This window comes from Nocardioides sp. (assembly GCF_051876515.1).
In the GTDB taxonomy this organism is placed as follows: Bacteria; Actinomycetota; Actinomycetes; order Propionibacteriales; family Nocardioidaceae; genus Nocardioides.
Genome location: NZ_JBJEHY010000092.1, coordinates 1 through 42,865, shown reverse-complemented (window position 1 = coordinate 42,865; position 42,865 = coordinate 1). Strand labels below are relative to the sequence as shown.

General features: G+C 73.0%; 42 protein-coding genes. 20 read left to right on the top strand and 22 right to left on the bottom strand.

From position 1 onward, the window contains the following. Both ACI379_RS06780 and ACI379_RS06775 read right to left on the bottom strand, forming a co-directional pair. Positions 1-956, bottom strand: a 956-nt coding sequence (locus ACI379_RS06780; protein ID WP_439791318.1) for a SulP family inorganic anion transporter, incomplete at its 3' end; no start/stop codon positions are given. Further along, positions 946-2,619 (bottom strand): SulP family inorganic anion transporter, encoded by a 1,674-nt coding sequence (locus ACI379_RS06775; protein WP_439791317.1) that lies wholly within the window; start codon positions 2,617-2,619, stop codon positions 946-948. The genes ACI379_RS06780 and ACI379_RS06775, both read right to left, overlap by 11 nt. A gap of 178 nt (positions 2,620-2,797) precedes the next feature. On the opposite strand from ACI379_RS06775, the gene ACI379_RS06770 reads away from it, so the two are divergent. Together ACI379_RS06770 and ACI379_RS06765 are read left to right on the top strand one after the other, a co-directional pair. Next, positions 2,798-3,217 (top strand): hypothetical protein, encoded by a 420-nt coding sequence (locus tag ACI379_RS06770; protein ID WP_439791316.1) that lies wholly within the window; start codon positions 2,798-2,800, stop codon positions 3,215-3,217. Between the two features lie 37 nt (positions 3,218-3,254). Then, entirely contained in the window at positions 3,255-3,926 is a 672-nt protein-coding gene (locus tag ACI379_RS06765; protein WP_439791315.1) for a GAP family protein, read from the top strand. Between the two features lie 52 nt (positions 3,927-3,978). Here the strand turns inward: ACI379_RS06765 and ACI379_RS06760 are convergent, their stop codons facing one another. Beyond that, the gene (locus ACI379_RS06760) at positions 3,979-4,380 is read right to left on the bottom strand and encodes a phage holin family protein (RefSeq protein WP_439791314.1); all 402 of its coding nucleotides are present in this window, start codon (positions 4,378-4,380) and stop codon (positions 3,979-3,981) included. Next, positions 4,380-5,498, bottom strand: a complete 1,119-nt coding sequence (locus tag ACI379_RS06755; protein ID WP_439791313.1) for an ATP-binding protein — start codon at positions 5,496-5,498, stop codon at positions 4,380-4,382. The genes ACI379_RS06760 and ACI379_RS06755 overlap by 1 nt, the downstream gene beginning before the upstream one ends. 298 nt (positions 5,499-5,796) lie before the next feature. Here ACI379_RS06755 and ACI379_RS06750 point away from each other — a divergent pair, with 298 nt between their 5' ends. Next, entirely contained in the window at positions 5,797-8,202 is a 2,406-nt protein-coding gene (locus tag ACI379_RS06750; RefSeq protein ID WP_439791312.1) for a LuxR C-terminal-related transcriptional regulator, read from the top strand. A gap of 7 nt (positions 8,203-8,209) precedes the next feature. Here the strand turns inward: ACI379_RS06750 and ACI379_RS06745 are convergent, their stop codons facing one another. Both ACI379_RS06745 and ACI379_RS06740 read right to left on the bottom strand, forming a co-directional pair. Further along, entirely contained in the window at positions 8,210-8,797 is a 588-nt protein-coding gene (locus ACI379_RS06745) for an HdeD family acid-resistance protein (RefSeq protein ID WP_439791311.1), read from the bottom strand. A 98-nt stretch (positions 8,798-8,895) separates the two neighbouring features. Next, positions 8,896-10,098 (bottom strand): MFS transporter, encoded by a 1,203-nt coding sequence (locus tag ACI379_RS06740; protein ID WP_439791310.1) that lies wholly within the window; start codon positions 10,096-10,098, stop codon positions 8,896-8,898. Positions 10,099-10,142: 44 nt separating this feature from the next. On the opposite strand from ACI379_RS06740, the gene pyrE reads away from it, so the two are divergent. Next, positions 10,143-10,673 carry an orotate phosphoribosyltransferase gene (gene pyrE, locus ACI379_RS06735; protein ID WP_439791309.1) on the top strand — a complete coding sequence of 177 codons (531 nt, stop codon included), beginning with the start codon at positions 10,143-10,145 and terminating at the stop codon, positions 10,671-10,673. 72 nt (positions 10,674-10,745) lie between these two features. On the opposite strand, the gene acs is transcribed toward pyrE, so the two are convergent. The 8 genes from acs to ACI379_RS06695 all read right to left on the bottom strand — a co-directional run bounded on the left by acs (position 10,746) and on the right by ACI379_RS06695 (position 17,718). Then, positions 10,746-12,716: an acetate--CoA ligase gene (acs, locus tag ACI379_RS06730; RefSeq protein WP_439791308.1), complete on the bottom strand. Its 1,971-nt coding sequence runs from the start codon at positions 12,714-12,716 to the stop codon at positions 10,746-10,748. A 389-nt stretch (positions 12,717-13,105) separates the two neighbouring features. Continuing rightward, complete coding sequence (locus tag ACI379_RS06725) at positions 13,106-14,701, bottom strand: solute symporter family protein (RefSeq protein WP_439791307.1); 1,596 nt, start codon at positions 14,699-14,701, stop codon at positions 13,106-13,108. A gap of 1 nt (position 14,702) precedes the next feature. Beyond that, a complete protein-coding gene (locus ACI379_RS06720; protein ID WP_439791306.1) occupies positions 14,703-15,056 on the bottom strand; it encodes a DUF485 domain-containing protein in 354 nt (117 codons plus the stop codon). Positions 15,057-15,246: 190 nt separating this feature from the next. Continuing rightward, the gene (locus ACI379_RS06715) at positions 15,247-15,540 is read right to left on the bottom strand and encodes a hypothetical protein (RefSeq protein WP_439791305.1); all 294 of its coding nucleotides are present in this window, start codon (positions 15,538-15,540) and stop codon (positions 15,247-15,249) included. After that, positions 15,537-15,932, bottom strand: coding sequence for a hypothetical protein (locus tag ACI379_RS06710; RefSeq protein ID WP_439791304.1), 396 nt, complete (start codon positions 15,930-15,932; stop codon positions 15,537-15,539). Before ACI379_RS06710 ends, ACI379_RS06715 begins: the two co-directional genes overlap by 4 nt. A gap of 12 nt (positions 15,933-15,944) precedes the next feature. Then, the gene (locus tag ACI379_RS06705; RefSeq protein WP_439791303.1) at positions 15,945-17,114 is read right to left on the bottom strand and encodes a hypothetical protein; all 1,170 of its coding nucleotides are present in this window, start codon (positions 17,112-17,114) and stop codon (positions 15,945-15,947) included. Then, entirely contained in the window at positions 17,111-17,419 is a 309-nt protein-coding gene (locus ACI379_RS06700) for a WXG100 family type VII secretion target (protein WP_439791302.1), read from the bottom strand. The genes ACI379_RS06705 and ACI379_RS06700 overlap by 4 nt, the downstream gene beginning before the upstream one ends. Then, complete coding sequence (locus ACI379_RS06695) at positions 17,419-17,718, bottom strand: WXG100 family type VII secretion target (RefSeq protein WP_439791301.1); 300 nt, start codon at positions 17,716-17,718, stop codon at positions 17,419-17,421. The genes ACI379_RS06700 and ACI379_RS06695 overlap by 1 nt, the downstream gene beginning before the upstream one ends. 68 nt (positions 17,719-17,786) lie before the next feature. Here ACI379_RS06695 and ACI379_RS06690 point away from each other — a divergent pair, with 68 nt between their 5' ends. The 6 genes from ACI379_RS06690 (at position 17,787) to ACI379_RS06665 (ending at position 27,125) form a co-directional block, all read left to right on the top strand. Next, on the top strand, positions 17,787-19,259 hold the full coding sequence (locus tag ACI379_RS06690) for an MFS transporter (RefSeq protein WP_439791300.1): 1,473 nt from the start codon (positions 17,787-17,789) through the stop codon (positions 19,257-19,259). Between the two features lies 1 nt (position 19,260). Beyond that, entirely contained in the window at positions 19,261-21,312 is a 2,052-nt protein-coding gene (locus ACI379_RS06685; RefSeq protein WP_439791299.1) for a molybdopterin oxidoreductase family protein, read from the top strand. Positions 21,313-21,337: 25 nt separating this feature from the next. Next, positions 21,338-22,711 carry an FAD-dependent oxidoreductase gene (locus ACI379_RS06680; RefSeq protein ID WP_439791298.1) on the top strand — a complete coding sequence of 458 codons (1,374 nt, stop codon included), beginning with the start codon at positions 21,338-21,340 and terminating at the stop codon, positions 22,709-22,711. A gap of 204 nt (positions 22,712-22,915) precedes the next feature. Then, positions 22,916-25,573 (top strand): nitrite reductase large subunit NirB, encoded by a 2,658-nt coding sequence (gene nirB / locus ACI379_RS06675; protein ID WP_439791297.1) that lies wholly within the window; start codon positions 22,916-22,918, stop codon positions 25,571-25,573. Continuing rightward, the gene (gene nirD, locus ACI379_RS06670; protein ID WP_439791296.1) at positions 25,570-25,998 is read left to right on the top strand and encodes a nitrite reductase small subunit NirD; all 429 of its coding nucleotides are present in this window, start codon (positions 25,570-25,572) and stop codon (positions 25,996-25,998) included. The genes nirB and nirD overlap by 4 nt, the downstream gene beginning before the upstream one ends. Next, positions 25,995-27,125 carry a uroporphyrinogen-III synthase gene (locus tag ACI379_RS06665; RefSeq protein ID WP_439791295.1) on the top strand — a complete coding sequence of 377 codons (1,131 nt, stop codon included), beginning with the start codon at positions 25,995-25,997 and terminating at the stop codon, positions 27,123-27,125. Before nirD ends, ACI379_RS06665 begins: the two co-directional genes overlap by 4 nt. 89 nt (positions 27,126-27,214) lie before the next feature. On the opposite strand, the gene ACI379_RS06660 is transcribed toward ACI379_RS06665, so the two are convergent. From ACI379_RS06660 to ACI379_RS06640, 5 genes are read right to left on the bottom strand one after another with little or no spacing between them, the layout of a single operon-like run. Then, on the bottom strand, positions 27,215-28,738 hold the full coding sequence (locus ACI379_RS06660) for a sodium/solute symporter (protein ID WP_439791294.1): 1,524 nt from the start codon (positions 28,736-28,738) through the stop codon (positions 27,215-27,217). After that, positions 28,735-29,148 (bottom strand): hypothetical protein, encoded by a 414-nt coding sequence (locus ACI379_RS06655; RefSeq protein ID WP_439791293.1) that lies wholly within the window; start codon positions 29,146-29,148, stop codon positions 28,735-28,737. Before ACI379_RS06655 ends, ACI379_RS06660 begins: the two co-directional genes overlap by 4 nt. A gap of 7 nt (positions 29,149-29,155) precedes the next feature. Continuing rightward, positions 29,156-29,890, bottom strand: coding sequence for a LytR/AlgR family response regulator transcription factor (locus tag ACI379_RS06650; protein WP_439791292.1), 735 nt, complete (start codon positions 29,888-29,890; stop codon positions 29,156-29,158). Next, positions 29,887-31,029 carry a sensor histidine kinase gene (locus ACI379_RS06645; protein WP_439791291.1) on the bottom strand — a complete coding sequence of 381 codons (1,143 nt, stop codon included), beginning with the start codon at positions 31,027-31,029 and terminating at the stop codon, positions 29,887-29,889. The genes ACI379_RS06650 and ACI379_RS06645 overlap by 4 nt, the downstream gene beginning before the upstream one ends. A 51-nt stretch (positions 31,030-31,080) precedes the next feature. After that, on the bottom strand, positions 31,081-31,995 hold the full coding sequence (locus ACI379_RS06640) for a class I SAM-dependent methyltransferase (RefSeq protein WP_439791290.1): 915 nt from the start codon (positions 31,993-31,995) through the stop codon (positions 31,081-31,083). A gap of 28 nt (positions 31,996-32,023) precedes the next feature. Between ACI379_RS06640 and ACI379_RS06635 the strand changes: the two genes are divergently transcribed. Next, complete coding sequence (locus ACI379_RS06635) at positions 32,024-32,752, top strand: oxidoreductase (protein ID WP_439791289.1); 729 nt, start codon at positions 32,024-32,026, stop codon at positions 32,750-32,752. A 294-nt stretch (positions 32,753-33,046) separates the two neighbouring features. On the opposite strand, the gene ACI379_RS06630 is transcribed toward ACI379_RS06635, so the two are convergent. After that, positions 33,047-33,835, bottom strand: coding sequence for an HAD family hydrolase (locus tag ACI379_RS06630; RefSeq protein ID WP_439791288.1), 789 nt, complete (start codon positions 33,833-33,835; stop codon positions 33,047-33,049). A gap of 131 nt (positions 33,836-33,966) precedes the next feature. On the opposite strand from ACI379_RS06630, the gene ssd reads away from it, so the two are divergent. The 7 genes from ssd (at position 33,967) to ACI379_RS06595 (ending at position 38,800) form a co-directional block, all read left to right on the top strand. Further along, positions 33,967-34,989, top strand: a complete 1,023-nt coding sequence (ssd, locus tag ACI379_RS06625; RefSeq protein ID WP_439791287.1) for a septum site-determining protein Ssd — start codon at positions 33,967-33,969, stop codon at positions 34,987-34,989. Beyond that, a complete protein-coding gene (locus ACI379_RS06620) occupies positions 34,977-36,167 on the top strand; it encodes a TadA family conjugal transfer-associated ATPase (protein WP_439791286.1) in 1,191 nt (396 codons plus the stop codon). Before ssd ends, ACI379_RS06620 begins: the two co-directional genes overlap by 13 nt. A gap of 23 nt (positions 36,168-36,190) precedes the next feature. Next, complete coding sequence (locus ACI379_RS06615) at positions 36,191-36,991, top strand: type II secretion system F family protein (protein WP_439791285.1); 801 nt, start codon at positions 36,191-36,193, stop codon at positions 36,989-36,991. Positions 36,992-36,997: 6 nt separating this feature from the next. Continuing rightward, the gene (locus tag ACI379_RS06610) at positions 36,998-37,726 is read left to right on the top strand and encodes a type II secretion system F family protein (protein ID WP_439791284.1); all 729 of its coding nucleotides are present in this window, start codon (positions 36,998-37,000) and stop codon (positions 37,724-37,726) included. 134 nt (positions 37,727-37,860) lie between these two features. Next, entirely contained in the window at positions 37,861-38,073 is a 213-nt protein-coding gene (locus tag ACI379_RS06605; RefSeq protein WP_439791283.1) for a DUF4244 domain-containing protein, read from the top strand. Further along, the gene (locus ACI379_RS06600; RefSeq protein WP_439791282.1) at positions 38,073-38,432 is read left to right on the top strand and encodes a TadE family type IV pilus minor pilin; all 360 of its coding nucleotides are present in this window, start codon (positions 38,073-38,075) and stop codon (positions 38,430-38,432) included. Before ACI379_RS06605 ends, ACI379_RS06600 begins: the two co-directional genes overlap by 1 nt. Further along, positions 38,429-38,800, top strand: a complete 372-nt coding sequence (locus ACI379_RS06595; protein WP_439791281.1) for an Rv3654c family TadE-like protein — start codon at positions 38,429-38,431, stop codon at positions 38,798-38,800. The genes ACI379_RS06600 and ACI379_RS06595 overlap by 4 nt, the downstream gene beginning before the upstream one ends. A gap of 19 nt (positions 38,801-38,819) precedes the next feature. Here the strand turns inward: ACI379_RS06595 and ACI379_RS06590 are convergent, their stop codons facing one another. Together ACI379_RS06590 and ACI379_RS06585 are read right to left on the bottom strand one after the other, a co-directional pair. Next, positions 38,820-39,113: a hypothetical protein gene (locus ACI379_RS06590; RefSeq protein WP_439791280.1), complete on the bottom strand. Its 294-nt coding sequence runs from the start codon at positions 39,111-39,113 to the stop codon at positions 38,820-38,822. A 10-nt stretch (positions 39,114-39,123) separates the two neighbouring features. Continuing rightward, positions 39,124-41,460: a DEAD/DEAH box helicase gene (locus ACI379_RS06585; protein WP_439791279.1), complete on the bottom strand. Its 2,337-nt coding sequence runs from the start codon at positions 41,458-41,460 to the stop codon at positions 39,124-39,126. Between the two features lie 163 nt (positions 41,461-41,623). Here ACI379_RS06585 and ACI379_RS06580 point away from each other — a divergent pair, with 163 nt between their 5' ends. Then, on the top strand, positions 41,624-41,956 hold the full coding sequence (locus ACI379_RS06580) for an STAS domain-containing protein (RefSeq protein ID WP_439791278.1): 333 nt from the start codon (positions 41,624-41,626) through the stop codon (positions 41,954-41,956). A 217-nt stretch (positions 41,957-42,173) separates the two neighbouring features. Further along, positions 42,174-42,865: sodium/proton-translocating pyrophosphatase (locus ACI379_RS06575; RefSeq protein WP_439791277.1), on the top strand; the 692-nt coding region annotated here is incomplete at its 3' end.

Below are 42,865 nucleotides of genomic sequence, written 5' to 3'. Positions count from 1 at the left end.
GCCATCGAGGTGCCCGACATCGAGCCGCCCACGGGGATGCCCTGGCCCAGCGCCGCGAACAGGTTCGCCACGCCCTGACCGCGGAAGTCGCTGGAGGGGTCGGCGTACCGCCCGTCGGGGTTGGGGACCGAGGCGCCGACGGCTGCCCCCTGCACCAGACCGACGAGGGCCAGTGAGAGGGCCGGGACCAACAGCGGCAGCACGAGGTCGAGGCGCGGGGCGGCCGGCACCAGGGAGCCGGCACTGATCGAGGCGACGTCGCCGATGGTCGCGACCTGCAGGCCGGGGACCTGCGCGGCCAGTGCCGAGCTGAGGACGAGGGCCACGAGCATGCCCAGCGCGCCGAGGCGGGTCCGGGTGAGCGTCAGGACCAGGACGGCCGTCAGGGCCGCGGTCAGCACCGTGGGCGCGTTGAACGCCCCAGGCCGGGCCACGGTGTCCAGGGCCGCCAGCAACCGCTGGTCCTGTGCGGACTCGTACCCCGTCACGTGCGCCACCTGGCCCAGGGCGATGTTGACCGCCACCGCGGTGACGAAGCCCGCCATCACCGCGCTCGGCACGAACCGGACCAGGCTGCCCAGCCGGGCCAGCCCGAGCGCGAGCATGACGAGGCCGGTCAGCAGGGACAGGGTCACCAGCGCCGCGCTGCTGGTTGCCGGGTCCTGGGTCTGGGGGACGTCCGAGACCGTCACCGCCATCGCGCCCGTGGCCTGCACGGCCATCAGCACCGACCCGCTGGCCACCGCACCACCCAGCATGCCCGCCATGTACGCCTGCACCCCGTGCAGAGGGTTGACGCCGGCGAGCAGGCCGGCTGCCAGCCCGTCGGGGACGGCGACCGCCCCGAGCACCACGCCCGAGCGCAGGTCGCGCGGCAGCGTGCTGCGGTCCCCGAAACGGGTCCGGTAGCCACGCCAGCGCCGGGCCGGTCCCGGACGGGCCCGCTCAGCCGGCATCCGGACCCACGTCCAACCGGTCCAGCGCCTCGCGGTTGGTGCGGAAGGTCGCGACGCCGGAGAACAGCTCGAGCTCGGCCAGCCGGTCCGCGAGCCCGTCGGTCACTCGGCTCAGGTGGAGGGTCGTGCCGCGGGAGGCCAGGTCGACCTGCATCGTGGTGAGGCCCTGGGCGGCGGTGGTGTCGACGTCGGTCACGGACTCCACGTCGAGGACCAGGTGCCGCACTGGGCCGTCGGCCCCGGCCAAGGTCCGCTCCACCAGCTCGGTGAGGGCGCGAGCGTTGGCGAAGAAGAGCGGACCGCCCAGGCGCAGTACGACGACACCGGGTGCGGTCCCACCGTGCTGGCTCCCCACCTCTCCCTCGGCCGGAGGCGGTTGGCGCGGGTCGGTGAGCACCACACCGTGCGGCACGGCCGCCCGGCGGGTGAGGTTGACCAGGGCGAGGACGAACGCGACGAGCAGCCCCTGGAGGGGGCCGAGCGCCAGCACGCTGACGAAGCAGACCGCGGCGACCGCGAGCTCGTCGCGCGAGTGGTGCCACAGGTGACGCAGCTCCGCGACGCCGAGCAGGCGGGAGACGGCCACCAGGACGGTCGCACCGATGGCGGGGCTGGGGATCCCGGCGAGCGCCTCGGCGCCGAAGGCCAGGAGCAGCACCGCGGAGACGGCCAGCACGATCGCAGGCAGCTGGGACCGCGCGCCCGCCTCGTCCACCGCGGCGGTCCGCGAGGTGGAGGAACCAACGGTCAGGCCGCCGGTCAGCCCGGCCCCGATGTTGGCCAGGCCGTACGCGGCGAGGTCCCGGTCGGGGGCGTGCGGCTGCCCGTGGCGGTCGGCGTACGCCCGGGCCACCATCAGACCTTCGGCCACCGTGATCGCGGTCAGCGCCGTCGCGGACGGGACCAGCAGCAGCCACGTCCCCAGGTCGAGGTCGGGGAAGGCGAGCGGCGGCAACCCCGAGGGCACCTCGCCGAGCACCGCCACCCCACGTCCGGACAGGTCGAACAGGTGAGCCGCGAGGGTGGCGCCGACCATCACGACCAGCGCCCAGGGGGCGCGCCGCGAGAGACGGCGACCCCCGACCAGGACCGCGAGGCAGACCAGGGCCAGCACCGTGGAGAGCAGGTGGGTCTCGTCCAGCGAGGTCACCAGCCGGCGCAGCTGATCGAAGAAGCCACCGTGCCCAAGCTGCAGGCCCAGCATCTTCGCGACCTGGCTGACGGTGATCTCCAGCGCCAGACCGCCCACGAACCCGACCAGGACGGGGTGGGACAGGAAGTTGGCGAGGAAGCCGAGCCGCAGGCGGGCGCAGAGCAGGAACAGGACGCCACCCACGATCGCCTGGGCGGCAGCCATCGCGGCGTACTCGCCGGTCCCGCCCGCCACGCCCAGCCCGACGAGGCTGGACGCCACCAGGGCCGAGGCGGCCGCGTCGGGGGCGACCACCACCTGCCGCGAGGAAGCAGTCAGCGCGAAGACCAGGGAGGGCAGGACCAGCGCGTACAGGCCCGCCTGGGCGGGCAGCCCGGCGATCTGGGCGTAGCCGATGTTGAGGGGGACGGAGACGGCCACCAGCGTGACACCGGCCAGCAGCTCGGTCACCAGGTTGTCTCGGCGCAGGCCGGGCAGGAGTCGGCGCTCGGTCGGCGTCAGGTCGCTCACTGCAGCGACTGTGCCGAGAACCGGCGTCCGGCGCCACGACAGCGCCGCCCTCTCATCCTCTCCGGGTGATTGTCGCCGCGCCGCCCGGTCGGTGCTGGACGGCCCGGGGCAGGCGTCGGGACTCTCGGAGGATCGAGACCGTGCAGCCCACACCGGGCTGCGAAACGTTGGAGGAACAATGAAGTCACACGTCCGTCGTGGTGCCGCGGTGCCGGTCGTCCTGATGCTGGGTGCCGCGCTGCTGCTCACCGGGTGCTCGGAGTCCACCGAGGAGAAGGAGGCGGCGGCCTGCGAGTCGTACCAGGCATACGCCGAGGCGGTGGCCCGTCTGGACACGCTGGACCAGGCCTCGAGCGTGGACGAGATCGCCGACGTGCGCGACGACGTCAAGGCCGCCCACGAGACCCTCGTCGAGGACCTCGAGGCGGTCGCGGACGACCGTGACGACCAGCTCGTGGCGGCGTGGGAGGCGTTCGGCAAGGCTGTCGACGACATCGACGGGGACGCCACCGTGCCCGAGGCAGCGGCCAGTCTCTCCGAGGAGGTGGCGGCGATCCGCGCCGCCCGCGAGCAGGTCGCCGCGGACCTGACGTGCTGACCGCGACCCGGGCGCGCACGGGCGGACGGGGGACGACGTGAACGTCGTCCTGGGGGAGATCCTCCCGCTCGCGGTGGGCATCGCGATCAGCCCGGTCCCGATCATCGCGGCCCTGCTGATGCTGATGTCGCCGGCGGCCAAGCGCACCGCGCCGCTGTTCCTCATCGGCTGGCTCGTCGGCATCGCTGTGGCGGTGACCGTCTTCGCCCTGCTGGGTGGGCTGGTCCCCGAGGCAGCCCCAGGTGCCAGCAAGCCGGTGCTGGCGGTCGTCCAGCTCGTGCTGGGAGCTCTGCTCCTCCTGCTGGCCGTACGTCAGTGGCGCAGCCGTCCCGCGCCCGGAGAGCAGGCGGACCTGCCGGGCTGGATGGCCGGCATCGACGCCTTCTCGCCGGTACGCGCCTTCGCGCTGGCCGCTGCCCTGGCCGCGCTCAACCCCAAGAACCTCATGCTGGCGGCCAGCGCCGGGGTGAGCGTCGCGAAGGCGGGGCAGGACGTCACGGGCAACGTCGCCGCGCTGGCGGTGTGGGTGCTGATCGCCGGAGCCAGCGTGGCCGTCCCCGTCGTCGGTGCCCTGGTGGCTCCCGGCTGGGCGGGCCGCGTGCTCGGCCCGCTGCGGCAGTGGCTCGAGGCCCACAACGCCGCGGTGATGACCGTGCTGTTCCTGGTGCTCGGCGCCAACCTGTTGGGCAAGGGGATCGGGGCTCTGTAAGCCTCCGGCGGCCGGCCGCTCCGCCGTACCCTCTGGTCAGGCCGGGGTGGGGTCAGCCCGCGCGTCGTGCGCGGGCTGACTTGACGCCCGCCTTGATCAGCAGCCAGGGCAGCATGAGCGTCGCCACGGCGGTGACCAGCCACACGATGACGGTGGACGCGATCCACGTGGCGGCGCCCCCGGTGATGGTCAGCGAGTCGCCCACCAGCGTGGCCACGAGCAGGGCGACGAAGGTCGCGACGAGGCCGGTGCCACCCAGGAACGCGCTCGCCCGCTGGGCGGCGACCTTGGTGAGGAAGGGGCTGATCACGGTCTGGATCACGGCGTAGATCAGCACCGTCAGCACGAAGCCGGCGGCCTCGACACGGACGCCGTCGAGCGCGCTGGCGGCCACCAGCAGGCCGATGGCGGCGGAGCCGAGGAAGACGAGGGTGCTCACGAGCAGGCGGATCATCAGGACTCCTTGGGGAGGGGGGTGGTGTTGCGGACCGGGGGTACGGGGACGTCCGAGCCGCCCTCGGGGGTGAGGCGGTCACCCATCTGGACGCGCCGCGGCTGGGCGACGAAGCCGCCCGCGAACAGGGCTTGACCCAGCGTGGAGGTCGGCGAGGCGTCGAGCAGGTGCCGGGGCACGGCGCCGAAGAAGCGAGCCACGTGGTCGAGGTCGCTGGGCGAGTTGGTACGCATCAGCGCGAGGTTGTCGCACTGGGAGAGCACCTGGGGGTGGATCTTGGACGGCCGCTGCGTGGAGAGCAGTAGCCACAGGCCGTACTTGCGTCCCTCCGCCGCGATCTGCACGAGACGGTCCACGACCGCACGCTGCAACGGGGTGGACGGTTCGGCGGGGCACAGGTTGTGGGCCTCGTCGATGACGACGAGGACGGGTTCGCGGAGCGCCCGGCGCTGCCACAGCCTGTCGAGCAGGGCCAGGGCCGCGGCCCCCGGCTCCTCTGCGTGACGGAAGCCGCCGAGATCCAGAACCATCGCGTCGGGTCGTGCGTCCAGTTCCTTCTCGATGCCGCTGCCGCCCCGTGCCCACACGTCCCACTGGGAGACCGCGAGGTTCGCGATACGCCGGCCGAGGGCTTGGCGTCCGGGCTGGTCCGAGGTGGCCAACGACGCCAGCATCGCCGCGCCGTCTTGAGGGCCGTACTCGCTGTCGAGCTCGCGCAGCGCCTGGTACTCGCCGGCGTCGGCGACGGGGTCCAGCCGCAGGACCGCGGCGCGGGCGGACATGTCCATGTCGACGAGCCGTACGCGCAGCGGCTGCGTGCCGGTACCGCCGTCGGCGGAGTACACCCGCACGTCGCAGGCCGCCAGCCTCTCCGCCTCGGCGGCCGGCGCCTGGGGGTGCGGCCGGCCCAGGTGCACGTAGTCGGAGTTGGGGTCGAGGACCAGCAGCGGCAGCCCGGTCCTCACCAGGAGCTGCTCGAGCACCACACCGAGGGCGTACGTCTTGCCCGAGCCGCTCTGCCCGCACCAGAAGGTGTGCCGGTTGAAGCGGCTGCCGTCGAGCGTGAACGGCTCACCGGACTCAAGGTCGTGGCCGATGGGGAGGGGAAGCGTTGGCAATGACCGGCCTTTCGTCGTGCGGCGCCGCAGGTGCGTGGCGCTCGGGGGCACGGTCTCACCAGCGGTGGGATCGCGCCAGCGCCGAATCCCGAGATGTGTCTGATCTCATCCTTCCGGGATGAGGCTGCGCCCCGGCCCCCCAGCCGCTACCGTGCAATCCATGCCCCTCCGGTCGCCAGGTCCGTGGGTCGGCCTGCCGTGGTTCCTCGCGACTCCTCCCTCCACCGTGCTCGACAGAATCGTACGTACCAGGGTCAGCGAGGCGCTGGACGCAGCGTCGGCCCGGTTCCCTCTCGTCATGGTGGTGGCCCCGTCGGGGTGCGGCAAGACCACCGCGGTGGCCCACTGGGCCAGCGCCCGCCCCGACACACTGTGGCTCACGGCCGTCGCTGGTCTGGACCTGGTCGGGCTCGTCCGGGCCGCGCTGCTGGACGCCCAGCCGGTCGCGAGCATGGACCTCGTCTCCCTCGGACCTGCGGAGGACCCGCGGTCCGTGGTCGAGCTCCTCCAGCAGCTGCGCAGCCCCATCACGATCGTCATCGACGACGCCCACGTGTTCGACGTGAGCGTGCTCAGGTCCAGCCTCCTGGCTGACCCCCTGCTGGCCGCGGGAGTGCTCCGGGTGGTGCTCGTGGGCAAGCCGGGCATGGTGCAGGAGAACACCAGACTCGTGCTCGACGGACTCGCCGGTGTCGTCGGCGCCCGCGAGCTCGCCTTCACCGAGGACGAGACCGCGCAACTGCTCGCCACCGGCGATCGGCGCCTCGACCTCGCCCCGGCCGAGGTGGTGCGCCGCACCGGTGGCTGGGCGGTCGCGGTGTCCCTGCACGCGCGCGCCGGCGGCGGGCCGGACGTACCCTCCGATTCCACGCCATCCGCCGAGCAGGTGCTGGGCGACTACGTGGAGCACGCCGTGCTCACCTCGCTGCCCGACGACGTCGTCGACTTCGTGCTCGATGCCACCACCTGCTCCCGCCTCGACGCCGCGCTGGCCACCGAGCTCACCGGTCGAGACGACAGCGCTCGGCTCCTCGAGTGGGGTGTGTCCAGCGGGCTGTTCCTCGACCGATTCACTGACGTCGGCGAGTCGGTGATGTACCGCTGGCACGACTCCTTCGCGTCGGTGTGCCGACAGATCCTGGAGCGCCGCGACCCCGCCCGCGCCCGGAGTCTGAACCTGACCGCCGCCCGCGCCCTCGACCGGCGCTATCCCACCGCGGCCGTGCGGCACGCGTTGAGGGCCCAGGACCCCGAGCTGGCGCTGTCGGTTCTGCACGGCTGCTGGCTGCGGTTCCTGCTGGAGTCGCAGGCGGGCGTCCTGGACCGGCTGTGCCTCTCCCTGCCGGAGCCGTACGGTCAGCGTCCCGACGTGCTGCTGGTGCGCGCGTGCTGCGCGGACACCCTCGGCGAGAAGGAGCGGGCGCTGGCGCTGGCCGATCGGGCCCGCGCCCTGGACCCTGTGCCCGGCGAGGGCGCCGCGTTCCTGACGGCCTTTGCTGAACTCCTCCTCATCGACGACCCGGGGCTCAAGGCGCTGGCGGCGGACCGCTGTTGGGAACTCTTGAACTCGCCGGAGGCCCGCCAGGAGCAGCCCCACGCCCTGTACCTGCTGGCCTGGGTCGAGCTGCGGCTGCGTCGGGACGCCGGTCGGGCCGTGGAGCAGCTCAACGTGGTGATGCGGATCGCGCAGGCGCGGGGCCTGACCCGCCTGGAGACCTCCGCGCGGCTGAACCTCGGGTTCGCGCTGACCTTCGCCGGCCACTTCCGGCGCGCCGAGCAGCTGCTGAGCAGCACGGTCGAGCAGGACGAGAAGACGTACGGGTGGCAGCACTTCGACGGGGGCCTGATCGCCTTCTCCGGTGCCTTCGCCGCCTACTGGCGTGGTGACCTGGAGGACGCGCTCGCGCGGCTCGGGCAGATGATCGTCGACACCGATGACCGCACCTCGTTCCTGGCCCTGGGGCGTGTCTTCTACGCGCTGACCGTGGTCGGCCTGCGGCGCGAGCAGCTGTACGCCGACGCCGAGTACCACCTCAGCCTGGTGCCCAACGAGCCTCGCCACGGGGTGCCGTGGCTGTCGTACAAGCGGATGGCGGCCGCCTGGCTTCAGGGCGTACGGGGACGGACCGAGCAGGCGCGTGGTCTGGCGGTGCCGCTGGCCGAGGAGGACGGCATCCCGGCCACCCACGTGCTGACCGGCGAGCTCCTGCGGTGCATGGGCGAGCCCGGGCTTGCGCTGCGCATGCTGGATCGCGTGGGCAGCGGCCCCCGCGCCGGGTACGTACAGTGCCAGCTGCTGGTGACCACGGCACTGATGGAGGCTGCCGCGGAGCGCACCGAGTCCGCGCACCGCTACCTGGAGCGGGCGCTGGACGTGGCCGGGGCGGAGGGCCTGCTGCATGCCTTCATGGGCGAGGACCCGCTGCTGGCCGAGTTGCTGGCCGCTCACCCGCGCTACGGAACCCGTCACGACGCGGCGCTCGGGGAGATCGCGCTACGGCGCGACCGGGCGCGCAGCAACTCCTTGGAGTTGCTCACGCCCCGTGAGCAGGAACTCTTCCAGTACCTACGCACCGCGATGACGACCCAGGAGATCGCCGACGACCTCCACCTGTCGCTCAACACGGTGAAAACGCACCTCCGGTCGATCTACCGCAAGCTCGGCGTCACGAACCGCCGCAGCGCCGTCAAACTGCTGAGCTGACCCTCACTCAGCCTTGGGCGGGGCTCGTCGGGAACTCCGGTGCCTGCCCAGCCGCGAGGTCGTGGGACTGGCTGCGCAGCGCGAACGCCGCGACCAGCAGCACTACGCCCCACACGACGGCGAGGACACCGAGGACCACGGCGACACCCAGCGCGGCACGCCCCGGGTTGGCCATGAACAGCACGCCCAGCACGATGTCCAGCACGCCGGTCACCGCGATGAGTGCCTTCGCGCCTGCGCCGGGGGCTCGGACCGCGGCCACGACCTCGAGGAGACCGCGGACCAGGAGCCACACGCCGAGCACCCAGGTGATGGCCACGGCGGTGACACCGGGACGCAGGATGGCGATCGCGGCGGCGGCCAGGGAGAGGGCGGCGAGGACGCCAGCCAGCGCGCGGGTACCGCCCGGCACCCCCTTGGCGAAGACGACGGCCAGGGCTCCAGCCCCGTCCACGAGCGCCCACACGCCCCACAAGACGACGAAGGCGAGCACGGTCGCCTGCGGCCACGCGATCGCCACGACACCGAGCACCACGCCGACCACGGCGCGCAGGGCCAGCGCCTTCCACGACACGTCGAGCCAGTTCTGGGGCATGTCTCCTCCTCCGTACGGTCCCGGCAGCGTAGGAGCTGCCCGACCCGCGCGCGGCGCCGAGCGTGTCGTTTCACCCGTAACGGGTGAGCGCGCACGGGTCAGCGGGTGGCGGCGCGGCGGCGGTCCAACGCACGAGCGCACCCGGTCGCCCACGCGGCTCCGGCCAGAGTGGCGCCGCCGAGGGCGAGGCAGGCCGCGCCCAGCGGCACCGCGGCGACCAGCACCCCCAGCGCCAGGGGTGCGGAGCCGGAGCCGAGCTCGGCGACCAGCCGCCACCCGCCCAGGTACTGCGCGCGGCCGGCCTGTGGCGCGGTGTCGGCGCCCATGGTGAGCACGATGCCCGACCCCATCCCGTTGCCGACGGCGATCACGCAGGCCACCGCGAGCACGGTGCCGAACGTGTCCGCGAGGGGGAGCAGCAGACAGCCCAGGGCGGCGCCCACGACCACGCAGAACGCCACCGGTGCCCGGCCGTGGTGGTCCATCACCCAGCCCGCCGGGTAGAAGAAGCAGACGTCGACGGCGGCCGCGATGCCGACGATCAGCGACGTCGAGGCGGCCGAGAGACCCACGTGCTCGCACCACAGCGGCAGCAGCACGAACCGCAGCGAGCGTGAGCCCTGGATCACCGCGACGGCGCTGCCGTACACGAGCAGGTCGCGGCGGTGGGACAGCAGCACCGAGACGACCGACGGCCCCGGCCCGGCCGTCCGGTCGTGGGCGCCCAGGTCAGGCATGGTCTGCACGGCCAGCACCGACAGCAGCGCGGTGAGGGCGGCGAGGGCGAAGACCGACGCCAGGCCGTACGCGTGGATCAGCCCGGCGCCGACCAGGGGGCCGAGGAGCAGGCCGATCCGGAAGACGCCGCCCATGGTCGACATGGCCCGCGCCCGGTGGGTCTCGCCGAAGGCGTCGATCAGGAAGCCCTGCCGTGCCTGCATCGCGACCGTGGTGGTCATGCCGAGCCCGAACCCGACACCGGCGAAGACGGCGAGCGAGTCCGTACGCCACGCCAGCAGGCACAGCGCCGCCTCGGCGACGCCCATGATCGTCATCGCCCAGCGTTCGCCCACCCTGCTGATCAGCGCACCCGAGGGCAGCGCCATCAGCAGCGTCCCGACGCTGACCAGTGCCACCAGGGCGGCCGCCTCGCCCACGCTGGCACCCAGCGCCCGCGCGTGCAGCGGGAGGACCGGCAGCACCGCACCGAACCCGATCGAGGTGAGCAGCGGTGGCCCGAACGCGGGCAGGGCGACGCGGCGCAGGGGCGGCGGGGTCGTGATGTCGTGGGTGGTCACCATGGGTGCCCCGATCGTAGGCGCGGCCTCCCGGTAGATTGCGGCGCATGGCCGCCGACCCCACCCTCGCCGCTGACATCGACTCGACCTGCCGCCTGACCGGGGAGTTCACGCTCCGCTCGGGCCAGGTGTCGAACGAGTACTTCGACAAGTACCTCTTCGAGGCCGACCCGGCCCTGCTCGAGCGCGTGGCCGCCCAGATGGTCGACCTGCTCCCCGAGGGCACCGAGCTGCTCGGCGGCCTCGAGCTCGGCGGCGTCCCGATCGCCACGATGGTGTCGGCCAAGACCGGCATCCCGGCGCTGTTCGTGCGCAAGAAGGCGAAGGAGTACGGCACCTGCAAGCTGGCCGAGGGCCAGGACGTCGCCGGCCGCCGTGTCACCCTCGTCGAGGACGTCATCACCACCGGCGGTGCCGTGCGTGACGCCGTACGGGCGCTGCGCGAGGCCGGAGCCGTCGTCGAGGTCGTGGTCTGCGCGATCGACCGCTCGCCCGCCGGTGAGAACCCGCTGGCCGACGTCGAGCTCGAGGTCCGCCCCGTGCTGACCAAGGCCCAGCTGGACGCCGCCCGCGGCTGAGGCATCCCACGTACGACCCCCGCACGACTGAGGCCCCCGACCAGCAGGTCGGGGGCCTCGTGCGTGCTCAGGTCACTTGCCGAGTGCGGCGTCGCGTGCCTTGATCAGGTCCATCACGCCCGCGTCGGCCAGCGTGGTGACGTCGCCGATGTCGCGTCCCTCGGCGAGGTCCTTGAGCAGGCGGCGCATGATCTTGCCCGAGCGGGTCTTGGGCAGCTCGGGCACCACCAGCACCTGGCGCGGCTTGGCGATGGCGCCGATCTCCTTGGCCACGTGGGCGCGCAGCTCCTCGGAGATGTTCTCCCCGCCGTCGCCCGCGGACTCGCGCAGGATGACGAACGCGCAGACGGCCTGACCGGTGGTGTCGTCGGCGGCACCGACGACGGCGGCCTCGGCGACCTTGGGGTGCGAGACCAGGGCCGACTCGATCTCCGTGGTCGAGAGGCGGTGGCCGGACACGTTCATGACGTCGTCGACGCGGCCCAGCACCCAGATGTCGCCGTCCTCGTCCTTCTTGGCGCCGTCGCCGGCGAAGTAGAGGCCCTGCCAGCGCGACCAGTAGGTGTCCTTGAACCGCTGGTCGTCGCCCCACAGGGTGCGCAGCATCGCCGGCCACGGCTCGCGCAGCACCAGGTAGCCGCCGGTGCCGTCGGGGACCGAGTTCGCGTCGTCGTCGACCACGTCGGCGGCGATGCCGGGCAGCGCCTTCATCGCCGAGCCCGGCTTGCCCTCGGTGACGCCGGGCAGCGGGCTGATCAGGATCTGGCCGGTCTCGGTCTGCCACCAGGTGTCCACGACGGGGCAGTTGCCGCCGCCGATGACCTCGCGGTACCAGACGTACGCCTCCGGGTTGATGGGCTCGCCGACCGACCCGAGCAGGCGCACCGAGGAGAGGTCGAAGCCGTCGGGGATCTCGCGTCCCTGCTTCATGAACGTCCGGATCGCGGTGGGAGCGGTGTAGAAGATCGTCACGCCGTACTTCTCGATGATCTCCCACCAGCGGCCCTTGTGCGGGGCGTCCGGGGTGCCCTCGTACATGACCTGGGTGGCGCCGTTGGCGAGCGGCCCGTAGACGAGGTACGAGTGGCCGGTCACCCAGCCCACGTCGGCGGTGCACCAGTAGACGTCGGTGTCGGCCTTGAGGTCGAAGACGGCCCAGTGCGTGTACGAGGTGCCGGTGAGGTAGCCGCCCGTGGTGTGCAGGATGCCCTTCGGCTTGCCCGTGGTGCCGGAGGTGTACATGACGTACAGCGGGTGCTCGGAGTCGTGCATCTCGGCGGTGTGCTCCGGGGAGGCGGAGCCGACCACGTCGTGCCACCACACGTCGCGGGAGTCGTCCCAGGCGACGTCCTGACCCGTACGGCGGACCACGACGACGCGCTCGACGAGCCCGGTCTGGACGGCGTCGACCTTGGCGACGGCCTCGTCCACGGCCGGCTTGAGCGCGGAGGGGGCGCCGCGGCGGTAGCCGCCGTCGGAGGTGATGACGACCTTGGCCTGGCAGTCCTCGATGCGCGAGGCGAGCGCGTCGGCGGAGAAGCCGCCGAAGACCACGGTGTGGATCGCGCCGAGGCGGGCGCAGGCGAGCATGGCGACCGCGACCTCGGGGATCATCGGCATGTAGATCGCTACCCGGTCGCCCTTGGTGACGCCCAGCTCGGTCAGCGCGTTGGCCGCGCGGGAGACCTCGGCGAGGAGGTCGGAGTAGGTGATGTCGCGGGTGTCCTCGGCCGGCTCGCCGACCCAGTGGATCGCGACCTTGTCGCCCCGTCCGGCGGCCACGTGACGGTCCACGCAGTTGACCGAGGCGTTGATCTCGCCACCCACGAACCACTTCGCGAACGGCGGGTTGGACCAGTCGAGGACCTGGTCCCACTTCTTGCCCCAGTCGAGACGCTCGGCGGCCTCGGCCCAGAAGGCCTCGCGGTCGGCGGCGGCGCGCTCGTACGCCTCGGCCTTCACGTTGGCGTTGGCGGCGAGGTCGGCCGGCGGTGCGAATCGGCGGTTCTCGTGGAGCAGGTTGGACAGGGTCTCGTCCGACATGGAGTCCTCCTCGGAATCATGTTCATGGATTAGCGGCAATCTAGCGCCTGGTTCCAGGCGGGTGTCCGGCGGTCTCGTGGTGACGGTCGCCCGTGAGGCGGACCCGGCGGTCGACGAGCCTGAGTGTCGTACGTCACGCCCACCGTATTCCGCGTCACAGGGCGGCCACCAGAAGGGTGCGGCCCAACGGTTCCGATGGTGCGACGAACGGTCCCCGGCGTCCGGTCGTCGCGATCTGAGTACCGCTGCTCAGGCGGGTGCGGCGGTACGGCTGGCAGGCTCGACGCCGGGCCGCCGCTCCACAGGGGTGAGCGGGGCGGCCCTTCGACGACGAAGACCCCGGGTCCCTTCGGGGGAAGGGCCCGGGGTCTTCGTGCGTCCTGGGTCGATCAGTGCTGGACGGCACCCTCGGCGCCCGCGCCGGTCAGGGCGCGGACCTCGAGCTCGGTGTACCGCTCCTCGGCAGCCGGCTCGTGCGAGGTCAGCGTGCCGATGATGCCCAGCAGGAAGCCGCCCGGGATGGAGACGATGCCCGGGTTGGCCAGCGGGAACCACGCGAAGTCGACGTTCGGGAAGAGCGACGTCTCCGCCCCCGACATGACGGGCGAGAAGGCCACCAGCCCGACGGCGAGGATCAGGCCGCCGTAGATGCTCCACGTCGCGCCGCGGGTGTTGAACCGCCGCCAGAACATGTTCATCAGGATCGCCGGCAGGTTCGCCGACGCGGCGACCGCGAACGCGAGGGCCACCAGGAAGGCGATGTTGAGGCTCTGCGCCGGGATCGCCAGCAGGATCGAGACCAGGCCGATGACGCCGGCCGCGATCCGGCTGACCTTCAGCTCCTCGGCCTCGGTGGCCTCCCCGTGCCGGAAGACCGAGTTGTACAGGTCGTGCGCCACCGACATCGACGAGGTCAGGGTGAGGCCCGCGACCACCGCGAGGATCGTGGCGAACGCGACCGCCGCGATCAGGGCCAGGAGGATGGCGCCTCCCGTGGAGCCGATGCCGCCGCCGACGACCTCGGCCAGCTTCGGTGCCGCCAGGTTGCCGGCCGCGTCGAAGTCGGTCTTCTTCAGCAGGGCCGCGGCGCCGAAGCCGAGGACCAGCGTGAACAGGTAGAAGGTGCCGATCAGGCCGATCGCCCACAGCACCGACTTGCGCGCGTCGCGGCTGGTCGGGGTCGTGTAGAAGCGGATCAGGATGTGCGGGAGGCCCGCGGTGCCCAGCACCAGTGCGATGCCCAGCGAGATGAAGTCGATCTTGCTGGTCAGCGTGGCGCCGTACTTCAGGCCCGGCTGCAGGAACGCCTCGCCGGAGCCGGAGTTGGTCGCGGCGGTACCGAGCAGGTCGGAGATGTTGAAGTTGAACTTGATCAGCACCAGGGCCACGATCAGCGCGGAACCGAGCATCAGCAGCACGGCCTTGATCATCTGGACGTACGTCGTGCCCTTCATGCCGCCGACGGTGACGTAGAAGATCATCAGCAGGCCGACAATGAAGATGGTGATGTTCTTGACCGTGCCGGAGTCGATGCCCAGCAGCAGGGCCACCAGGGCGCCCGCGCCGACCATCTGGGCCAGCAGGTAGAAGATCGAGACGACCACGGTCGAGACGGCGGCGGCCGTACGGACCGGGCGCTGCCGCATGCGGTAGGCCAGCTGGTCGGCCATCGTGTAGCGGCCGGAGTTGCGCAGGACCTCGGCGACCAGCAGCAGGGCCACCAGCCACGCCACCAGGAAGCCGATCGAGTACAGGAAGCCGTCGTAGCCGTAGAGCGCGATGGCACCGGTGATGCCGAGGAACGAGGCCGCCGACATGTAGTCGCCGCCGATGGCCAGGCCGTTCTGGAAGCCCGAGAACCCGCGGCCGCCGGCGTAGTAGTCGGCCGCCCCGGAGGTCTGCTTGCTGGCCCGCAGCGTCACCACGATGGTCAGGGCGACCACCGCGAGGAAGAGGACCGTGGTGAGGATCTGGTTGCCGTCCATGTCAGTTGCCTCCGGCCCGTCGCGAGTCGTACTCCTCGGTGAGCTGGCGGGCCAGCGGGTCGAGGTGCTTGTTGGAGTACTGGCTGTAGAGAGCGGCGATCACGAACGTGCTCACGAACTGCAGGAGCCCGAAGACGAGCGCCACGTTGATGTGGCCCACGAGCTTGTGGTTCATGAACCCCGGCGCGAACATCGACATCACGACGTAGAGCGCGTACCAGCCCATGAAGACGACGGTCGCGGGGATGATGAATCGGCGGTACAGGTGGCGCAGGCGTGCGAACTCGGGCTTGGCCGAGAGCTCGTCGTACACCGGATCGTGACGGTCGGCCTGGTCGTGGCTTGATGTAGTCACCGGTTGCTCCTTTCCGGACAGGGCCACGCAGGTGTGACCTCTGTCACCGTGGCAGCAGCCGGAACGGTGTGGCGAGAGTCACGGTCGCAGCCGTCGCCGGGTGGCGCCCAGCACGCGCCAAGCGGTTGCTCTGGTACGACGAGCGGTCGCCGGTCTGGTCGTCACTCGAGGCTGGAACGGCCAGACGGGGTCAGCGGGGCAGCTCGATGCTCCGCACGACATCCGCCCCCGCCTCGATGGCCTCGCCACGATCGGCGGGCGACATCTCCGACCACGCAGTGTCGAACGCGGCCAGCCCGCGCTCGATGAGCGTGGCCACGGACGGTGTGCTCGCGACCTCGCTGAGCGAGGCACGTCCCTCGACGTACGCGGAGACCGCGCGCCGCAGGTCCTGGCCCTCCGCGTCGCGGGGGAGGTTCTGCAGGGCCTGGGCCAGGTACGCCTTGAACTTCACGTCGTCCTGCGGGTCGGGAGCGTCGCTCACTCGGACTCCAGGGAGGACCGGCCGAGCGTCAGTTCGTCCCAGGCGTCGATGTACTGGCGGCTGGCCGGTCGGAGCACCCCGGCCAGCAGCGGGGCCTCCAGGCGGCCGCGGGAGACGGCGTTCGCCAAGGACTCGAGCAGACCGGTGGCGATCCCGGTGCTCAGGGCGTCGTCGGCACGCGTGAGGTAACGCTCGATCACGGTGAAGGCCTGCCCGGCGGCCTCGGGGGACAGACGGGGCAGCACGGTGGCCAACGCTCCCCCCAGGTAGCCGAGCCACGACGTCGGGATGTCGTGGTCCGGCTCGGCCTGCTCGCCCTCGTCGCGCATCGCCGCGGGGAGTTCCGGCACGGCCGTGTAGAGGGCGCGGGTGAACTCGTCCAGGTACTGCATCGGTGGTGCTCCTCAGTTGCCGTTCAGTGCATCCTGCATGTCACGGATGACGTTCTCCGCAGCGGCCCGGTCCCCGGGCGTGGCCTTGGGGTTGTTCTTGAGCCACTTCTCCAGCTCGCGGATCTTGTCCTCCGCCTTCTGGCTGTGCCACTTGCCGCCCGTCGGCTTGCCCATCGCCTTGCGCAGCTGCTCGACGTACTTGCTGTGCTTGGCCGCGTTGGCGGCGTCGCTGACCCGTCTGAACCGCTTGGCCAGGAAGGGGATCTTCCGCCCCGCGGTGACGATCTTGGCCACCGCGCCGACCTTCACCGCGGCCTTCATCGCGGAGAACGCCTTGACGACCTTGCGTCCCGCCGAGGCGAGGCGCCATCCTGCGATGGCCGTGCCGCCACCCGCGCTGATGCCGGCGGTGAAGAAGGCGAGGCCGCCCGCCACCACGGCCGTGATGCCGACCTCGATGGCGAGGTCCTTCAGGATGTCCTTGACCGTCTCGCGCACGGCCTCCACCTGATCGGCGTAGCCGCGGCACGCGGAGCCCAGCTCGCCCACGTGGTGGCCCAGCTCGTCCACCTCGAGCTTGAGGTTGCTGATCACGCCGATCGCGGTGTCGATGTCCGCCGAGTCCTGCTGACGCAGCACGGACAGCGCCGAGTCGATGTGGGGGAGCACGGACTCGGTGATGGTGGTCTGGAACTTCTTCCACGCGTCGCCGACCGAGCGGAGCGTGTCCACGTCGGCGCCCGGCCACGTGTACCCCTCCAGGTAGTCGGTGATCTTGTCCCACAGGTCGGGGGTGTTGGGGTCGTCGCCACCCACCGAGCTGGGCGGTGTGTAGGGCGTGACCGAGACGGTGGTGTCGGGAGGCACGCAGGCGTTGAGCTCGGGCGGGTTGGCGCTGTAGACCGACGCCAGGTTGGCGTTGGAGTGGTTGCCGGCGGTCAGGTAGACCAGCCGCGCCATGCCAGCCAGGGCGTCGACCATCTCCGCGGCAGCGTGCATGGCGTCCTTGGCCGCGGTGTCGTACTGCCCGGCGAAGTCCTCGGAGGTCTTGTCGTCACCGGCCATGTTCCCCGAGCTGGCGATCCAGCCCTTGAGGGTGCCGTACGCGACGGCCGCCGCCCCGTTGGCGTCGGCGAAGTGGTCGGCTGCCTTGAGGACCTCGTCGGGATCGATCCTCGTCATGCGAGCCCCTGCCACAGGCCGAGGTTGTCTGTGATGACCTTCGTGTAGTTGCCGTGCGCGCTGCGACCGGCGGAGCGGAGCTCGGCCAGCGAGGCGCGCATGGCCCGCATGCCGAGCTGCCACTCCTCCTGGGCCTCGCGCTGGGCCTGGGCGCTGAGACCCTCCCACACGGAGTGCAGGGACCTCATGTCCCGCTCCAGGTCCTCGAGCATGGCGTCCAGGGCCGCCTCGCACCGCTCGAGGTCGGTGATCACGCCGTCGAGCTCGTCGGGCTGGATCGAGTACGCGTTGCCGCCGGCCGCCATCAGCCGAGCCTGTCCACGATGCGCGCGGAGACCGCGTCGACCCGGGCCTGGGAGGCGTCGTCCTGCCGAACGAGGTCGTCGTGGACGGCCCGGACCAGCTCCGACATGGAGGTGAGCCCGTCCCGGACCTGGTCGGCCGCGACCTTCCAGTCCTCCCACGCGTCGGCGAAGCGGTCGGCAGCCACCCCCGTCCACCCGGACCCCAGGAACGCGCTGACCCGTTGGTCCGCCTTCGCCCGGTCGTCGCTCAGGCGGCCGGCCGGTGTGAGGCCGTGAGGAGAAGTTGACCCGAAGGCCACGGCGTGACGCGGGAGGTGACACACGCCGGTCGGAGGCTGGGGCCACGCCCGACCCGCTGGAGGCCCCCATGAGCACGACCACCACGCCCCGCCGTACCCGCCGCTGGATCACCGACTGGCGACCCGAGGACCCGGAGTTCTGGGAGGCCACGGGCCGCGCGGTCGCCCGCCGCAACCTCATCTGGTCGATCTTCGCCGAGCACGTCGGCTTCTCGGTGTGGCTGATCTGGAGCGTCTCGTCGGCGTTCCTGCTGGCCCAGGGGTTCGAGTTCAGCGCCCAGCAGCTGTTCCTGCTGGTGGCCCTGCCCAACCTCGTCGGCTCGCTGCTGCGGCTGCCGTACACCTTCGCCGTGCCGCGCTTCGGCGGGCGCAACTGGACCATCGCCAGCGCCGCCCTGCTGCTCGTGCCGACGGTGCTGTTCGCCCTCGCCGTGCAGAACCCGGCCACGCCGTACTGGGTCTTCTGCCTGATCGCGGCCACCGCGGGCGTCGGCGGCGGCAACTTCGCCTCGTCGATGGCCAACATCAACTTCTTCTACCCCGCCGACCGCAAGGGTGCGGCGCTCGGCCTCAACGCCGCCGGCGGCAACCTCGGCGTCGCGCTCATCCAGCTGCTGCTGCCCGTCGTGGTCGGCGGCGCCGGCATCTTCGGGCTGGTCAAGGCGTCCGGTGCCGGGGTCCACCTCGAGCGGGCCGCCTGGCTGTACGCCGGGCTCGCGATCCTCGCCACCCTTGCGGCGTGGCTGTGGATGGACAACCTCACCACCGCCACCAACGCGCCCCGCGGCGAGCAGGCCCAGGTGGTGCGCCAGCGCGAGACGTGGGTGATGTCCCTGCTCTACATCGGCACCTTCGGCTCCTTCATCGGCTACTCCGCCGCGATGCCGCTGCTGATCAAGCTCAACTTCTGGGTGCCCGAGCCCGCCCCGCTCGGCACCGGCATCTACTTCGCCTACTACGCCTTCCTCGGCGCTGGCGTCGGCTCCCTCACCCGTCCGTTCGGCGGCTGGCTCGCCGACCGGCTCGGGGGTGCGCGGGTCACGCTCGGCGCGTTCGTGGCGATGGTGGCATGCACCCTCGGGGTGCTGTGGGTCCTCACCCAGCTGACCCCCAACCCGACCGCGGACCCGGTGGTGGCCTCGGCCAACGCGGAGTGGTTCGGGCTGTTCCTCGGGTTCTTCCTGTGCATCTTCGCCGCCACCGGCATCGGCAACGGCTCCACGTACAAGATGATCCCCTCGATCTGGCGGGTGCGCGCCGAGCGCGCCACCACCCCCGGCACCCGCGAGCGGGCCGAGGCCCTGGCCGCCGCGACCCGGCAGTCCTCGGCGGCGCTCGGGATCATCGGCGCGGTGGGCGCGATGGGCGGCTTCCTGGTCCCGCTGGCGTTCTCCGCCCCGTGGGTCGCCGACCCGTTGTCGGCGACGCGGGGGGCGTTCGCGATCTTCACGGCCTACTACCTGCTCTGCGCGGCCGTGACGTGGGGCGTCTTCCTGCGCCGCGTCCAGCACGTCCGGGGCCTCGCCCGTGCCGGGATCTGAGGTGCGCCCGGCACCGGTCTCCTCCTCGGGTGCCACCGAGACGCACTGCCCCTACTGCTCGCTGCAGTGCGGGATGCGGCTGCGCGGCAGCCGTACGCCGGTGGTCGAGGCGTGGGAGGAGTTCGAGGTCAACGAGGGCGGGCTGTGCCGCAAGGGCTGGAACGCCGCCGGGCTGTACGGCAGCCGCGAGCGGCTCACCACCCCGCTGCGCCGGGACCGGGAGACCGGCGAGTGGTCTCCGCTGTCCTGGGACGAGGCCCTCGACCTGGTCGCTGAGGGGTTGCGGGCCGTGCGCGCCGAGCGGGGCGCCGACGCGGTGGCCGTCTTCGGTGGCGGCGGCCTGACCAACGAGAAGGCGTACACGCTGGGGAAGTTCGCCCGCGTCGCCCTGGGCACCTCGCAGATCGACTACAACGGCCGCTGGTGCATGTCGTCGGCCGCCTCGGCGGGGATCCGCGCGTTCGGGCTGGACCGCGGGCTGCCGTTCCCGCTGGCCGACGTCGAGGAGACCGACGTGCTCGTCCTCGTCGGCTCCAACCTCGCCGAGACGATGCCGCCCGCGGCCCGGCACCTCGACCGCCTGCGGGCACGCGGGGGGAAGGTCGTGGTCGTCGACCCGCGGCGCACCCCGACCGCGGAGCGTGCCGACGTCCTCGTCCAGCCGGTGCCCGGCACCGACCTCGCGCTCGCCCTCGGCGTGCTGCACCTGCTGGTCGCGGCAGGGGCCGTCGACGAGGACTATCTGGCGGCCCGGACGACCGGGTGGGAGCAGGTGCGCGAGTCGGCCGCCGCCTGGTGGCCCGAGCGGGTCGAGCGTGTCACCGGGGTCGCCGCCGACGAGGTGCGCGCGCTCGCGGACCTGCTCGCCGGGGCTGGCCGGGTGATGGCGCTGACCGCCCGTGGCGCGGAGCAGCACTCCACGGGCTCCGACACGGTGCTGGCGTGGATCAACGTGACCCTCGCGCTGGGCATGGTGGGCCGGCCCGGTGCCGGGTACGGCTGTCTCACCGGCCAGGGCAACGGGCAGGGCGGCCGGGAGCACGGGCAGAAGGCCGACCAGCTGCCCGGCTACCGACGCATCGACGACCCCGCCGCCCGCGCGCACGTGGCCTCGGTGTGGGGAGTGGACCCCGACTCCCTGCCCGGGCCGGGGCGCTCCGCGTACGAGCTGCTCGACGCGCTGGGCACCACTGAGGGCCCCTCCGCGATGCTCGTCCTGGGCTCCAACATCGTGGTCAGCGCCCCCAACGCCGACCACGTGCGTGCCCGCCTGGAGTCGCTCGACCTGCTCGTGGTCGCCGACGTCGTCATGTCGGAGACGGCCGCGATGGCCGACGTCGTGCTGCCGGTGACCCAGTGGGCCGAGGAGACCGGGACGATGACCAACCTGGAGGGCCGCGTCATCCTGCGCCAGCGGGCCGTACGGCCTCCGGCGGGGGTGCGCAGCGACCTCGACCTGCTCGTCGACCTGGCCGAGCGGCTCGGCGCGCCGGTGCCGTTCGAGCGCGACCCCGAGGCAGTGTTCGCCGAGCTCGGACGGGCCTCGGCGGGCGGTCCGGCCGACTACTCGGCCATCACCTACGACCGGATCCGCGCCGAGCAGGGCGTCTTCTGGGGTGGTGAGCGCCTCTTCGCCGACACCTTCGCCCACCCCGACGGCCGCGCCCGGATGCTGGTCGTGGAGCACCGGGGTGCGGCCGAGCAGCCGTGCGCGGAGTACCCGGTGCACCTGACCACCGGCCGCGTGCTGGCCCAGTACCAGTCGGGCGCGCAGACGCGTCGGGTGCGCTCGCTGCCCGACACCGGCGCCTTCGTGGAGATGCACCCGCTGCTGGCGGGCCGGCTCGGCGTGGCCGACGGCGAGCCCGTACGGCTGCGCACCCGCCGCGGACGGATGGTCGCACCCGCGCGGGTCGTGGGAACGGTGCGGCCCGACACCGTCTTCGTGCCGTTCCACTGGGTCGGGGTCAACCGACTCACCAACGACGCCCTCGACCCGGCGTCGCGAATGCCGGAGTTCAAGGTGTGCGCGGTCGAGGTGACCCCGGCATGAGCAGGCACAGGGTGAGGTGGACCCCGTGAGGATCGTCGTGGTCGGCGGCGGGATGGCCGCCGTACGGCTCGTCGAGGAGCTGCTGGCGCGCGGGTACGATGGCACCCGCGTCACGGTGCTCGCCGACGAACCGGTGGCGCCGTACAACCGGATCCTGCTCTCCGCGGTGCTCGAGGGGACCCACGACCCGTCCGCGCTGACCCTGCGCTCGCCGCAGTGGTTCGCCGAGCACGGGGTCACGCTCCGGCTGGGGGCTCGCGTCCTGGAGGTCGACCGCGGCGCCCGCGAGGTGATGCTCGTCGACGGTGAGCGCATCGGGTACGACCGGCTCGTCCTGGCGACCGGCTCCATCCCGACCCTGCCGCCCGTGCGCGGGCTGGTCCGCCTCGACGGCACGCTGCACCCGCGGGTGCACGCGTTCCGTTCGCTGGCCGACTGCGGGGGACTGGACGCGGCCGTCGTACCGGGGCAGCGGGCCGTGGTCGTGGGCGGTGGCCTGCTCGGCCTGCAGGTGGCGCGGGCACTGGTGGCACGCGGGATGCGTACGGAGGTCGTCGAGGGGGCCTCGCACCTGCTGGCCAGCCAGGTCGCCCCGGCCGCCGGCGCGGTGCTCGCCCGGACCCTGCGGCAGCTCGGCACCGAGGTCTACACCGGCGCCCGGGCCGTACGGCTCGACGACGACGGCCTGCGCCTGGACAACGGGTACACGCTGGCCACCGACCTGGTCGTGCTGGCCGCCGGCGGCCGACCGTCCACGGCCCTGGCCCGTCGTGCGGGGCTCATGGTCCGCCGCGGGATCGTGGTGGACTCCACGCTCGCCTCGGTCACCGACCCGTCGGTGCACGCCATCGGCGACTGCGCCAGCCACCGCGACCGGGTCACCGGATTCGTGCCGCCGGCCTGGGAGCAGGCGGGCGTGCTGGCCGACGTGCTGTGCGGCGGGACGGCGCGGTACGACGGGCGCCGCTCGGTGGCGCGCCTGCGCGCGACCGGCCTGGACGTCGCCGTGCTCGGCGACCCGCTGCGCACCGCCGGCGAGGTAGTCGAGGTGGCCAACCCGCTCGTCGGCTCGCACCGCCGGTTGGTCGTCGACGGCGGGCGGATCGTGGCGGCGGCGCTGGTCGGCGACCTGTCGCGGATCGGGCTCATCACCCAGTTGTACGACCGCGGCACCGTGCTCGGGCCCGGTGAGCCGGGGGCGCTGCTGATGCCCGAGGCGACCGACGCACCGCTGGTGCTGCCCGACTCCGCCGAGGTGTGCGCCTGCGCGGGGGTGAGCGCCGGCGAGGTCCGCGCGTGCGGCTCCTTCGAGGTCGCCCGGGAGCGGACCCGGGCGACGACCGGTTGCGGCGGGTGCCGCCCGGCGGTGGAGCGCCTGCTCGCTCCTGTCTCCGTGTGAGGCTCCCGGGGCGCAGCCCGGCAGGCAGTTCGCAGCCCCGCCGCCACCCTCTGGGCGTGGTGGCTCGGTGGCGCTCGCGAACTGCCTGCGCTGTGGCGCATGGGTGGTCGGCCGAGCGTGGGCCGTGAGCGGATGAGGGAGGGTTTTCCTCCCCGAAACATTGCGCGACACCAGAGTCAACGGGGCGTTCCTAGCGTCGTCGACATGACTCCCACACGCCCCCGGATCGTCGTCGTCGGCCATGGCATGGTCGGCCACCGCTTCGTCCAGGCCGCCGTCGAGCGAGGTCTCACGCAGACCCACGACGTGGTCGTCATCGGTGAGGAGACGCACGCCGCGTACGATCGCGTCGCCCTGACCAGCTGGTTCGCCGACGGCACCGAGGCCCTCTCCCTGCTGCCCGGCGGCGCGTACCAGGACCCGCGGGTGCGGCTCGTCCTGGACGCGGCCGTCACCGAGGTCGACCGGGGAGCCCGCACCGTGACGTTCGTGTCCCCGGCCGTCGCCGCGGTCGAGGAGCCGCTGGGCAGTCCCGGCACCGTCGAGGTGCTCGGCTACGACGTGCTGGTGCTCGCCACCGGGGCGGCCCCCTTCGTGCCTCCGGTGCCGGGACGGGGCCTGGCCGGCTGCTTCACGTACCGCACCATCGACGACCTCGAGGCGATCCGGGCCGCCAGCGCGGGTGCCACCTCCGGCATCGTCATCGGCGGCGGCCTGCTCGGGCTGGAGGCGGCCAACGCCCTGGTGCAGCTGGGCCTGAGCACCCACGTCGTGGAGATGGCTCCGCGCCTGATGCCGGTGCAGCTCGACGAGGCGGCCGGCCAGACGCTGGTGCGCCACATCGAGGGTCTCGGGGTCAGCGTGCACGCCGGGGTGCTGACCGAGGCGATCGAGGGCGACGGCGAGCCCGGCGCCGGAGGGGTCGTGACCGGCCTGCGGTACCGTCCCGCCGGCACCGAGGAGGGGGCCGCGACCACCACGATCGACGCCCAGGTCGTCGTCTTCTCCGCCGGCATCCGCCCCCGCGACGCCCTGGCCCGCGAGTGCGACCTCCCCGTCGCCGAGCGCGGCGGCATCCTGGTCGACGAGCAGTGCCGTACGGCCGACCCGGCGGTCTTCGCGATCGGGGAGTGCGCCGCCCCGGGGGGCACGATGTACGGCCTGGTGGCGCCCGGCTACACGATGGCCGAGGTCGTCGTGGACGCCCTGCTCGACGGCGCCGCCGCCTTCACCGGCGCCGACATGTCCACCAAGCTCAAGCTGCTCGGCGTCGACGTGGCCAGCTTCGGCGACGCGTTCGCGACGACCCCCGACGCGCTCGAGCTGACGTACGCCGACGCCGTGGCGGGGGTGTACAAGAAGCTCGTCGTCGGGGAGGCCGACGACGGCACCTACCGGCTGCTGGGCGGCATCCTCGTCGGCGACGCCAGCGCGTACGGGGTGCTGAGGCCGATGGTCTCCTCCGGCATGGCGCTGCCCGACAACCCCGAACAGCTGATCCTGCCCGGCTCCGACGGGGCCCCCGCTGGCGTGGGCATGCCCGACGAGGCGCAGGTGTGCTCGTGCAACGACGTCACCAAGGGACAGATCCTGGCCGCGGTGTCGGGGGTCTCGACAGGCTCGACCAGCGAGGGCCACGCCTGCGCCGATGCCGCGTGCGTCAAGGCGTGCACCCGCGCCGGGGGGACCTGCGGCTCCTGCTTCTCGGTCGTCAAGAACCTGGTCGAGGAGCACTTCGCGGCCACCGGCCAGACCGTCGACCGGAGCCTGTGCGAGCACTTCGGCCACACCCGTCAGGAGCTGTTCGACCTCGTCTCCGTGCACGGCTACCGGCGCTTCGACGACCTCCTGGAGGCGCACGGTCGCGGCGGTCGCGGGTGCGACGTCTGCAAGCCGGTGGTGGCGAGCATCCTGGCCAGCCAGTTCAACGGTCACGTGCTGGAGTCCGGCACCGCCAAGCTCCAGGACACCAACGACGCGTACCTGGCCAACATCCAGCGCAACGGCACGTACTCGGTGGTGCCGCGCATCCCCGGCGGCGAGATCACCCCCGACAAGCTCATCGTGATCGGCGAGGTGGCCCGCGACTTCGGGCTGTACACGAAGATCACCGGCGGCCAGCGGATCGACCTGTTCGGCGCCCGCGTCGAGCAGCTGCCGACCATCTGGCGCCGGCTGGTCGACGCGGGCTTCGAGTCCGGCCACGCGTACGGCAAGTCGCTGCGCACGGTGAAGTCGTGCGTCGGCTCCACGTGGTGCCGGTACGGGGTCCAGGACAGTGTCGGTCTCGCGATCGCGCTCGAGCTGCGCTACCGCGGTCTGCGCAGCCCGCACAAGCTGAAGGGCGGGGTGTCGGGGTGCGCGCGGGAGTGCGCCGAGGCCCGCGGCAAGGACTTCGGTGTCATCGCCACCGAGAAGGGCTGGAACCTGTACGTCGGTGGCAACGGGGGCGCGGTGCCCGCGCACGCGGTGCTGCTCGCCGGCGACCTCGACACGGGGACGCTGGTCTCCTACCTCGACCGGTTCCTCATGTACTACGTCCGGACGGCCGACCGGCTGCAGCGGACCTCGACCTGGATCGACCGCCTCGACGGCGGGCTGGATCGGGTCCGCGAGGTCGTGGTCGACGACGCCCTGGGGCTCGGGGCCGAGCTGGAGGCGGAGATGGCGCGCCATGTCGGCAGCTACGTCGACGAGTGGCAGGCCACGCTCGAGGACCCTGAGAAGCTCGCCCGCTTCACCTCCTTCGTCAACGCGCCCGGCACCCCCGACCCGGCGATCGCGTTCACCACCGAGCGCGACCAGATCCAGCCGGCGACCGTCGAGCTCGGCGCCCGCATCCCGGTCGGGGCGCCCCGGTGAGCGGCCCGGTGACCGGCCCGGTGAGCCCCGACCTCGTCGGCTTCGAGCCGGTCTGCGAGCTGACTGCCATCGCACCCGAGACGGGCGTCGCGGCGCTGGTCCACGGCGTCGGGGTCGCGGTGTTCCGTACGCACGCCGACGAGGTCTTCGCGCTCGGCAACGTGGACCCGTTCTCCGGCGCCTCCGTCCTCTCGCGGGGCATCGTCGGCACCCGGGGCGAGGTGCCCGTGGTCTCCTCGCCGATGTACAAGCAGGCCTTCGACCTGAGGACCGGCCGCTGCCTCGACGACGTCTCAGCGGCGGTCGACTCGTACGATGTCGCCGTCGTCGCGGGTAGCGTGCTGGTCGGTCCGGTACGCGTGCCGGCCCCGCTGGACGACCTGGTGGACGACCTGGTGGACGACCTGGCGCGGGAGGCCGGATGAGTGCGGCGATCGACGAGGCGCGACCGCTCACGGGGTTCCGGATCGGCGTCACCGCCGCTCGCAAGGTCGACGAGCAGATCGGCATGCTCACCCGCCGCGGCGCCGACGTGGAGTGGGGCGCGGCGCTGTCGACCGAGCCCAACCACATCGACGACGCTGAGCTGCGGGCCGCCACCGAGCAGGTCCTGGCCCGCCGCGTCGACGTCTTCCTGGCCACCACCGGCATCGGGATGAAGGTCTGGTTGGACGCCGCGCAGCGCTGGGGGATCGGCGAGAGGCTCGTCGCGCACCTGGCCGACGCCGAGATCCTGGCCCGCGGGCCGAAGAGCGTCGGCGTGCTGCGCCGCAACGGGCTGCGCGAGCTGTGGGCGCCGGAGTCGGAGTGCTTCGAGGACGTGCTCGCGCACCTGCGCGGACGCGACCTGTCCGGCGTACGGATCGTCGTGCAGGAGCACGGCCAGTCGCTGTCGATGGCCGCGCACGCGCTGCGCCGCCAGGGGGCCGAGGTGACCACGGTGCCGGTGTACCGGGTGGCGAGCGCGGAGGACCCGACGCCGATGTTCCGGCTCGTCGACCTGATCGCCGACCGGGCGCTGGATGCCGTCACCTTCACCTCGGCGCCCGCGGTGGCCGCGCTCATGGACGCCAGCGTCGCGACGGGACGGCGCGACGACGTGATCGCCGCGTTCCAGTCGGCGGTGGTCGCCGCCTGCGTGGGGCCGGTGACCGCGGCGGCGTTCGAGATGTGGGGCGTGCCGACGCTCTTCCCCGAACGCTCCCGGCTGGCGCCGATGGTGCGGATGCTGGAGCTCGAGCTGCCCTCGCGGCGCGACGGGCTGGAGATCCTGCTCGCCGACGGCCGCCAGCTGCTGGTGCACTCCGACCGGGTGCTGGCCGACGGGGTGGAGGTTCCGCTCTCGCCGGCACCGGCGGCGGTGCTGTCCTGCCTGCTGGTCAACCCCGGCCACGTGGTCTCCCGCCAGGCGCTCCTCGCCGCGCTGCCCAGCGGTCAGGCGGGCTCGGAGCACGCCGTGGAGATGGCGGTGGCGCGGCTGCGGGCGGCGATCGGCACCCGGGCGGTCCTGACCGTGGTCAAGCGGGGGTACCGGCTGGCCGTCGCTGCCTGAGGTCGCTGCCTGCCCTCGCTGCCCGAGGCCTCCGGGACGTGCTGCGATGCGGTCGTCAGGGCGACCGGGGCGCAGCACGTTGCGACCAGTCAGCGCTTCAGGTCGATGCTCTCGGGCGTGTGCAGGCGCACCATGAAGCGGTCCGCGCCGACCGGCACCCGGGAGGGGGAGAGGCGGGAGACGACGACCATGGTCAGCATCGCGGCGGGCATGCTCCACGCGGCCGGCTGGGCCAGCAGGACCGACCACCAGCTGCCGGTGTCATCGCCGAGCAGGGTCCACGCCACCGCGAAGCCAGAGCCGAGGCCGCCGACCACCAGTCCGGCCGCGGCCCCCACCGGGGTCAGCCGCCGCCACCAGATCCCCAGCACCAGCAGCGGGCAGAACGTCGAGGCCGCGACCGCGAACGCCAGCCCGACCGTACGGGCCACGTCGACGTCGAGGGCGGCCAGCGACGCCGTGAACGGCACCACCACCGAGACCACGACCGCGACGCGGAAGGCGAGCACGCCGTCGACCGCCCCGCCGCCGCGCCGTACGAGTCGACCCGTCACGTCCTGGCTGAGCACGCCCGAGACGGCGACCACGAGCCCCGAGCTGGTCGAGAGGAACGCGGCGAACGCGCCCGCGGTCAACAGGCCCGTCAGGACGGTCCCGATCCCCCCGGGGACCATCAGCCCGGGCAGCTCGAGGACGAGCACGTTGGCGTCGTCGCCGCGCAGACCACCGGCGTACAGACGACCCAGGACCGCGTACACCGGCGGCAGCAGGTAGAAGACGCCCAGCAGCGCGAGCACCACGACCGTGGTCCGCCGCGCGGCCCGCCCGTCGGGGTTCGTGTAGAAGCGGACCACCACGTGCGGCAGCCCCATCGTGCCCAGGAACGTGGCCACCATCAGTGAGTACGTCGTGTACAGGCCCTTCACGCCGCCCTCGCCGATCGGCAACGACCAGGCGGCGCCGTCGGGGGCGGCCTGTGCGGGGTGCGGCGCCCCGTCCGCGGCCCACACCGCCAGGAGCACGAACAGCGGCACGAGCAGGGCGGTCAGCTTGATCCAGTACTGGAACGCCTGGACGAACGTGATCGACCGCATGCCGCCCGAGCCGACCGCGACCAGCACGACGACCGCGACCACGACCGAGCCGAGCCACGTCGGCGCGCCGGTCACCGAGGCCAGCGTCAGCCCGGCGCCCTGGAACTGCGGCAGGAGGTACAGCCAGCCGATGCCGACGACGAGCAGCGAGCACAGGGTGCGGACCTGCCGGGACTCCAGCCGGGCCTCGGCGAAGTCGGGCAGGGTGTACGCCCCGCTGCGGCGCAGCGGCGCGGCCACCAGCACCAGCAGCACCAGGTAGCCGGCGGTCCAGCCGACCGGGTACCAGAGCATGTCGGCGCCGAAGACCAGCACCAGCCCGGCGATCCCCAGGAACGAGGCCGCCGAGAGGTACTCGCCCGCGATCGCGGTGGCGTTGAGGCGTGGACCCACCGTGCGGGAGGCGACGAAGAAGTCGCTGGTGGTGCGCGAGAGGCGCAGGCCGTACGTGCCGATCGCCAGCGTCGTCAGCGTCACCAGCACGACCGCGACGACCGCGGCCCAGGCGGTGGGGCTCACGGGGCCCCCCGCGGGTCGTCGAGCGCCTCGAGCGGGTCGTCGTCAGTGACCAGGTCGGCGAAGTCACGCTCGTTGGCCTCGGCGGAGCGGACGTACACCAGACCGAGCAGCACCAACCACGGGTACGCCAGGAAGCCCAGCAGGAGCCACGCCAGCGGCACCCGCAGCACCTCCACCTCCGCCAGCGAGGGCACCAGGTGGAACAGCAGCGGCAGGCCACCGAAGGTCAGCACCACCAGGCCCAGCAGCCGCGCGGCCAGCAGCAGCTGCTCGCGCAGCAGCGAGTGCATCAGCACCTCACCGAGCGCCGTGCCCGAGTCGATCTCCCGGGCGCGGGGCCGTGGGGCGGACGCGCGGCGGCGCGGGGGACCGGTCACCCGGACCCGCGCGGGGCGTTCGTGCTGGCTCACCGTCGCCCTACGGGGTGGGCTTGCGGGTCAGGACCTGCCGCAGCTCGCGGGTGTGGCGCCGGCTCACCGGCAGCTCGGCACCCCCGACGACGACGATCACCCGGCCGGCCTCGCTGTGCACCTCCTCCACGTGCGGCAGGGCGACGAGGGCGGAGCGGTGGATGCGTACGAACCCGGCGTCGGCCCACTGCTCGGCGAGCGTGGAGAGCGGGGTGCGTACGAGGTGCGACCCCTCGGCGGTGTGCAGGCGGGCGTAGTCGCCCTGCGCCTCGACGTGGGTGATGTCCGAACGGTTCACGAAGCGGGTCACCCCGGCCCGCTCGACGGGGATCTGCACGTCGCCCGACCGGGACCGGGTGGGGGCCTCGACGACGCGGCGGATCGCCTCGGCCAGGCGCTCCTCACGGATCGGCTTGAGGACGTAGTCGACGGCCCGCAGGTCGAACGCCTCCACGGCGTGCTCGTCGTGGGCGGTCACGAAGACCACCGGCGGCGGGTTCTTGAAGCGCGAGAGCACCTGCGCCAAGTCCAGGCCCGACAGCCCGGGCATCTGGATGTCGAGGAAGACCGCGTCGACCTCGAGGTTCTGCAGGGTGCGCAGCGCCTCGGTGGCCGAGTCGCAGGTCAGCACGCCGCCGATGCGGGGGTCGCGCTGCAGCAGGTAGGCGATCTCGTCGAGCGCGGGACGCTCGTCGTCGATGGCCAGGACGCGCAGGCCGGTGCCGTGCGGGGTCGTCGTCATGCGTGCACCCCGGGGGCGAACTTGGGCACGCGCACGACCACCTTGGTGCCGGCGTCCGGTGCGGTCTCCACGACAAGACCGTAGTCGTCGCCGAACGCGTTGCGAAGACGTGCGTCGACGTTTCCGAGACCGACCGAGTCGAGCTCGGTGTCACCGGCCAGGGCGCGGCGGACGCGCTCGGGGTCCTCGCCGGTTCCGTCGTCCTCGACCTCGATCACGCAGGTCTGCCCGCGGTCGCTGGCGATGATGGAGAGCCGCCCCGCGCCGTCGGGCTTGTCGGCGGAGGCCTCCAGGCCGTGGCGCACCGCGTTCTCGACGAGCGGCTGGATGCACAGGAACGGCACCGCGACGCCCAGCACCTCGGGCGCGATCTGCAACGTCACCTGCAGACGGTCGCCGAAGCGGGCCTGCTCGAGCAGAAGGTACCGCTCCACCGAGCGCAGCTCCTCGGCGAGCGTCGTGTACTCGCCGTGGCTGCGGAAGGAGTAGCGGGTGAAGTCGGCGAACTCCAGCAGCAGCTCGCGGGCGCGGTCGGGGTCGGTGCGTACGAAGCTGGCGATGGCGCCGAGGGAGTTGTAGATGAAGTGGGGGCTGATCTGGGCCCGCAGCGCTCGGACCTCGGCCTCCATCAGGGCGGTGCGGGAGTCGTCGAGGCTGGCGAGCTCGAGCTGTCCGGACACCCACGCGGCGACCTCGTCGGCCGTACGGATCAGGGTGCCGGTGGCGTGCGGGGCGCCGGCGACGAGGGCACCGACCACGGTCTCCTCCACGACCAGCGGGCTCAGCACGATCTGGCGCACCACGCAGGTCGGGTCCTCGCAGGGCAGGTCACGCCGGTCCACCACGCGGGTGCTCCCGGACTCCGCGACCCCGGCCACCTGGGCGGGCAGGTGCTCGACGTGGTGGCTGCCGTCACCGATCCAGGCGAGCACGCCGCTGGTGTCGGCCAGCGCGGCCGCCGGGGTGCCCAGCAGCGCGCGCAGGTGCCGTACGGACCGCTCCGCGCTGCGCTCGGTCAGCCCCTCACGCAGCGCCGGGCTGGCCAGCGACGCGGTGTGCAGCGTACGGAACGTCGCCCGGTCGGCCTCGGACCCCAGGTGGGTCCGACGCCGGGAGAACAACGAGGGCCAGCGCGCCATGGGAGGAATGTAGTGCGTGCCCGCCGCCGCGTCCGTCGAGCCGGTCGAGGCTCAGCGGAAGTCGATGAGCAGCATGTCGTCGCCGCCCTCGTCACCGCGCCCGGCGGGTCCCTCGGCGGAACCCTGCTCCTGCTCGGCGTCGCCGGCGTCCGGCGCGCGGTCGTCCGACTCGACCTGCACCGCCGGGATCCCGCCCGTCGACGTGCTGGTCAGCGGCTCGACGACGGTCGCCTTGAAGCACTGCACGCGGTACGGGACCTGCATGCCGTCCATGCCGCGGCCGAACTGGTCGTAGAAGTCGACGACCTCGGCCAGTTTGTCGGCGCGCGCGTCGGCACCCAGCGAGGCGATCGAGGAGCGCGACAGGGCGAGGTCGACGATGGTCTCGCGGTTGACGTCCTGCCAGGTGGAGAACGTCCTCTCCTCCACGAAGCCGAACAGCGGCGAGTTGACGACGTGCTCGACCGAGGAGGTGTTCTGGTCCTGGTGGCCGAGCAGGTCGAAGAGGCGCCGCACCCACGGGATCCGCAGGTCGGGGGAGTTCCAGACCAGCGCCAGCGTGCCGTCGGGCCGCAGGATCCGGGCGATCTCTGCCAGCGCCCGCTCGTGGTCGAACCAGTGGAACGCCTGCGCGACCACGACCACGTCGACGGAGTTGTCGTTGGCCGGCACGTCCTCGGCGTCGGCCTGCTTGCTGCTGCACCCGGGGACCTCGCGCTGCAGCACGTCCAGCATCGCCGGGTCCGGCTCCGTGGCGTGCACGGCGTGCCCGGCGTCGACCATGACGGCGCTCAGCTTGCCGGTCCCGGCGCCCAGCTCCAGCACGATCCGCGGCTCCGCGCCGAGCAGCCACTCGACCGCCTCGACCGGGTACGACGGACGGCCACGGTGGTACGCCTCGGCCACCGAGCCGAACGATCGGGCGGGCTCGGCGGCGGGCTGCTGGGCGGGCTGCTGGTCACTCATCGCGATCAGGCTACTAGCGTCTGTGTACGTGACTCATGACCCGCTGGACTGGTTGAGCTCCCTGGAGGGCGTGCCGTCGGCGTACGCCGCCACCCGCGACGGCATCGACGTGATGCTGCGCGACCGTGGTCTGCGCCGTACGTCGCCCGAGACCACCGCCGAGTCGCTGCTGCGCGGGGCCCACGCCAGCGCCGTCCTCGAGGGCTCCGGCTCGACGCTCGCCGAGGTCCGTGCGGGCGAGGGCGACGAGATCGCCACCGACGTGGTCCGCCTCTCGGCCGAGATGCTCGGGCTCGCGCCGCTCCTGCTGACCTCGCCGCTCCAGGCGCTGGCCCGGCTGCACAGCGTGGTCGCCGCCGGGTCGCTGCCGACCGAGATGCTCGGCCGTCCCCGCGACGCGGAATCGGCGCAGCGCCTGCGTACGGTCGCTGAGCTGCTCACCGCCTCCGCCTCGACCCCCGCGCTGGTGCGGGCCGCGATCGTGCACGCCGAGATCGCCACCGCCGCACCGTTCAGCTCCCACAACGGCGTCGTCGCCCGCGCCACCGAGCGGCTCGTGCTCGTGACCACCGGACTCGACGCGAAGTCGCTGGTCGTCCCCGAGGCCGGCCACCTGGCGCTCCGCGCGCAGTACGAGTCCAACCTCGTCGGCTACCGCGACGGCGGGCAGAAGGGCAAGCACGCCTGGCTGATGTACGCCGCGGAGGCGTACGCGGCCGGGGCCGAGGCGAGCCCGCTGCGCCGCCCCGCGGAGTAGTCCCACCCGCCATCGGGACGCGCGGACGGCACCCGTCCGCGTGGGTCAGGTGCCGCCGCAAACACGTGACACCTGCAGCTACCAAGCGTGCATCGACAATTGCTGCCGCGGGAGCGTCCCGACAGTGCAGCGCCCATTCAAGATGGGTGGATCACCGCGTGGGTACCGGGGTCACGTGAAACTCTTGACTTGTCCCTCCTTTGTACGCCCGGCAGAGGGGCAACTCAAGGGTTGACTTTCGCCGGTCACGGGCGCATCTTGCCGCCCCTGAGGAGAGCGGTTCGCGGCGGCCGCTCAGGCGTCGGGGCGACGCTTGCGGGTGCTGGCCCACAGCACCCCGCCGGCCGCCAGCGCACCGCCGACCGCGAGGGCGGTGAGCGTCTGCTTCGCCGCCGGGGTCGTCCGCAGCGCGACGGGCTTGGAGAACTCCAGCACCGTCCACTCGTGCGTGGTCGCGTGCTTGCGGAGCTCCTTGTCGGGGTTCACCACGTACGGGTGGCCGACCGCCTCCAGCATCGGGACGTCGGTGACGGAGTCGCTGTAGGCGTAGCACTCGGTCAGGTCGTAGCCGCGCTGGAGGGCCATCTCCTGCACGGCGCGGGCCTTCTCCTCGGCGTACGCGTAGTAGTCGATGCGGCCGGTGTAGCGGCCGTCCTCGATCTCGAGCAGCGTCGCGATCACGTGGTCCGCCCCCAGCATCTCGCCGATCGGTTCGACGACCTCGGCGCCGCTCGCCGACACGATGACGACGTCGTGGCCCTGCTCGTGGTGCTCCGCGATCAGCTTGACGGCCTCGGCGTACACCAGCGGTTCGACGGTGTTGGTGAGGGTGTCGCGCACGATCGCCTTGACGACCTCGACGTCCCAGCCGGTGACGAGCTCGGAGAGAAAGCCGCGCAGCTTCTCCATCTGGTCGTGGTCGGCGCCGCCGACGGCGAAGACGAACTGGGCGTACGCCGAGCGCAGCATCGCCCCGCGCGTGATCAGCCCGCCCGCGGCGAACTCGCGCGAGAAGGCAAGGGTGCTGGACTTGGCGATGATCGTCTTGTCCAGGTCGAAGAAGGCCGCGACAGGGCGGGACATGCCGACCATGGTAGGCGTACGCCCCCGGCCTCGCGGCCAGAGTGCGTGCACAGGCGCGCCGGAGGCGCCGATCCATCCACAGTTCGCCGCTCCTCTGTCGCCGCGTCCCCCCGGTCGTGAGGGTGGAGGGCATGAGAGTCGTCGTCATCACCCAGGACCCACTGCTCGCCGACGAGGTGGGTCGCCTGGCCGCGGCCGCCGGGGTCACGCCCGACGTGGCCGGACCGGCCGAGGCGCTGGCCGCGTGGAGCAGCGCCGGCGTGGTGCTGCTGGGCGTGGACATGCTCGCGCACCTGCACGGGGTCCAGCCGCCGCGGCGCGAGGCGGTCCACGTCGTCGGTGTGGGCGAGCAGGAGCGGGAGGTCTTTGCGGCCGCGGTGGGGGTGGGGGCGCACAGCGTCGCCGAGCTGCCCGCGAGTCAGGCCTGGTTGGTCGAGCTGCTCACCGACGTCGACTCCCCACCCTCACGCGGGCGCACCGTCGGCGTGATCGGTGGGACGGGAGGAGCGGGCGCGAGCACCCTGGCCTGCGCGCTGGCGCAGGTCGGCGCGCAACGGGGGCCGACGCTGCTGATCGACGCCGACCCGTTGGGCTCCGGGGCCGACCGGATGCTCGGACTCGAGACTGAGGAGGGGGTGCGGTGGTCCGAGATCGTGCGTGCTCCCGGACGCCTGGGAGCCCGGGCGCTGCGTGAGTCGTTGCCGCGGGTACGTGACCTCGGCGTCCTGACGTGGGGCCCGGGCGAGCGGCCCGACGTCGACACCGGGGCGGCCCGGGAGGCTTTGGCGGCCGCCCGTCGTGGCCACGACCTCGTGGTCGTCGACCCCGGCCGCCGCCTCACCCCGGCCTCGCTGGAGCTGCTGGGGCGCTGCGACCACCTCCTGGTGGTCACGCCCGCCACGGTCGCCGGTCTCGCCTCCACGGTGCGGGTGCTCGGTGGGTTGGGGCACCTGGTGGGACGCGCGAGCGTGGTGCTGCGGCCGGGGCCCGTGCCGCGCGAGGACGTGGAGGAGACGACCGGGTGCCGGGTCAGCGCCCTGCTCCGCGACCAGCGCGGCATCACCGAGTCGGTCGACCTGGGCCTGGGGCCGGTCCGCTCCCACCGCAGTGCGTCGGCGCGGGTGGCCACCGAGATTCTGGCGTGGGTGTCGTGATCACCGGCCAGCTCGCCCCGGAGGGGGCGCTGTCGGCCGGCGCCCTCGACGAGGTGCGTGAGTGGTTGGCGGCCCGCGGGCGTGAGGTCACCCCCACCCACGTCGCGGAGGCGCTGCGGGCGGCGGGGGCTCCGGTCGGGGATGCGACGGTGCTCGCGGTGCACGACCGGCTGCGGCAGGACGTGCTGGGCGCCGGCCCGCTCGAGCCGCTGCTGAGACTGCCGGGTGTCACCGACGTCCTCGTCAACGGCGCCGACGAGGTCTGGATCGACCGGGGCTCCGGCCTCGAGCGGGCGCAGGTGAGGTTCGCCGACGACGCGGCCGTACGCCGTCTCGCCCAGCGTCTGGCGGCCGCGGGCGGGCGGCGGGTCGACGACGCGACCCCGTTCTGCGACGTACGCCTTCCCGACGGCACCCGGTTCCACGCGGTGCTGGCCCCGACCGCGCGCCCGGGCACCGTCGTGTCGCTGCGGGTGGGCCGCGCCCGCGCCTTCAGCCTCGACGGCCTGGTCGCAGCAGGCGCCCTCCCGGCCGCGGGGGCGGTGGTCCTCAAGGACCTGGTGGCCTCGCGCGCCGCGTACCTGGTCAGCGGGGGCACCGGCACCGGCAAGACCACGGTGCTCTCGGCGCTCCTGTCGACGGTGCCGGACCCCGAGCGGCTCGTCCTCGTCGAGGACGCCAGCGAGCTGCGGCCCGACCACCCGCACGTCGTCGGTCTGGAAGCACGGCCCCCCAATGCCGAGGGAGCCGGCGAGATCACCCTGCGCACCCTGGTCCGCCAGGCGCTCCGGATGCGCCCCGACCGGCTGGTGGTGGGGGAGGTGCGCGGGGCCGAGGTCGTCGACATGCTCGCCGCACTCAACACCGGTCACGCGGGCGGGTGCGCCACCGTGCACGCCAACTCGGCGGCCGACGTCCCGGCGCGTCTGGAGGCGCTGGCTCTCGCGGCCGGACTGGGCCGGGCTGCCGTGCACAGCCAGGTGGCGGCCGCGATCGACGCGGTCGTGCACGTGGGTCGAGGCACGGACGGCCTGCGGCGGGTGCAGGAGGTCGCGGTTCCGGTGCGGGGCGCGGACGGCCTCGTGGCCATGCGGACGGCCGTGGAGCTCACACCGTCCGACGTCCACCGGGGCCCCGGCTGGCCGCTGCTCGCGCGCAGGCTCGGGCTGTCGGCGTGAGCGGGGTGGTGTGGGGGCTGGCCGTGGCATCGGCTTCCGCGGTCGCGCTGCTGGTCCCGGGGCCGTCGCCGCGCCCGGGGGAGGTCGGTGCTGCACCCCCGGGCCGGGAGACCTCACCGGCGGTGACTCGTCCGCCGTACCTCGGCACGGCGGCGCTCGCGGTGGCCGGCGCGGCAGCCGCCGCGGCCGCGCAGTGGGTCCTCGGCAGCCACGTGCGGGGCTTCTGGGTGGTGGCCGGTGCCTTCGCAGCGGTCGCGGCCCGGGTGGCCTGGCACGTACGCACGCGCCGGAATGAGAAGCGCGCCACCACGCTGGCGGTCGCGGAGTGCTGTGAGACGTTGGCGGGCGAGCTGGTGGCAGGACGCACGCCTGTCGCAGCGCTGGAGAGCGCGGTCGTGGCCTGGCCCGGGCTGCGCGAGGCCGCCGAGGCCTTCCACCTCGGGCTCGACGTCCCCGCTGCGTTGCGACGGCTCGCCGAGCGACCGGGTGCCACCGAGCTGCGGCTGGTCGCTGCCGCCTGGCAGGTCGGCCAGGAGAGTGGGCAGGGCCTGGCGGCGGCGCTGCGCCGTGTCGGCGACTCCCTCGACGCGCGGCGGCGTACGGCCCGCGTCGTCGAGTCCGAGCTGGCATCCGCCCGGGCCACCGCGCGCATGGTCGCCGTCCTGCCCGTCGCCGCGCTGCTCATGGGTGCCGGCAGCGGCGGCGACCCGCTCGGCTTCCTGCTCGCCACCACCACCGGCAACCTCTGCGCAGCGGCGGGCCTGATCCTGACCGCGGCCGGGCTGGGCTGGATCGAGCTCCTCGCCGAGCGGGCGGCCCGGTAGGGCGACATGTGGTGGTGGATCACGGCCCTGATGGCCGGAGTGGCCGCCTGGAGCGCCGTCGGACCAGCGCCCCGCGGGCCCGGCCCCCTGGCCGCCGGCGGGGCCGCGCCGGCGCCCGCCGTCACCGCCTCGCCGGCGACGGCCGCGGGCCTGCGTGGTCTGGCCTGTGCTTTGTGCGGTGTCGGCGTGTGGTGGTTGGTGGGTGGGAGCGCCGGCGTCTGGGCGGGTGCGGGAGCCTCGGTCCTGGCGTGGCGGACGTTGGCGGCCGCGGAGCCGCGTCAGGTCCAGCGCGCTCGTGAGCAGGCGCGGGCCGAGCTTCCCCACCTCGTGACCCTGTTCGCCGCGACCCTCCATGCGGGCCAAGACCCGGTCGCCGGGTTGCAGGCGGTCTGCCGTGCCCTGCCGGGGCCGGCGGCGGACCGGCTCGCCGAGACCGTCGTGCTGGCCGGACTTGGCGACCGGGACCGAGCGTGGCAGCTCCTCAGTGACGACGAGGCGTTGGGCCGGCTCGGGCGGACGCTGGCACGCGCCGAGCTCAGTGGCGCCTCGGTCAGCAGTGCCGTGGACCGTCTCGCCGACGACCTGGCCCGCGACCTCCACGCCGACGCGGAGGACCGTGCACGCCGCGTCGGGGTCGCCGCCGCGGTACCCCTCGGGGTCTGCCTGCTGCCCGCGTTCATGCTGCTGGGCATCGTCCCCACCGTGGCCTCGCTCCTCGGGCAGCTGACGCCGTGAGGTACGCCGTCGTTCGTCCACAGGCCGGCCTGGTCGGGGTTCTCCACCGGCGGACCGGCGGGGCGAGCAGCCGAGCCGCCGATTCGCGACGGTGGAGCCACCGGCGCACCCGGCGCCGCCCGAAGGGAGACACCATGCAGGAACGACCCGACCAGACACACACCGCCCTCGCCCGCAGCCACGCCCGCGACGACGAGCGCGGCATCACCACCGCCGAGTATGCCGTCGGCACCGCCGCGGGCGCCGGTTTCGCCGCCCTGCTCTACAAGCTGCTCTCGGGCAGCTTCGGCGACAAGCTCCTCGGTGACCTGTTCGAGCACGTCATGGGCCTGCTGGGCATCGGCTGATGCGGCGGCGCGACGAGTCCGGAGCGGTCACCGCCGAGCTGGCGGTGGCGCTGCCGCTGCTGCTCGCCCTCACCGTGGTGCTGGTCTGGCTGGTGAGTCTGGGCGCTGCGCAGGTCCGGGTCGTCGACGCCTCACGCGAAGCCGCACGGGTGGTGGCGCGCGGCGACGACGTGTCGCGTGCCACCGCTCTGGCGCGACGGATCGCACCGGACGGGGCCACCGTGGGGGTCAGCCACGAGGGTGGGGACGTGGTCGTAGAGACCAGCGCCCGCGTCGCCCCTCCGGGCGGCGTCCTGGGCAGCCTCGGCAGCGTCACCGTCTCCTCGCGTGCCGTCGCCGTGGTCGAGGAGGCCCAGTGAGGGCCGGGCGTACGAGGGAGCGGAGCAGCGACGAGCGGGGCGCCGCCACCGTCCTCGTCGTCGCCCTGGCCGGTCTGCTCTGCTTCGTCGCCGTGGCGTTGGCCGGCGCTGGTGGCCTCGTCCTCGCCCAGCGCGAGGCACAGGCGGCGGCTGACCTCGCCGCCCTGGCGGGAGCCGTCGCTGCCAACGGGACGGCCGGGGGCGACCCCTGCGGTCAGGCCCACCGCGTCGCGGTCCGCAACGGCGCCCGGCTGACCCGGTGCACGGAGAAGGCGGGGACGGTCGACGTGGACGTCGAGGTCGACGTACGGGGTCCGATGCGCCCACTCGGCGCTGTGCCGGCAGCAGCCCGGGCGGGACCGCGGTGACGTCGCCTGCGAGCTGGGGTCAGCCCACGGGCGGCGGCTCCTCCGACGACTCCACCGGCTGGCCGTGCTTGCGCTGCAGACGCTGGTACTCCTTGACCTCGCGGCGGTGGGCGAGACCCCGCTGGGTGCCCCAGCGCAGCAGGCCCAGCCCGAGGAGGACCAGGGCTCCCGCGACGATGCCCACCGTGAAGGCGCCCAGCACGGTCGCGTCGAAACCGAGGAGCGTGCCACCGGTGCCCGGGTCGCTGACGAAGACGGCAGCCAGGACGAGCAGCACACCCAGGAGCACGAGGACGAGACCGAGGACCACCATGTCGCTGAGATTAGTGCGCTGGTGCCGACCCCAACAGGGCCCCGAGGAGGCGGACCGCGCCCGCCTTGTCGAGCGGGTTGTTCTGGTTGCCGCACTTCGGCGACTGGATGCACGACGGGCAGCCCTGCTGGCACGGGCACGCCTCGATGGCCTCGCGGGTCGCGCTCAGCCACGCGTACGCGGCCCGGAAGCCGCGCTCGGCGAACCCCGCCCCGCCCGGGTGCCCGTCGTGGACGAAGACCGTCAGCTGGCCCGTGTCGGGGTGCACCGCCGTGGAGACGCCACCGATGTCCCACCGGTCGCACGTGGCGAACAGCGGCAGCAGCCCGATCGAGCAGTGCTCGGCCGCGTGCGCCGCGCCCGGCAGGTCGGCCGCCACCAGCCCCGACTCGGCGACCACGTCCGCCGGGACCGTCCACCACACCGCCGTCGTACGCAGCGTCCGCGCGGGCAGGTCGAGCAGCTCCTCGGCCATCACCTCGCCGCTCGGGCGGCGGCGCTTGAGGAAGGAGACCACCTGGCTGGAGACGTCCACCTCACCCAGGTGCAGCCGGCAGCCGCCCCAGTCGACCTGCTCCCGCACCCCCACGATGCTGATGTCGGTCACCTCGCGCGCCGACGTCGTGTACGGAGGATCCGCCAGGTGCATGGTCGCGACGCCCTCGTCGAGGTCCAGCTCGTCGACCAGCCAGGTCTCGCCGCGGTGCACGTAGACCGCGCCCGCGTGCACGGTCGCGTGCGAGCCGGAGGCGTCGACGGTGCCCACGACCCGTCCCGTCCCGCCCTGGATCAGCTGCACCGGAGCACCGCCGGTGCCACGGATGTCGGTGAGGTCGCTGGCCCGGCGCCGGTCCGTCCAGAACCAGCCCCGCGGCCGCTTGCGCAGCAGGCCGGCCGCCGTCAGCTGGTCGACCACCTCCCGGGTGCCGGGGCCGAACATCGGCAGGTCCGCCTCCGTCAGCGGCACCTCCTGCGCCGCGGCGCACAGGTGCGGCCCCAGCACGTACGGGTTGGACACGTCGAACGCCGTCGCCTCGACCGGCTGACCGATCAGCGCGTCCGGGTGCGAGACCAGGTACGTGTCCAGCGGGTCGTCGCGTGCCACCAGCACCCCGAGCGCGTCCTGGGCGCCACGCCCGGCCCGGCCCACCTGCTGCCAGAACGCCGCCCGCGTCCCCGGGAACCCCGCGATCAGCACCGCGTCCAGACCACTGATGTCGATGCCGAGCTCGAGCGCGTTGGTGGCGGCCAGGCCCGTCAACGTGCCCCGCCGCAGCGCATCCTCGAGCTCGCGCCGCTCCTCGGGCAGGTAGCCCCCGCGGTATGACGCCACCCGCCCCGCCAGTGACGGGTCGACCTCCGCCACGAGGTGCGAGGCCGTCATCGCGACCTGCTCGGCACCGCGCCGGGAGCGTACAAACGCCAGGGTTCTCACGTCCTCGACGACCAGGTCGGCGAGCAGGTCGGCCACCTCCGAGGAGGCGGCGCGCCGCACTGGGGCACCGTTCTCGCCGCCGTACGAGGTGAACGGCGGCTCCCACAGCATCAGCGACACCTGTCCGCGAGGGGAGTGGTCGGTGGTCAGCGGCACCACCGGCAGCCCGGTGAGCCGCTCGCCGGTCAGCTCGGGCTCGGCCGCCGTCGCCGAGGCCAGCACGAACGTCGGAGACGAGCCGTACGCCGCGCACACCCGTCGCAGCCTCCGCAGCACCTGGGCGACGTGCGCCCCGAACACCCCGCGGTAGTGGTGCGCCTCGTCGACGACCACCAGCGACAGCGTCGAGAAGAACGAAGACCACCGGGCGTGCCCGGGCAGCAGCGAGCGGTGCAGCATGTCGGGGTTGGTGACCACGTACTCGCCGAAGTCACGCGTCCACTCCCGCGCCTCCGGCGAGCTGTCCCCGTCGTGGGCGGCGAACCGCACGTCGAGCCCCAGCCCCCGCAGCCCCGCCAGCTGGTCGTGCGCCAACGCCTTCGTCGGTGCCACGTACAGGACGCCGGCCCCCCGCTCGCCGCGGCGACCGCGCGAGGTCAGGACCCGCGAGAGCCCCGGCAGCTGGTACGCCAGCGACTTGCCCGACGCGGTCCCGGTCGCGACCACCACGTGCTGCCCGTGCCAGGCCGCGTCGGCGGCCACCACCTGGTGCAGCCACGGCTGGTCCACACCGGTCGCCGCGTATGCCGCCCTGACCTCGGCAGGGACCCAGTCGGGCCAGTCGCCGTACCTCGCGGCGCGGGGCGGGAGCACCTCAAGGTGCTGCAGCCGCTCCGCGCGCCCCGGGCCCGCGGTCAGGCGGGCGACCAGACCGCTCAGCTCGCGCTGGACGGGGGACTCGGGGGACGACACCGGGGGAGTGTCGCACTGCCCACCGACATTTCTTCAGGCGGTGCTCACCGCGACACCTGTGGTGATGCACACCTGCGTACCCGCCCCGGACGTGGTTTGATAGGGCGACGCTGCGCGTGGCGGAGGTTCCGCGCGCTCACTGTAACGGGGAGCTGGAGAAGCCGTGGATCTGACCCTTGCCACACGCGAGGAGGACGGGCGTGTCGTGGTGGCCGTCGGTGGAGAGATCGACGTGTACACCGCACCCCGCCTGCGCGACCGGATCACCGAGCTCGTCGGACAGGGTCACTACGACCTGACCATCGACCTCGAGGCCGTCGAGTTCCTCGACTCCACCGGCCTCGGCGTCCTCGTCGGCGGACTCAAGAAGGTCCGTGCACACAACGGTTCGCTCGAGCTGGTCTGCACCCAGGAGCGGCTCCTCAAGATCTTCCGGATCACCGGCCTGGCCAAGGTCTTCGTCATCCGCGACTCGGTCATCTCGCCCACGGGCTGACCACCGACCCGATCGCCGTCATCCAGGCCACGTCCTCCGGGACGTGGCCTGTTCCGCGTCCCGTCGGCCCCGTGGCGGCGCCCTCCGCGTGCCCCCGTCGCGACACGCTGCCCACCCCCGACAGCACAGGGATGTGGCCCGGATCACATGCGGCTAGGCTGCGGCCAGTTCTCAGAGAGCCTGTCCGATCCGGGAGGTATGTATGAACGTTGCGTCCGTGGGTTCCACGCCTGAGCTGGCCGGAACCAATCTCGTCCTCGTCGTGGTGGTGGCTGCCATCGCGGTCGTCGCCCTCGTGCTGGCTGCCGTCTTCCGGCAGCAGGTGCTCAGAGCGGACGGCGGGACCGAGAACATGCAACGCATCGCCCAGGCGGTCCAGGAAGGAGCCAACGCCTACCTGACCCGGCAGTTCCGCACGCTGGGGATCTTCGCCGCCGTCGCCTTCTTCGTCCTGCTGGCGCTCCCGGCCGACGACATGACCGTACGGATCGGCAGGTCCGTCTTCTTCCTGCTCGGCGCCGGCTTCTCCGCCGCCATCGGCTACCTCGGCATGAGCCTGGCGGTGAAGGCGAACGTCCGCGTCGCCGCGGCCGCCGAGACCCAGGGTCGCGACCCGGCCATGACGATCGGCCTGCGTACCGGTGCCTTCGTCGGCATGGCCACCGTCGGCCTCGGTCTCCTGGGCGCCAGCTCGGTGGTCCTCATCTTCCGCGACGAGGCGGCGCACGTGCTGGAGGGCTTCGGCTTCGGTGCCGCACTGCTGGCGATGTTCATGCGTGTCGGTGGCGGCATCTTCACCAAGGCCGCCGACGTCGGCGCCGACCTGGTCGGCAAGGTCGAGCAGGGCATCCCCGAGGACGACCCGCGCAACGCCGCCACCATCGCCGACAACGTGGGCGACAACGTCGG

What these genes read in the sequence shown, in the direction of transcription:
- ACI379_RS06600 (WP_439791282.1), top strand. Translation starts at nt 38,073, where the DNA reads ATGCGGCGGCGCGACGAGTCCGGAGCGGTCACCGCCGAGCTGGCGGTG.
- ssd (WP_439791287.1), top strand. Translation starts at nt 33,967, where the DNA reads ATGAGAGTCGTCGTCATCACCCAGGACCCACTGCTCGCCGACGAGGTG.
- ACI379_RS06750 (WP_439791312.1), top strand. Translation starts at nt 5,797, where the DNA reads ATGGTGGTGGCCCCGTCGGGGTGCGGCAAGACCACCGCGGTGGCCCAC.
- nirB (WP_439791297.1), top strand. Translation starts at nt 22,916, where the DNA reads ATGACTCCCACACGCCCCCGGATCGTCGTCGTCGGCCATGGCATGGTC.
- ACI379_RS06705 (WP_439791303.1), bottom strand. Translation starts at nt 17,114, where the DNA reads ATGACGAGGATCGATCCCGACGAGGTCCTCAAGGCAGCCGACCACTTC.
- acs (WP_439791308.1), bottom strand. Translation starts at nt 12,716, where the DNA reads ATGTCGGACGAGACCCTGTCCAACCTGCTCCACGAGAACCGCCGATTC.
- ACI379_RS06690 (WP_439791300.1), top strand. Translation starts at nt 17,787, where the DNA reads ATGAGCACGACCACCACGCCCCGCCGTACCCGCCGCTGGATCACCGAC.
- ACI379_RS06645 (WP_439791291.1), bottom strand. Translation starts at nt 31,029, where the DNA reads ATGGCGCGCTGGCCCTCGTTGTTCTCCCGGCGTCGGACCCACCTGGGG.
- ACI379_RS06770 (WP_439791316.1), top strand. Translation starts at nt 2,798, where the DNA reads ATGAAGTCACACGTCCGTCGTGGTGCCGCGGTGCCGGTCGTCCTGATG.
- ACI379_RS06610 (WP_439791284.1), top strand. Translation starts at nt 36,998, where the DNA reads ATGTGGTGGTGGATCACGGCCCTGATGGCCGGAGTGGCCGCCTGGAGC.
- ACI379_RS06710 (WP_439791304.1), bottom strand. Translation starts at nt 15,932, where the DNA reads ATGCAGTACCTGGACGAGTTCACCCGCGCCCTCTACACGGCCGTGCCG.
- ACI379_RS06760 (WP_439791314.1), bottom strand. Translation starts at nt 4,380, where the DNA reads ATGATCCGCCTGCTCGTGAGCACCCTCGTCTTCCTCGGCTCCGCCGCC.
- ACI379_RS06740 (WP_439791310.1), bottom strand. Translation starts at nt 10,098, where the DNA reads ATGGTGACCACCCACGACATCACGACCCCGCCGCCCCTGCGCCGCGTC.
- ACI379_RS06590 (WP_439791280.1), bottom strand. Translation starts at nt 39,113, where the DNA reads ATGGTGGTCCTCGGTCTCGTCCTCGTGCTCCTGGGTGTGCTGCTCGTC.
- ACI379_RS06665 (WP_439791295.1), top strand. Translation starts at nt 25,995, where the DNA reads ATGAGTGCGGCGATCGACGAGGCGCGACCGCTCACGGGGTTCCGGATC.
- ACI379_RS06700 (WP_439791302.1), bottom strand. Translation starts at nt 17,419, where the DNA reads ATGGCGGCCGGCGGCAACGCGTACTCGATCCAGCCCGACGAGCTCGAC.
- ACI379_RS06605 (WP_439791283.1), top strand. Translation starts at nt 37,861, where the DNA reads ATGCAGGAACGACCCGACCAGACACACACCGCCCTCGCCCGCAGCCAC.
- ACI379_RS06650 (WP_439791292.1), bottom strand. Translation starts at nt 29,890, where the DNA reads ATGACGACGACCCCGCACGGCACCGGCCTGCGCGTCCTGGCCATCGAC.
- pyrE (WP_439791309.1), top strand. Translation starts at nt 10,143, where the DNA reads ATGGCCGCCGACCCCACCCTCGCCGCTGACATCGACTCGACCTGCCGC.
- ACI379_RS06745 (WP_439791311.1), bottom strand. Translation starts at nt 8,797, where the DNA reads ATGCCCCAGAACTGGCTCGACGTGTCGTGGAAGGCGCTGGCCCTGCGC.
- ACI379_RS06640 (WP_439791290.1), bottom strand. Translation starts at nt 31,995, where the DNA reads ATGAGTGACCAGCAGCCCGCCCAGCAGCCCGCCGCCGAGCCCGCCCGA.
- ACI379_RS06630 (WP_439791288.1), bottom strand. Translation starts at nt 33,835, where the DNA reads ATGTCCCGCCCTGTCGCGGCCTTCTTCGACCTGGACAAGACGATCATC.
- ACI379_RS06725 (WP_439791307.1), bottom strand. Translation starts at nt 14,701, where the DNA reads ATGGACGGCAACCAGATCCTCACCACGGTCCTCTTCCTCGCGGTGGTC.